This window comes from Streptomyces kaniharaensis (assembly GCF_009569385.1).
GTDB lineage: Bacteria > Actinomycetota > Actinomycetes > Streptomycetales > Streptomycetaceae > Kitasatospora > Kitasatospora kaniharaensis.
The window spans coordinates 5,641,064-5,697,084 of the sequence record NZ_WBOF01000001.1 but is presented as its reverse complement, the minus strand read 5'-3'; the positions used below and the strand labels follow the sequence as shown (position 1 = coordinate 5,697,084).

Annotated in this window: 51 protein-coding genes and 1 pseudogene (2 of these 52 running past the window's edge); 31 read left to right on the top strand and 21 right to left on the bottom strand. The window is 72.3% G+C overall.

Annotated elements, in window-relative coordinates:
- Positions 1-1,362, top strand: partial view of a transglycosylase domain-containing protein gene (locus tag F7Q99_RS25455; RefSeq protein ID WP_153465091.1) — the 3' portion only. 690 nt of this gene lie to the left of the window's left edge; 1,362 of the gene's 2,052 nt are visible here — the last part of the coding sequence; the start codon falls outside the window, past its left edge; the stop codon is at positions 1,360-1,362.
- 136 nt (positions 1,363-1,498) lie between these two features.
- Here the strand turns inward: F7Q99_RS25455 and F7Q99_RS25450 are convergent, their stop codons facing one another.
- Together F7Q99_RS25450 and F7Q99_RS25445 are read right to left on the bottom strand one after the other, a co-directional pair.
- The gene (locus tag F7Q99_RS25450; protein ID WP_153465089.1) at positions 1,499-1,957 is read right to left on the bottom strand and encodes a DUF5709 domain-containing protein; all 459 of its coding nucleotides are present in this window, start codon (positions 1,955-1,957) and stop codon (positions 1,499-1,501) included.
- Positions 1,958-2,141: 184 nt separating this feature from the next.
- Positions 2,142-2,474, bottom strand: coding sequence for a putative quinol monooxygenase (locus F7Q99_RS25445; RefSeq protein WP_153465087.1), 333 nt, complete (start codon positions 2,472-2,474; stop codon positions 2,142-2,144).
- A 266-nt stretch (positions 2,475-2,740) separates the two neighbouring features.
- Here F7Q99_RS25445 and F7Q99_RS25440 point away from each other — a divergent pair, with 266 nt between their 5' ends.
- Both F7Q99_RS25440 and F7Q99_RS25435 read left to right on the top strand, forming a co-directional pair.
- Positions 2,741-4,846: a SpoIIE family protein phosphatase gene (locus F7Q99_RS25440; protein WP_153465085.1), complete on the top strand. Its 2,106-nt coding sequence runs from the start codon at positions 2,741-2,743 to the stop codon at positions 4,844-4,846.
- Between the two features lie 48 nt (positions 4,847-4,894).
- A complete protein-coding gene (locus F7Q99_RS25435; RefSeq protein WP_153465083.1) occupies positions 4,895-5,194 on the top strand; it encodes a DUF427 domain-containing protein in 300 nt (99 codons plus the stop codon).
- 18 nt (positions 5,195-5,212) lie between these two features.
- Here F7Q99_RS25435 and F7Q99_RS25430 read toward each other — a convergent pair whose 3' ends face one another.
- Complete coding sequence (locus F7Q99_RS25430; RefSeq protein ID WP_153465081.1) at positions 5,213-6,571, bottom strand: dihydrolipoyl dehydrogenase family protein; 1,359 nt, start codon at positions 6,569-6,571, stop codon at positions 5,213-5,215.
- A 258-nt stretch (positions 6,572-6,829) separates the two neighbouring features.
- Here F7Q99_RS25430 and F7Q99_RS25425 point away from each other — a divergent pair, with 258 nt between their 5' ends.
- Positions 6,830-8,431 carry a radical SAM protein gene (locus F7Q99_RS25425; RefSeq protein WP_153465079.1) on the top strand — a complete coding sequence of 534 codons (1,602 nt, stop codon included), beginning with the start codon at positions 6,830-6,832 and terminating at the stop codon, positions 8,429-8,431.
- Positions 8,428-9,222, top strand: a complete 795-nt coding sequence (locus tag F7Q99_RS25420; RefSeq protein ID WP_326847107.1) for a class I SAM-dependent methyltransferase — start codon at positions 8,428-8,430, stop codon at positions 9,220-9,222. The genes F7Q99_RS25425 and F7Q99_RS25420 overlap by 4 nt, the downstream gene beginning before the upstream one ends.
- Before the next feature lie 283 nt (positions 9,223-9,505).
- Here F7Q99_RS25420 and F7Q99_RS25415 read toward each other — a convergent pair whose 3' ends face one another.
- Both F7Q99_RS25415 and F7Q99_RS25410 read right to left on the bottom strand, forming a co-directional pair.
- A complete protein-coding gene (locus F7Q99_RS25415; RefSeq protein ID WP_153465077.1) occupies positions 9,506-10,462 on the bottom strand; it encodes a hypothetical protein in 957 nt (318 codons plus the stop codon).
- A 97-nt stretch (positions 10,463-10,559) separates the two neighbouring features.
- Positions 10,560-11,003, bottom strand: a complete 444-nt coding sequence (locus F7Q99_RS25410) for a DUF6153 family protein (protein WP_153465075.1) — start codon at positions 11,001-11,003, stop codon at positions 10,560-10,562.
- Between the two features lie 270 nt (positions 11,004-11,273).
- Here F7Q99_RS25410 and F7Q99_RS25405 point away from each other — a divergent pair, with 270 nt between their 5' ends.
- Both F7Q99_RS25405 and F7Q99_RS25400 read left to right on the top strand, forming a co-directional pair.
- Positions 11,274-12,104: a ZIP family metal transporter gene (locus F7Q99_RS25405; RefSeq protein ID WP_153465073.1), complete on the top strand. Its 831-nt coding sequence runs from the start codon at positions 11,274-11,276 to the stop codon at positions 12,102-12,104.
- 205 nt (positions 12,105-12,309) lie between these two features.
- Positions 12,310-12,891: an SRPBCC family protein gene (locus tag F7Q99_RS25400; RefSeq protein WP_153465071.1), complete on the top strand. Its 582-nt coding sequence runs from the start codon at positions 12,310-12,312 to the stop codon at positions 12,889-12,891.
- Between the two features lie 175 nt (positions 12,892-13,066).
- Here F7Q99_RS25400 and F7Q99_RS25395 read toward each other — a convergent pair whose 3' ends face one another.
- On the bottom strand, positions 13,067-14,254 hold the full coding sequence (locus tag F7Q99_RS25395) for a TIGR03364 family FAD-dependent oxidoreductase (protein ID WP_153465069.1): 1,188 nt from the start codon (positions 14,252-14,254) through the stop codon (positions 13,067-13,069).
- 184 nt (positions 14,255-14,438) lie between these two features.
- Here F7Q99_RS25395 and F7Q99_RS25390 point away from each other — a divergent pair, with 184 nt between their 5' ends.
- Complete coding sequence (locus F7Q99_RS25390; RefSeq protein WP_326847106.1) at positions 14,439-15,200, top strand: GntR family transcriptional regulator; 762 nt, start codon at positions 14,439-14,441, stop codon at positions 15,198-15,200.
- Between the two features lie 4 nt (positions 15,201-15,204).
- On the top strand, positions 15,205-15,894 hold the full coding sequence (locus F7Q99_RS25385) for a phosphonatase-like hydrolase (RefSeq protein ID WP_326847105.1): 690 nt from the start codon (positions 15,205-15,207) through the stop codon (positions 15,892-15,894).
- A gap of 34 nt (positions 15,895-15,928) precedes the next feature.
- Here F7Q99_RS25385 and F7Q99_RS25380 read toward each other — a convergent pair whose 3' ends face one another.
- Together F7Q99_RS25380 and F7Q99_RS25375 are read right to left on the bottom strand one after the other, a co-directional pair.
- Positions 15,929-16,882: a M48 family metalloprotease gene (locus F7Q99_RS25380; RefSeq protein WP_153465067.1), complete on the bottom strand. Its 954-nt coding sequence runs from the start codon at positions 16,880-16,882 to the stop codon at positions 15,929-15,931.
- 11 nt (positions 16,883-16,893) lie between these two features.
- Positions 16,894-17,298 carry a BlaI/MecI/CopY family transcriptional regulator gene (locus tag F7Q99_RS25375; RefSeq protein WP_153465065.1) on the bottom strand — a complete coding sequence of 135 codons (405 nt, stop codon included), beginning with the start codon at positions 17,296-17,298 and terminating at the stop codon, positions 16,894-16,896.
- 108 nt (positions 17,299-17,406) lie between these two features.
- Here F7Q99_RS25375 and F7Q99_RS25370 point away from each other — a divergent pair, with 108 nt between their 5' ends.
- Both F7Q99_RS25370 and F7Q99_RS25365 read left to right on the top strand, forming a co-directional pair.
- Entirely contained in the window at positions 17,407-18,180 is a 774-nt protein-coding gene (locus tag F7Q99_RS25370) for an ABC transporter ATP-binding protein (RefSeq protein ID WP_326847104.1), read from the top strand.
- Between the two features lie 2 nt (positions 18,181-18,182).
- Complete coding sequence (locus tag F7Q99_RS25365) at positions 18,183-20,735, top strand: ABC transporter permease (RefSeq protein WP_326847103.1); 2,553 nt, start codon at positions 18,183-18,185, stop codon at positions 20,733-20,735.
- Between the two features lie 170 nt (positions 20,736-20,905).
- Here the strand turns inward: F7Q99_RS25365 and F7Q99_RS25360 are convergent, their stop codons facing one another.
- From F7Q99_RS25360 to F7Q99_RS25350, 3 genes are all read right to left on the bottom strand, one after another.
- Positions 20,906-21,682, bottom strand: coding sequence for a GNAT family N-acetyltransferase (locus tag F7Q99_RS25360; protein WP_153465063.1), 777 nt, complete (start codon positions 21,680-21,682; stop codon positions 20,906-20,908).
- Positions 21,683-22,163: 481 nt separating this feature from the next.
- A complete protein-coding gene (locus F7Q99_RS25355) occupies positions 22,164-23,069 on the bottom strand; it encodes an NADP-dependent oxidoreductase (protein WP_153465061.1) in 906 nt (301 codons plus the stop codon).
- Between the two features lie 84 nt (positions 23,070-23,153).
- Positions 23,154-24,224 (bottom strand): alkene reductase, encoded by a 1,071-nt coding sequence (locus tag F7Q99_RS25350; RefSeq protein WP_153465059.1) that lies wholly within the window; start codon positions 24,222-24,224, stop codon positions 23,154-23,156.
- Between the two features lie 217 nt (positions 24,225-24,441).
- Between F7Q99_RS25350 and F7Q99_RS25345 the strand changes: the two genes are divergently transcribed.
- From F7Q99_RS25345 to F7Q99_RS25335, 3 genes and pseudogenes are all read left to right on the top strand, one after another.
- Complete coding sequence (locus F7Q99_RS25345) at positions 24,442-24,975, top strand: MarR family winged helix-turn-helix transcriptional regulator (RefSeq protein ID WP_153465057.1); 534 nt, start codon at positions 24,442-24,444, stop codon at positions 24,973-24,975.
- Positions 24,954-25,808 (top strand): annotated as a pseudogene (locus tag F7Q99_RS43260) (MmyB family transcriptional regulator). The gene F7Q99_RS25345 and the pseudogene F7Q99_RS43260 overlap by 22 nt, the downstream one beginning before the upstream one ends.
- A gap of 257 nt (positions 25,809-26,065) precedes the next feature.
- Complete coding sequence (locus F7Q99_RS25335) at positions 26,066-26,602, top strand: RICIN domain-containing protein (RefSeq protein ID WP_153465055.1); 537 nt, start codon at positions 26,066-26,068, stop codon at positions 26,600-26,602.
- Positions 26,603-26,688: 86 nt separating this feature from the next.
- Here the strand turns inward: F7Q99_RS25335 and F7Q99_RS25330 are convergent, their stop codons facing one another.
- The 4 genes from F7Q99_RS25330 to F7Q99_RS40485 are packed head-to-tail and all read right to left on the bottom strand — an operon-like array spanning position 26,689 to position 30,013.
- Positions 26,689-27,357, bottom strand: coding sequence for a family 16 glycoside hydrolase (locus tag F7Q99_RS25330; protein ID WP_153465053.1), 669 nt, complete (start codon positions 27,355-27,357; stop codon positions 26,689-26,691).
- On the bottom strand, positions 27,354-28,547 hold the full coding sequence (wecB, locus tag F7Q99_RS25325; protein WP_230210311.1) for a non-hydrolyzing UDP-N-acetylglucosamine 2-epimerase: 1,194 nt from the start codon (positions 28,545-28,547) through the stop codon (positions 27,354-27,356). The genes F7Q99_RS25330 and wecB overlap by 4 nt, the downstream gene beginning before the upstream one ends.
- A 51-nt stretch (positions 28,548-28,598) precedes the next feature.
- The gene (locus F7Q99_RS25320; RefSeq protein WP_153465051.1) at positions 28,599-29,852 is read right to left on the bottom strand and encodes a glycosyltransferase; all 1,254 of its coding nucleotides are present in this window, start codon (positions 29,850-29,852) and stop codon (positions 28,599-28,601) included.
- Positions 29,849-30,013 carry a hypothetical protein gene (locus F7Q99_RS40485; RefSeq protein ID WP_195911164.1) on the bottom strand — a complete coding sequence of 55 codons (165 nt, stop codon included), beginning with the start codon at positions 30,011-30,013 and terminating at the stop codon, positions 29,849-29,851. The genes F7Q99_RS25320 and F7Q99_RS40485 overlap by 4 nt, the downstream gene beginning before the upstream one ends.
- Before the next feature lie 703 nt (positions 30,014-30,716).
- Here F7Q99_RS40485 and F7Q99_RS25315 point away from each other — a divergent pair.
- The 3 genes from F7Q99_RS25315 (at position 30,717) to F7Q99_RS25305 (ending at position 35,056) form a co-directional block, all read left to right on the top strand.
- Positions 30,717-32,537 (top strand): polysaccharide deacetylase family protein, encoded by a 1,821-nt coding sequence (locus F7Q99_RS25315; protein WP_326847102.1) that lies wholly within the window; start codon positions 30,717-30,719, stop codon positions 32,535-32,537.
- Between the two features lie 39 nt (positions 32,538-32,576).
- Positions 32,577-33,659, top strand: coding sequence for a glycoside hydrolase family 113 (locus F7Q99_RS25310; RefSeq protein WP_153466612.1), 1,083 nt, complete (start codon positions 32,577-32,579; stop codon positions 33,657-33,659).
- A 344-nt stretch (positions 33,660-34,003) separates the two neighbouring features.
- The gene (locus F7Q99_RS25305; RefSeq protein ID WP_153465048.1) at positions 34,004-35,056 is read left to right on the top strand and encodes a zinc-binding alcohol dehydrogenase family protein; all 1,053 of its coding nucleotides are present in this window, start codon (positions 34,004-34,006) and stop codon (positions 35,054-35,056) included.
- Positions 35,057-35,179: 123 nt separating this feature from the next.
- On the opposite strand, the gene glmS is transcribed toward F7Q99_RS25305, so the two are convergent.
- Together glmS and F7Q99_RS25295 are read right to left on the bottom strand one after the other, a co-directional pair.
- Positions 35,180-37,006, bottom strand: coding sequence for a glutamine--fructose-6-phosphate transaminase (isomerizing) (gene glmS / locus F7Q99_RS25300; RefSeq protein ID WP_153465046.1), 1,827 nt, complete (start codon positions 37,004-37,006; stop codon positions 35,180-35,182).
- A 29-nt stretch (positions 37,007-37,035) separates the two neighbouring features.
- Complete coding sequence (locus F7Q99_RS25295) at positions 37,036-37,311, bottom strand: hypothetical protein (protein WP_326847101.1); 276 nt, start codon at positions 37,309-37,311, stop codon at positions 37,036-37,038.
- 193 nt (positions 37,312-37,504) lie between these two features.
- Between F7Q99_RS25295 and asnB the strand changes: the two genes are divergently transcribed.
- From asnB to F7Q99_RS25250, 9 genes are all read left to right on the top strand, one after another.
- Positions 37,505-39,364, top strand: a complete 1,860-nt coding sequence (gene asnB / locus F7Q99_RS25290) for an asparagine synthase (glutamine-hydrolyzing) (protein WP_153465044.1) — start codon at positions 37,505-37,507, stop codon at positions 39,362-39,364.
- A 213-nt stretch (positions 39,365-39,577) separates the two neighbouring features.
- Positions 39,578-40,699, top strand: coding sequence for a hypothetical protein (locus F7Q99_RS25285; RefSeq protein ID WP_153465043.1), 1,122 nt, complete (start codon positions 39,578-39,580; stop codon positions 40,697-40,699).
- Between the two features lie 117 nt (positions 40,700-40,816).
- Positions 40,817-42,271 carry a pyridoxal phosphate-dependent decarboxylase family protein gene (locus F7Q99_RS25280; protein ID WP_153465041.1) on the top strand — a complete coding sequence of 485 codons (1,455 nt, stop codon included), beginning with the start codon at positions 40,817-40,819 and terminating at the stop codon, positions 42,269-42,271.
- A gap of 76 nt (positions 42,272-42,347) precedes the next feature.
- Complete coding sequence (locus F7Q99_RS25275) at positions 42,348-42,902, top strand: ACT domain-containing protein (protein ID WP_153465039.1); 555 nt, start codon at positions 42,348-42,350, stop codon at positions 42,900-42,902.
- Positions 42,903-43,068: 166 nt separating this feature from the next.
- Complete coding sequence (locus tag F7Q99_RS25270; protein ID WP_153465037.1) at positions 43,069-43,779, top strand: GNAT family N-acetyltransferase; 711 nt, start codon at positions 43,069-43,071, stop codon at positions 43,777-43,779.
- Between the two features lie 261 nt (positions 43,780-44,040).
- On the top strand, positions 44,041-45,303 hold the full coding sequence (locus F7Q99_RS25265) for a MurT ligase domain-containing protein (protein ID WP_153465035.1): 1,263 nt from the start codon (positions 44,041-44,043) through the stop codon (positions 45,301-45,303).
- A gap of 46 nt (positions 45,304-45,349) precedes the next feature.
- Positions 45,350-46,078, top strand: coding sequence for a type 1 glutamine amidotransferase (locus tag F7Q99_RS25260; protein WP_153465034.1), 729 nt, complete (start codon positions 45,350-45,352; stop codon positions 46,076-46,078).
- 360 nt (positions 46,079-46,438) lie between these two features.
- Entirely contained in the window at positions 46,439-47,464 is a 1,026-nt protein-coding gene (locus F7Q99_RS25255) for a 6-phosphofructokinase (RefSeq protein WP_153465032.1), read from the top strand.
- A gap of 144 nt (positions 47,465-47,608) precedes the next feature.
- Positions 47,609-48,637, top strand: a complete 1,029-nt coding sequence (locus tag F7Q99_RS25250; protein WP_153465030.1) for a 2-hydroxyacid dehydrogenase — start codon at positions 47,609-47,611, stop codon at positions 48,635-48,637.
- 94 nt (positions 48,638-48,731) lie between these two features.
- On the opposite strand, the gene F7Q99_RS25245 is transcribed toward F7Q99_RS25250, so the two are convergent.
- Positions 48,732-49,637 (bottom strand): endonuclease/exonuclease/phosphatase family protein, encoded by a 906-nt coding sequence (locus tag F7Q99_RS25245; RefSeq protein ID WP_326847100.1) that lies wholly within the window; start codon positions 49,635-49,637, stop codon positions 48,732-48,734.
- A gap of 208 nt (positions 49,638-49,845) precedes the next feature.
- Here F7Q99_RS25245 and F7Q99_RS25240 point away from each other — a divergent pair, with 208 nt between their 5' ends.
- Both F7Q99_RS25240 and F7Q99_RS25235 read left to right on the top strand, forming a co-directional pair.
- Positions 49,846-50,814 carry a cytochrome c oxidase assembly protein gene (locus F7Q99_RS25240; RefSeq protein WP_153466610.1) on the top strand — a complete coding sequence of 323 codons (969 nt, stop codon included), beginning with the start codon at positions 49,846-49,848 and terminating at the stop codon, positions 50,812-50,814.
- A 92-nt stretch (positions 50,815-50,906) separates the two neighbouring features.
- A complete protein-coding gene (locus F7Q99_RS25235; RefSeq protein ID WP_153465029.1) occupies positions 50,907-51,548 on the top strand; it encodes a YdcF family protein in 642 nt (213 codons plus the stop codon).
- 145 nt (positions 51,549-51,693) lie between these two features.
- Here the strand turns inward: F7Q99_RS25235 and F7Q99_RS25230 are convergent, their stop codons facing one another.
- From F7Q99_RS25230 to F7Q99_RS25220, 3 genes are all read right to left on the bottom strand, one after another.
- Positions 51,694-53,916: an NADP-dependent isocitrate dehydrogenase gene (locus F7Q99_RS25230; RefSeq protein WP_153465027.1), complete on the bottom strand. Its 2,223-nt coding sequence runs from the start codon at positions 53,914-53,916 to the stop codon at positions 51,694-51,696.
- 176 nt (positions 53,917-54,092) lie between these two features.
- Entirely contained in the window at positions 54,093-54,443 is a 351-nt protein-coding gene (locus F7Q99_RS25225; RefSeq protein WP_153465026.1) for a DUF4180 domain-containing protein, read from the bottom strand.
- Between the two features lies 1 nt (position 54,444).
- Positions 54,445-54,864: a helix-turn-helix domain-containing protein gene (locus F7Q99_RS25220; RefSeq protein WP_326847099.1), complete on the bottom strand. Its 420-nt coding sequence runs from the start codon at positions 54,862-54,864 to the stop codon at positions 54,445-54,447.
- A 236-nt stretch (positions 54,865-55,100) separates the two neighbouring features.
- On the opposite strand from F7Q99_RS25220, the gene F7Q99_RS25215 reads away from it, so the two are divergent.
- From F7Q99_RS25215 to F7Q99_RS25205, 3 genes are all read left to right on the top strand, one after another.
- Entirely contained in the window at positions 55,101-55,412 is a 312-nt protein-coding gene (locus F7Q99_RS25215; protein WP_153465022.1) for an SAV_915 family protein, read from the top strand.
- Positions 55,409-55,735 carry a hypothetical protein gene (locus F7Q99_RS25210; protein WP_153465021.1) on the top strand — a complete coding sequence of 109 codons (327 nt, stop codon included), beginning with the start codon at positions 55,409-55,411 and terminating at the stop codon, positions 55,733-55,735. The genes F7Q99_RS25215 and F7Q99_RS25210 overlap by 4 nt, the downstream gene beginning before the upstream one ends.
- A 203-nt stretch (positions 55,736-55,938) precedes the next feature.
- On the top strand, positions 55,939-56,021 hold the 5' end (the start) of the coding sequence (locus F7Q99_RS25205) for a hypothetical protein (protein WP_153465019.1). The gene runs 640 nt beyond the window's last position; only the first 83 of its 723 coding nucleotides appear in the window; its start codon is at positions 55,939-55,941; its stop codon lies off the right edge, out of view.

Here is a 56,021-nt window from a genome sequence, read left to right as displayed (position 1 = left end):
GGCCTGGAGCAGTCGCCCAGCGGCTACGACCCGGTGGCCAAGCCGGCCGCGGCGAAGGAGCGGCGCGACACGGTGCTGCACAAGATGGCCGAGTACGGGCACATCACCAAGGAGCAGGCGCAGCAGGCCATCGCCACCCCGCTGGGGCTGAACGTCCAGGCGCCGCAGCAGGGTTGCATCACCGCCAAGCAGGGTGAGGGCTTCTTCTGCGACTACGTGCGCCAGGCGGTGCTCACGGACCTGGCGTTCGGGAAGACGGCGGCCGAGCGGAAGGCGGTGTGGAAGCGCGGCGGCCTACGGATCCACACCACGCTCGACCCCAAGGCCCAGGCGGCCCTCAACGCCTCGGTCACCAGCCACGTGGACGCGGGCGACAAGGCGGCCACCGCGATGAGCATCGTCCAGCCGGGCACCGGCAAGATCCTCGCCATGGGGCAGAGCCGCCCGTACGGCGTCGACGACAACCAGCACGAGACCCAGATCAACTACAACGTCGGCAAGGCCATGGGCGGCGGGCTCGGCTTCCCGACCGGGTCGACCTTCAAGCCGATCGTCGCCGCGGCGGCCCTGGAGAACGGCACCTCGGCGAGCCAGAGTTACACCACGGACTACAGCATCCCGTGGCCCGCGATGAAGGACTGCAACGGCAAGAAGGTCCCCTCCTCCGGGCAGGTGCACAACGACAGCACGAAGCTCACCGGCGCGTTCGACATGAAGAAGGCCATGGCGCAGTCGGTCAACACCTACTTCGCGAAGCTGGAGGCCGACACCGGGCTGTGCAACGTCGCCCAGATGGCCAACAAGCTCGGCATCACCGAGCAGGCGGGCGGCGACAAGCTCCAGGTGGTGCCGTCGATGACGCTCGGCAGCAACTCCCTGACCCCGCTGGGAATGGCGAGCGTCTACGCGGCCTTCGCCGCGCACGGCACCTACTGCGCGCCGACCGCCATCACCTCGGTGATCGGCCCCGACGGCAAGCAGCTGGCGGTGTCGCAGGCGAACTGCTCCGAGGCGATGTCCGCCACCACCGCCGACACCGTCACCGGGCTGCTCAAGTCCGTCATGGAGGACGGCACCGGGAAGCCGGCCGCTCTCACCGGCGGCCGGGAGAGCGCGGGGAAGACCGGCACCACCAACGACAGCCTCCAGGTCTGGTTCGCCGGCTACACCCCCGAGCTGGCGGGCGCGACCGTCGTCAGCGACACGGACAACCCGAAGCCCCTGGACGGCCAGAAGATCGGTGGCGAGGTGGTGGACCAGGCCTTCGGCGGCACGCTCGCCGGCCCGGTCTGGCGCGACGCGATCGCCGGGGCGCTCGCCGGCGTCCCGGCCGGCACCTTCACGCAGGTGCCGCAGCCGTAACGGCTCCGGCCGACGGCTCCGCTGCCACCGCCTCCACCGGGAGCAGCGGGGCCGTTGACGACGTCGGTGGTGACGGACCGTCCGCGGCGCAGCTGCCCTGCACCGCACGGCGGCCGAAGCAATCAGCCGGGCGCGATCACTCGATGATGGCTTCGGGGTCGTCGGTGGTGTGCATGGCCGCCTCCTCCGCCGTCGCGGCACCACCGCAGATCCCGACGTCCTCGGCGATCAGATCGCTGCGCGAGCCGAAGGACGCGATCAGCCGGCCCGTCCGGATCTCGCCCGCCTCGGTGTCGATCGGCTCTCCGTCGGTGCCGGAGGTGTCACCGATCCCGTCTCCCTCGGGTGAGACGACCTCCGGGAGTTCCGCCGACAGCCGCCGTTCCAGGCTCTCGCGCACACGCTGTTCCGCCGCGGTGACGCCGTGGCGTTCCACCGCGAGCGGGCGCTCCGGCGGAGCGTAGCCTTCGTCGAGCGCCGATTCGAGACCGCGGTCGTCCAGGGTGTCCTGCGCCTCCAGGGGCCCGACGTCGTCCTGAACCTCCGAGCCGTCCGGCTGGTACACCTGGTCGCCCATCAACGCTTCGTCCGACATCAGGTCCTCCTTCACGGACCACGGCGCCACCGCGCCGAGCCGCTGCCGGTGGGCCCACCCACCGGCAACGTGGGCAACCGCCCGTCCGAGGTCACGCTTCCAGGGTCCCATGCAGCGGCTCGACCCGCAGGAGGCGGTTTCCGGCTCGTCCCTCGACGGGGCCTCCAGCGGCTAGATGCCGTCGTCAGTTGGCCCACCCGCGCGATCCTCGCGCGGTGTTGGTGGCGATCAGGCGATAGTCGGTGAAGACGACCGGGCCCTCGGAGAGTTCGGGCGAGTAGACGGCCTCGAAGCGGCGCACCGCCTCGGAGCTGCCGTGAGTCCGGTGGGCGTCCTCGTCGGCGAACGTGAAGAGGTGGACGAAGCGGGTCGGGTCGTCCTTCTGCTGCCAGGCGGTGTACATCCACGTGTCGGGCTCGTGCTCGGCGACGTAGCGGACGAACTCCTCGATCGCCGCCTCGACCCGTTCCACGGCATCGGCGTTCACCCGGTAGTGGGCGGTCTGGTAGATCGGCATGGCAGTCCGCCTACCGACGCTCGGACAGGCTCTTCATGTTCCCACCATGCGCGGCCGCACCGGAGCGGACAAAGCCGTGACCGGCCGAACGTGCGATCACCGAGCGTGATCCCGCCGCCGTGCCGTGCGCGCCCCGCTCGCGTCGCCGAGGCCGCCGGGCCGTCGCGGCCGCCCGGCTGGCGGCTGCGAGCCGAGGCGGGACGATGGAGTGGACACGCCGCGCCGCCGTGCGGGCGGGTGCGCGTCCGGCGGGAGGAGGTGGCCGGATGGACGCCGGGCACGCGGGACCACCGGGTGCCGCTTCGCTGGGCGGGGATCCGTCGATGGCGCCGGGCGGGCTGCTGGACGTCCTGGGCGTCGCCGCGGTGGTGCTGGACGCGGAGGGGCGGATCGTGCTGTGGAGCCCGCAGGCCGAGGACCTGTTCGGCTACCGGGCGAGCGAGGCCCTCGGCCGGGACGCCGCCCAGGTGCTGGTCGACGAGCAGAACATGGAGCTGGTGCTGTCGCTGTTCGCGAAGGTGATGTCCGGCGGCGGGTCGTGGGCCGGGGTCTTCCCGGTCCGGCACAAGGACGGGTCCACGGTGCTGGCCGAGTTCCGCAACATGCGCCTGGAGGACGAGGACGGCCGCCACTACGCGCTCGGCCTGGCCTCGGACCGTGCGACGCTGAGCCGCCTCGAACGGGACCTCGCCCTGTCGCTGCGTCTGGTGGAACAGACCCCGGTCGGCGTCGCCGTGCTGGACACCGACCTGCGCTACGTCCTGGTCAACCCGGCGCTGGAGCGCATCAACGGCCTGCCCGCCGACCGGCACCTGGGCGGGACGGTCCGGGACGTACTGCCGTTCCTGGACGTGGACGCGATCGAAGCCGCCATGCGGGAGGTGCTGGCCACCGGCACCCCGTTGCTGAACCAGTTCACCACCGGCCGCACCGCGGCCGACCCCGGGACGGAGCACGCCTGGCGGGTGTCCTACTACCGCCTGGAGGACTCCGCCCACCACGTGATCGGCATCGCCACCTCGGTCGTCGACATCACCGAGCAGCACCGCGCCGCGACCGCCGCCGCAGCGGCGCGGCGCCGCCTCACCGTGATCGCCGACGCCTCCGAACGGATCGGCACCAGCCTCGACCTCGGCACCACCGCGCGAGAGCTCGCCGACGTCCTGGTCCCCGAGTTCGCCGACATCGCCGCCGTCGACGTCCTCGAAGCCGTCCTCACCAACAGCCAGCCCGCACCGGACCCGGGCAGCCCGGTCCTGTTCCGGGCCCTCGCCGTCAAGGCCGCCTACCCCTCGCCCGCCGTCGAGGCCGCCGACCCCGTCGGCGAGATCGCCCGCTACGACGCCACGCGTCTCGTCACCCGCTGCGCCCGCACGGGCCGCCCCGTCCTCCTGGCCCACGTCACCGACCGCGACCTGCCGCGCATCGCGCGCGACGAGGAGGCCGTCGAACTGCTCGGACAGGCCGGGATCCACTCCTACCTGGCCGTGCCGCTGCGCGCCCGCGGTCAGGTCCTGGGCGCGCTGGACCTCAAACGCGCCCGTAACGAGCAGCCGTTCGACCACGACGACCTGGTGCTGGCCGGCGAACTCGCCGCCCGCGCAGCCGTCGCCATCGACAACGCCCGCTGGTACCAGCGCCAGCGCCACGCCGCCCTCGCCCTCCAGCGCCACCTGCTGCCCGACCGCCCCGCCCAGCCGCCCGGCCTGGAGGTGGCCTACCGCTACCAGCCGGCCGCCACCGTCGGCGAGGTCGGCGGCGACTGGTTCGACGTCATCCCGTTGGACGCCGACATGACCGCCCTGGTCGTCGGCGACGTGATGGGCAGTGGCATCACCGCCGCCGCCACGATGGGCCAACTGCGCACCGCGGCACGGACCCTGGCCGGTCTCAACCTGGAGCCCGCCGCCGTGCTCACCCACCTCGACCGGATCGCCGCCGGCCTCGGCGAGTCCATCGCCACCTGCGTCTACGCCGTCCTCGACCCCCGCCGCCTCCGCTGCCGCATCGCCACCGCGGGCCACCTACCGCCCGTCCACACCCGCCCGGGCCATCCGCCGACCCTGCTCGACCTGCCCACCGGCGCGCCCCTGGGCGTCGGCGGAGTCACCTTCCATGACACCCCCCTCGACCTCGGGATCGGCGACGAACTCGTGCTCTACACCGACGGGCTCGTGGAGACCCGTGACCACGACATCGACAACCGGCTGGCGGCCCTCACCGACCTCCTCGGCCGGCCCCGCCGCTCCCCGGAGGAGACCTGCGACCTGCTCCTCGGCGCCCTGTACCACCGGGGCGGGGACGACGACGTCGCCCTCCTCGTCGCCCGTGTCCGGCCCCTGCCGCAGGCCGCGACACCCGCCCGTCCGTGAGCCCGCCCGCCGGGACCGCGAAGGGACCGCGAAGGGAGGCGGAACGTCATGATGCGAGCGATCTGGAACGGCGTCGTGATCGCCGAGACGCCCCGCACCCGGGTGGTCGAGGGCAACCACTACTTCCCACCCGAGTCCCTCCGGCGCGAGCACTTCACCGAGAGCCGCACGCGGTCGCTGTGCCCGTGGAAGGGCGTGGCCCGGTACTACGACGTCACCGCCGACGGCCTGACCAACCCCGACGCCGCCTGGTACTACCCGCACCCGGTCTTCCTCGCCCGCCGGATCGGGAACCACGTCGCCTTCTGGCACGGGGTCGCGATCGAGGGCACCCAGGAGCAGGCATAGGCGTCGGTGCGACCGCCGTCAGTGCCACCGTCGCAGTGCCTCCTCCACCGCGCGGTGGAACGTCGGGTAGGCGTAGATCATGTGCCGCAGCCGCTCGACCGGCACCTCGGCCTGGACGGCCACCGCGAGCCCGTACATCACCTCGCCGCCCACCGGGCCGACGGACGTGGCGCCGACCAGGACGCCCCGGTCGGCGTCCTCGACCAGCTTGACCAGGCCCTCGTTGCCGGCCTTGTGGATCCAGCCCCGGGTGGCGGAGGGGATCTCGGCCGTGCCGGTCCGTACGTGCAGGCCCTGCTCGCGGGCGGCCCGCTCGGACAGGCCCACCGAGCCGACCTCGGGGTCGGTGAAGGTGACCCGGGGCAGCGCCCGGTAGTCCGCGTCCGGGCCCGGTGTGCCGAGGATGTCCCGGACGGCGATCTCGGCCTGGTACATCGCGACGTGGGTGAACAGGCCCCGGCCGGTCAGGTCGCCGACGGCCCAGAGCCGGTCGCCGGCCCTCAGCTGTCCGTCGACGGCCACCGCACGGGCGCCGGGGTCGAGGCCGACGGTCTCCAGGCCCAGATCGGCCAGGACGGGACGACGGCCGGTGGCGACGAGGAGCCGATCCGCCGTCAACTCGTCACCGGCATCGACGGAGAGCCGGAACACGTCCCCGTCGTGGCGCACACCGTCGGCCTTCGCGCCGGTGCGGACGGTGATCCCGTCGGCGCCGAGGACCTCGGCGAGCAGGGCCCCGGTCTCGGGTTCCTCGGCGGGCAGCAGGCGGTCCAGTGCCTCCACGACCGTCACCCAGCTGCCGAAGCGGGCGAAGGCCTGCGCGAGTTCGAGCCCGATGGCCCCGCCGCCGAGCACCAGCAGCGAGGCGGGCGGCTCCTTCGCGGAGACGGCGTCCCGGTTGGTCCAGTACGGCACCCGGTCCAGGCCCGGCACCGGCGGGATCGACGGGCGGCTGCCGGTGGCCAGCACCACGCCGCGGCGCGCGGTGAACTCCTCCCCGTCCACCTCGACCCGCCCGGGGCCGGCCAGCCGGGCGCGTCCGCGCAGGAACGTGCCGCCCTTGCCGGTGAAGCGGTCGACGGCGACCTGGTCGTTCCAGTCGTCGGTGGCCTCGTCCCGGATACGGTCCGCGACCGGCCGCCAGTCCGGTTCGACCTCCGAACGGCCCGCCATGCCGGGGATGCGGCGCGCCTCGGCGAGGAGGTTCCCGGCGCGGATCATCATCTTGCTCGGGATGCAGGCCCAGTACGGGCACTCCCCGCCGACCAGCTCGGCCTCCACCCCGACCACGCCCACCCCCTCCGCGGCCAGCCGCTCGGCGACGTGCTCGCCGCCCACGCCCATGCCGATCACCACGACGTCGGTGTCCCGTGTCATCGCTCGGCCCTCCTTCGTCCGGTCGGTTCGTTCAGGACTCGTCCGTGCCGCCCACTCCGTCGGCTCGCGACCGCCGGCCCTGCTTCCAGGAAACCCCGTCCCGGCGCAGCCGTCCTGCCCTACCGCCTGCGCCGCGTCACCGCCGCACCAGCGGACGGAGGGAACCGGGCGGCCGACCGGGTTTCGTGAACCCCTCGCAGGGCCCAGGGTGGAGGTGTGAGGGTGACGCACCCGCGAACGAGCCCCGCTGGAGACGCGATGACCGAGGAGAACCGCACACCGCGCGTGAAGCAGGACCGGGACGAGGTGTTCGCGGAGTTCACCAAGTCGATCTGCCCGGTCTGCAAGAGGCCCGTCGACGCCCAGGTCAACCTCCGCGAAAACAAGGTCTACCTGCGCAAACGCTGCCCCGAGCACGGCGGGTTCGAGGCCCTGGTGTACGGGGACGCCGAGGAGTACCTGGCTTCCTCCCGCTTCAACAAGCCCGGTACCATCCCGCTCGCCTTCCAGACCGAGGTACGCGACGGCTGCCCGCTCGACTGCGGCCTCTGCCCGGAGCACAAGCAGCACGCCTGCCTCGGCATCGTCGAGGTCAACACCGGCTGCAACCTGGACTGCCCGATCTGCTTCGCCGACTCCGGCCATCAGACCTGGGGCTCCCCCGGGACGGGGCCCGGGGGAGGCTACGCCATCACCCACGAGCAGTGCGAGAGGATGCTGGACGCCTTCGTCGAGAGCGAGGGCGAGGCGGAGGTGGTGATGTTCTCCGGCGGTGAACCCACCATCCACAAGCACATCCTGGACTTCATCGACCTCGCCCTCGCCCGCCCGATCCGCAACATCGTCCTGAACACCAACGGCATCCGCCTCGCCACCGACCGGCGCTTCGTCGCCGAACTCGGCCGCCGAAACCGGGAGTCGGGCAGGACCCTCCCCGTCTACCTCCAGTTCGACGGCTTCGACTCGCGCACCCACCTGGAGATCCGCGGCCGAGACCTGCGGACGTTCAAGCAGCAGGCGCTGGACAACTGCGCGGCGGAGGGCCTGTACGTGAGCCTCGCGGCGGCAGTCGAGCGCGGGCTGAACGAGCACGAGGTCGGCCGGATCGTCGAGTTCGGCGTCGATCACCCGGCCGTCCGCGCCGTCGTCCTCCAGCCGGTCACCCACTCCGGCCGACACCTCCCTTTCGACCCGCTGAACCGGCTCACCAACCCGGACGTCATCAAGCTGATGGTCGATCAACTTCCGTACTGGCTACGGCGAGAGGACTTCTTTCCGGTCCCTTGCTGTTTCCCCAGCTGCCGCTCCATCACGTACCTGTTCACCGACGGCGAGCCCGGCAACCGCTCGGTCGTCCCGCTGCCGCGGCTGGTCGACATGGAGAACTACCTCGACTACGTCGCCAACCGGGCCCTGCCGGACACGTCGATCCGCGAGGCGCTGGAGCGGCTCTGGTCGGCCTCCGCGTTCATGGGCACGGCCACGACCGAGGCCAGGCTGCGGGCCGCCGCCGAGGCGTTCGACTGCGGCGGGGACACCTCCCGCACGGAGGTCGGTGGAGCCTGCGGCGTCGACCTGCCCGCCGTGCTGAAGAACCTCAAGGACAAGGCGTTCATGATCGTGGTCCAGGACTTCCAGGACCCGTACACCCTCAACGTCAAGCAGCTGATGAAGTGCTGCGTCGAGGAGATCACCCCCGACGGGCGCCTCATCCCGTTCTGCGCCTACAACTCCGTCGGCTACCGCGAGCAGGTCCGCGCACAGATGTCCGGCGTCCCGGTCGCCGACGTCGTTCCCAACGCGCTCCCCCTCCAGGACCAGCTCATCGACACCCCGTACGGCTCGCGGAGGCGGAAGTGAACTCCGATAACCTGAAGGCCTGTTGCGCCGGCTTCTACTCCTCCGACGCGGTCGCCCTGCTCCTCGGCGACTCCTACCACCCCGGCGGCACGGCACTCACCCGGCACCTCGCCGACGCCCTCGGGCTCACCCCCGGAACCCGCGTGCTGGACGTCGCCTCCGGCCGCGGCACCACCGCACTGCTGCTCGCCGACGCGTACGGCGCACGCGTGGACGGCCTCGACTACTCCCCCGCCAACACCGCCCATGCCAATACCGCGGCAGAGGCAGCCCAGTTGGCCGAGCGGGCCACCTTCACCACCGGCGACGCCGAGCAACTCCCCTACCCGGACGGGAGCTTCGACGCCGTCGTGTGCGAGTGCGCCCTGTGCACCTTCCCCGACAAGGCGGCAGCGGCCATGGAGTTCGCGCGCGTCCTGCACGCCGGCGGCCGGGTCGGCCTCACCGATGTCACCGCCGACCCCGACCGGCTCCCGCCCGAACTCACCACCCTCGCCGCCAGGTTCGCCTGCATCGCCGACGCACGGCCCCTCGACGAGTACGCCGCCACGCTGGCCGCCGCCGGCCTGCGCACCGTCCGCACCGAACGCCACGACGCCGCGCTGACCCGCATGGCCGACCAGGTCGAGGCCCGAATCACCGTCCTGCGCATGGCCCTTCCCGACTACGTCACCACGGCAGGCTTCACCCCGGATGCCACCCGTTCCACGCTGGCCACCGCCCGCGCCGCCATCGCCGACGGCACGCTCGGCTACGCCCTCCTCGTCGCCGAGAAGTCCCGCCCCGCCTGAACGGCCGGCGTCCTTCAGGGTGTTCAGCGGTCCGCGGACCGGCGGGCCTCGTCGTCGCCGTCACGTGGTGCCCCCGCGCCACGAGCTGCGCCACCAGCCGCCGCCCGAGCACCCCGCTCCCACCTGCCACGAACACCGCATGACCGTCACCTTTCCGCTTCCGGAGTCCCTCTCCGACACACGAGACGGAACAGCCCGGCCGTCTGTGACATGGGAAGGACACGGGAAGCGAGAACACGTGTGCCCGTGGGTGCCGCCGATCGGCGGCACCCACGGTGGCGTGTCAGTTCACGTGCAGGGTCAGGGCGGCGGTGTGGAGCTGCCCGGCGGTCTGGAACTGGAGGAAGACCCGCCAGTTGCCGGGCTTGGGGAGCTCGGCGTGGAAGGTCAGGTTCGGGCCGCCGTGGTCGCCGCCTGCGGTGGCCTGGGGGTGGAAGTGGGCGAAGGCCTGGTCGCCCTCGTGGAAGGCGCTGACGTGGGCGTAGGTGTCGAGGTAGGGCTGGAGGTCGGTGACGGGCTGCCCGTCCTTGGCGAAGGTCACGGTGAGCGGGTGGGCCATGCCCGCCATCGGTTCGCCCTGGACGGTGACGGTGTAGCCGTCGACGGTCGCCGTGGTCGAGGCGGGCGGCAGCGGGGTGGTGGTGGCGTCGCCGGGGACGGTGACGGTACGGCTGAGCACGAAGTCGGTGCCCTTGCCGCTTCCGGCGTTGGGGGTGAAGGAGGTGTACAGCCGCCAGGTGCCGGGGGTGAGGGCGGCCAGGTCGGCGGTCCAGGTGCCGTCGGCGGCCATGGCGGGGTGGAGGTGCTGGTAGCCGGTGAGGTCGGTACGGACGGCGTAGAAGTGGAGCTTCTTGGTCTGGTCGACGGCGAAGTCCGTGACCGGCTTGCCGTCGGGGCCGGTGATCACGAACGCGTAGCCGGCGGCCTGACCGGCGGTCGGGTTGTCGGTCTTCGGGTCGAGGCGGTAGCCGTCCTTCTCGGGCGCGAGGCCGTCGCCGGCCGCCGCCTTGTCCATGCCGGGCATACCGGGCATGCCGTCCATGCCGCTCGCGGACGCCGGACCGGAGGGGGTGGTGCCGGCGGTCGCGGCGGCGGACGTGGTCATGGCGCCGTGGTCCATGCCGGGCATGCCGGAGTGCCCGGACGAGCCGCAGGCGGCGAGGGACAGGGCGAGAGCGGCGGTCGCGGCCGCGGCCAGGACGGCACGGCGGCGAGAGGTCGAACGGGTGGTGGTGCGCATGATGGTGTGCTCTTCCGTGTGAGGACGCGCCTCGGCGGCGCGGGCGTGAAGGAGGGCGCGCGGCCGGGCCGTTTGGTCACGGCCTCGGCGGGCCCTGTCACGTCCGCGCGATGCACACCTGGTGGAGGAGCTCTCGGCCGCCGGTGGGCGGTCCGCGGCGGCGGCCGGTGAAGAGGGCGGTCACCCGGCGAGGCGGCAGCCACGCGCCGCCCCACACGGGGATCGAGGCGACGAGAGCCGCCGCCGGAAGAGTGATCCGGTCACGGCCCTGCGTCGACAGGCACAGCGCCCCGGCGGATCGGACATCGCCGCCGTGGTGGACGGCCGGCTGTGTGTCGGCCGGTGCAGTGGCCTGGTTGCCGCCGTCGGAGACGTCGGAGATCGCCGTGTCCGGCATCGCCGCGGCAACCGCCATGCCGCCCGAGTGGCAACCTTCGGCACCGGCCGACGGCAGGCCGTGCATGAGGAAAAGACCGAGCAGAACGACGCAGACCGCGAGCAGCCGGGCGACGCCCGGCCGGCGCTGGTGCCTGCGGCTCATCGGTGCTCCTCCTGCGGATGCCCTTTCGGATGACGAGGGCTCGTCGACACGATACCCCACAGGGGTGTGCGTTGGTCGCGTTCGGACGCCATTCTGCGGACGCCTCCCGCAGTCCGTCCCATCCGTGCCGAAGCCACCCACCACCGGCCGACGGCATGCAGGGAAAGCCTCGCCGGGTTTGCACGCGGGCGCGAATCGTCACAGGGTTGTTAGGTAAGGCTTACCAATTCAGGTTGCGCTGCGCCACCACCGTCTCCCCGGAGGCCGTCCATGTCCGGTCCGCAGATCGCCCTGCTCGGCGCCGTGGCGGGCTTCACGATCTTCCTGGGCCTGCCGATCGGCCGGCTGCGCCGCCCCGCGCCGCGGCTGCGGGCCGCGCTGAACGCGACCGCCATCGGCATCCTGCTGTTCCTGCTCTGGGACGTCCTCACCGCGGCGTGGGAACCCACCGACACCGCCCTGCACGACCACCACTGGGGCACCGCCGCGACCAACGGCGCGGTGCTCTCCGCGGGCCTCGCCCTCGGCCTGCTCGGGCTGGTCCGCTACGACCGGTGGATCGCCCGCCGAAGCGCTCCCGCCCCGCCGCTGTCCCACGGCCCTGGGGCCGCGGCCGCCACCGAGCTGACCTTCCGGACCCGCTCCCGGGCCGCGACCCTGGCCCTGATGATCGCCGTGGGCATCGGCCTGCACAACCTCGCCGAGGGCCTGGCCATCGGCAACTCCGCCGCCAAGGGCGACATCTCGCTCGCCGTCCTGCTGATCATCGGCTTCGGCCTGCACAACGCGACCGAGGGCTTCGGCATCGTGGCGCCGCTGGCCGCCGAGGGCGAACGCCCCTCCTGGGGCAGCCTCGCCGTGCTCGGCCTCATCGGCGGCGGCCCCACCTTCGTCGGCACGCTGATCGGGCAACAGGTGGTCGACGACGTGGTCAGCATCGCCTTCCTGGGGCTCGCGGCCGGCTCGATCCTGTACGTGGTCATCGAGTTGCTGGCCGTCGCACGGCGCGCGGCCATGAAGGAACTGACCACGGCGATGATCCTGGCCGGGCTGCTGCTCGGCTTCGCCACCGACGCCGTCATCACCGCCGCGGGGGTGTGACACGCATCCCCCCTCTGGATCGCAGCCACGACCCGGGCTCGCGGTTTGCGGCATCCGGCCGGCGAGCCGGACGCCGCAACCGCTCACGACCGAGACCGGACGGCCAGGTCGGCGCGCTCACCGGTCCCCCGGCGGCGTCCGCCGTAGCCTCTCGGTGAGACGTGACTGAGACGTGACGGGCAGGCTGAGCGGGAAGGGCGCGCGCATGGCACGGGTTGGCGCATTGACGGCCGTCGGGGCGGCGGGCGCCGCGGCGGCCGTGGGTCTGGGCGTGGTCACCGGCGCGCTGCCGCTGGACCTCGGAGTGGGCCGGCGGACACGTCCGCTCGGGCCGCAGACTGTCGACATCGCCGCACCCCGCGAGGTGGTCTTCGAGGTGATCGCCCAGCCCTATCTCGGGCGGGCCACGCGAGCGACGCGGGAGAAGGTGTCCGTGCTGGAGCGGGGCGGCGACATGGTGCTCGCCGCGCACCACACCCCTGTGGCGGGCGGGCGGCTGACGGCGACGACCGTGGAGACGGTGAGGTTCACCCGCCCCGAGCGGGTCGACTTCCGCCTGGTGCGAGGCCCCGTCCCCGCGGTCACCGAGTCCTTCGAGCTCACCGAGCACGGGCCCGGGCCAGGTACGCGGCTGGTGTACACCGGCGAACTCGGCACCGATCTGTGGGCGCTGGGCGATTGGTGGGGCAGCGTGGTGACCCCGCGCTGGGAGGCGACCGTCGCCGCGTCGCTGGCAGCGGTCAGGCACGAGGCGGAGCGGCGCGCGGCGGCTGGGCCGGGCCGGTAGGCGGGTTGAGGGGTGCATCGCGGTGGCCCTGCGCAGCACGCGGGCGTCCGCGTACCCCGCGCGGGCGGCGATCGTCGATGCCGAGGCCACCGGCGCCGGGTGCGGGCCGGTGGCGTCGGTCGAAGCCGATCGCCATCGGGCCGCCCCAGCAAGGGAGTTGGTAGCGGATAGAGGTTCAGCCGGTGGCGGCGAGGGTCCCGTCGAAGGTGGCCGCGGCGAGACCGAAGGAGAGCGTCATGCCGATGCCCGAGGTGACCGAGATGGCCCGGACCCCCGGCGCCAGGTCGCGGACCAGCAGCGGACCCCGGCTGCTGCTGGCGTAGACCCCCTGCCAGCGTTCGAGCACCTGAAGTTGCCGGACCCCGAGCACGTCGGCGACGGCGGCGGTCAGCAGCTCGAACGTGCGCTCGTCGATGAACGGCGGCGTGGTGGCGTCGTAGTGGTGCGAGTCGCCGACGAGCACCGTGCCGTCCGGCAGCCGGGTGAACATCACGTTGGCGCCGATCTCCAGCAGCTCCGGGCTGTGCCCGATGACCTCCTCCCGCAGCCGGGCGGCCGACGGGCGGGCGGTGAAGGCGTCGTAGCGCAGCATCGAAGTGGCCGTCAGCACTGCGGAGTCCGTGTGGAACGCGGCGGGCGCAGCGGCCCGCGCCATGGTGAGCCGGCAGCGCTGGATCTCGTGGTCCTCGGCGATGTCGGGGAACAGGTAGTCCACGTCGTGGCCGACACAGACCAGGATCCGCTCACCGTGGACGGGGCCGCGGGTGGTGTGCACGGTACCGGGCTCGATGCCGGTGACGGCGGTGCCCCACAGGATGCGCCCGTTCGACTGCTCGGCCACCCAGCGGGCCAGGGCGGGCGCCGCCTCGCGCGGGTTCACCCGCAGGTCGGCGGGCAGGAACGCGCCGCCCACCAGGTCGCGGTCGTCGCCGTCCGCCCGGCCGAGCGCCGTCGCCATCTGCGCGGCGGTGCGCAGCTCGACCGCGTCGCCGCCGCGCTCGGCGCGCAGTTCCTCCAAGACGGCGGCCTCGGTCGCCGACCGGGCCACCACCAGCGTGCCGGCTTCCCGGGCCCACAGCCCGGCCGCCTCGGCGGCCCGCAGCCAGCCGCCCCGGGAGCGCTGGGCGAGGGCGAGCAGTTCGCCCTCCTGGGCGCTGATGCAGCAGTGACCGAAGTTGCGGACCGAGGCGCCGACCGGCTGCCGGTCGCGCTCGACGACGGTGACGGACAGCCCGTCGGCGAGCGCCTCGAAGGCGTGGGCCAGGCCGATGATGCCGGCGCCGACGATCACCACGTCGCTACGACCGGGCGTGAGCGGACGGGAGACGGCGGGGGCGGTTGAAGGTGTGGTGCTGCTGCTCATGGCTCCAGATTCCGGGCTCTGCGACGCCGACGTCAAGACCTGTATGTACAAGTCGCCGGGTGTTCATCTATGCGACGGCCACCGGGAGCAGCGGGTTCTCCCGGCCGACACCCCGCCTGTCCAGGGGCTTTGCCCGGCGACCCCGGCTTTGAGAACCGGCACCCCGGAGTGCCATAGTCATCTTGTGAAGACAAGTGAGGACGCTCCGCTCCACCAACGGCTCGGCGCCGAGTTCCTGCGCCGGATCGAGTCCGGCGAGTGGCCCGAGGGGCGGCCGGTACCCAGCGAGTCGCAGCTGTGCGCCGAGTTCGGCATCTCGCGCGGCCCGGTCCGCCAGGCCCTGGCCATGCTGCGCCGCGAGGGCAGCCTCGTCGGCGGGCGCGGCAAGCCGCCGGTGGCCCACCGTGCGACTCCCTCGCAGCCGTTCGCCACGTTCCTGTCCTTCACCCAGTGGGCCCGCACCATCGGCCGCGAGCCCGGGCAGACGACCATCGAGGTGGCCCGCCGTCGGGCCTCCCCGGAGGCCGCCGCCCGGCTCGGCCTCGCCGAGGGGGCACCGGTCGTCGAACTCGTCCGGCTGCGACTGCTGGACGGCGTCCCGGCCATGCTGGAGCGCTCCACCTTCGTCCACGAGGTCGGCCGCTACCTGTTCGACTTCGACCCGGACACCGGCTCCGTCTACGAGGAGCTGCTGCGCCGCGACGTCGACCTGCACCACGCCAGGCACACCATCGACGCCGTCGCCGCCCAGCCGTACGACGCCGAGCTCCTGCGGGTCGCCGTCGGTGGCCCGCTGCTGCGCGTACGACGGCTGACCACGTCGAGCCGCGGCGAGCCGCTGGAGGACGCGGACGACCGCTACCTGCCCGCCATGGCCACGTTCACCATCGAGAACACCATCGAAGGCCGTACCGTCATCGGCCGCTACCGCACCGAAGAGGACTGACACCGTGATCGAGCTCGCCGCACTGGACATGGCCGGCACCACCATCAACGAGAGCGGCGCCGTCTACCGGGCGCTGCGCACCGCCGTCGAACGGACCGGGGTGCCGGTGGCCGAGGCCGACCTCCAGACCTGGATGGGCACCGACAAGCGCGAGGCCATCACCGCCCTGGTCCGCCTGGGCGGCGGCACTCCGACGCCGGAGCTGGTCGAGGAGAGCTACGAGGCCTTCGCCGTGTTCCTGCGCGAGGCCTACCGGGCCACGCCGCCGCAGGCCATAGCCGGCGTGGAGGCCGCCCTCGCCGAGCTGCGCGGGCGCGGCATCAAGGTCGCGCTCACCACCGGCTTCAGCGCCGACGTCGCGTACCCGCTGCTGGACTCGCTCGGCTGGTCGGCCGGCGAGGGCGGCAACCTGGACGCGGTCGTCACCTCGGACGAGGTCCCGCGCGGGCGCCCCGCCCCGCACATGATCCACCGGGCGATGGAGAAGACCGGCGTCATCGACACCCGCCGCGTCCTGACCGCCGGCGACACCGTCGTCGACGTGGAGGCCGGCAGCAACGCCGGAGCCGGCGTGGTCGTCGGCGTCCTGACCGGCGAGCTCACCCGCGCCGCCTTCGAGGCCCACCCCCACACCTACGTACTGGACAGCGTCGCCGACCTCCCCGCTCTCCCGGAGACCCGACCCGCCGCCTGACGGCCGTCCCGCCCGACGACCCCGGCCGGACGCGTCAGCTGTGGGAGGCGTGCTTGGCCAGCTCCAGGAACTCCTCCAGGTCGTGCGCGGCCTCCGTCACGCACAGCGCGGTCGCGACGGCGAGGCCCGCGAGGGCGGCGATCGACCAGGCGTGACGGCTCGGGGCGGGGGCGAGCAGGGCGGTGACCCGGCGCGGGACGGGACCGAGCCCGCGCGGCCGCAGCCGGCCGAGGATGCCGAGGGCGGCGGAGGGGATCCAGCTCCGCGCGCGGGTGCGGCGGGCGGCGATGGCCGCCTTGCCGATGGTGCGGGCGACCCGCTCGCGGTCGCCCACGGCGGTGGCGGCGCTCTCATCGGCCCAGCGTTCGACGGTGAACGTGACCGTGGCGGCCAGCGGCCGCAGGAGCGGGTTCGCCGCGGCGGCGAGCTGGGCGAGGGCGACGAAGAGGTAGTGGTGGTGCGCCAGATGGGCTCGCTCGTGGGCGAGCAGGATCTGGTGCTCGGCCGGTTCGAGGGACCTCAGCATGCCGGTGGAGACCACGATGCGGCCCGGCCGTCCGGGGATGGCGTAGGCCTCGGCGGCCGGGTCGTCGATGACGACCAGCTGGTCGCGGCCGGGCAGGCAGGCCGCCTCGGTCGCGGCCCGGGCCAGGGCGCGGGCCCGTCGCCACAGCATGCGGACCGCCATCGCCGCGACGGCGGCCAGCAGCACACCGGCGAGGACGGCCACCGAGAACGAGGCGGGGTCGTGGCGCTGGGCCGCGTGCGCCGACCAGTGGTCGTGGGCCAGGCGGGCGAGCAGGGGGATACGGATCAGGCCGGTGACCGCGAGCATGCCGAGGACCGCGGTGCTGGCGGACGCGAGCACCAGCGAGCCGACGGTCAGCAGCCAGGTCGCCAGGCGGGGCGGCAGCCGCTCGCCGACCGACCGGGCGACGAGCGCGGCCAGCAGCGGAAAGAGCAGCGGCAGGTAGACGGCGATGTGCATCCGGTGGATCCCTACCTGCCGGTGTCCAGCAGCCGGCGCAGGAACTCCTCGTCGGCGTCGGACAGCTCGTCGACGAAGTGGGTCAGCACAGCCGCGCGGTCGGTGCCGCCGTCCAGGACCCGGCGCATCGTGCGGGCGGCGAGCTCGGATTCGTCGGAGACGGCGGTGTAGGCGAAGGCCCGGCCGCGCTTCTCGCGCGCCAGGAGCCCCTTGGCGTGCATGCGGCTCAGGGCGGTGACGACGGTGGTGTACGCGAGCCGGCCGTCGACCCGTTCGAGCACCTCCCCCGGAGTCAAGGCCTCGGGAGCCGCCTGCTGGAGGGCCGACAGGACCTCGGCCTCCAGTTCGCCCCTGCCCCGCCCCGCGGCCGCGGTGGGTTCGTGCACGCCCACGAACTTGGTCTCCTCCCACTCCATCTTCTACATTCCACGTAGAAGTTCTACGTTTCCAGTAGAAGCTCCTGCCCATCCAGAGTCTGCCATGCCCTCACGCCTTCCCGTGAGGGAGAGCCCAGGAGGACGTGCGTGAGCACAGCAACGGCGGCCGGCGCCCCGCCCCGGACCATCGCCGCCCGCGCCGAGGGCCTGACCAAGGCGTACGGCTCCGGCGAGACCCGGGTGGTCGCGCTGGACGCGGTCAGCGTGTCCGTGCCGCACGGCGAGTTCGTCGCGATCATGGGCCCGTCCGGCTCCGGCAAGTCCACGCTCATGCACTGCCTGGCCGGTCTCGACACCGCCACCGGCGGGCAGATCTGGATCGGTGACAACGAAATCACCCGGCTCAAGGACAAGAAGCTCACCCAGCTGCGCCGGGACAGGATCGGCTTCATCTTCCAGGCCTTCAACCTGCTGCCCACCTTGACCGCGCTGGAGAACATCACCCTGCCCATGGACATCGCCGGCCGCAAGGCCGACCAGGCGTGGGTGGACAAGGTCATCGACACCGTCGGCCTGGCCGGGCGCCTGAAGCACCGCCCGACCGAGCTGTCCGGCGGCCAGCAGCAGCGCGTCGCGTGCGCCCGCGCGCTGGCGAGCCGACCGGACATCATCTTCGCGGACGAGCCCACCGGCAACCTCGACTCCCGGGCCGGCGCCGAGATCCTCGCGTTCCTGCGCTCCTCCGTGGACGACCTCGGTCAGACCATCGTCATGGTCACCCACGACCCGGTCGCCGCCTCGTACGCCGACCGCGTGCTCTTCCTCGCGGACGGGCGGATCGTGGACGAGCTGCTGGAGCCGTCCGCGGACTCGGTGCTGGACCGGATGCGGAAGTTCGACGGCGCCGGACGCAGGAGCTGACCGTGGTCAAGGCAAGCATCCGCAACTTCCTGGCCCACAAGGGCCGGATGGCGCTGTCCACCCTCGCCGTCCTGCTGGGCGTGGCGTTCGTCTCCGGCACCCTGGTGTTCTCCGACACCATCAACGTGGCCTTCACCAACATCGCCGGCTCCACCGCGGCGGACGTCACGGTCAAGCCGAAGCAGGCGTTCACGCCCGAGGTGGAGGACCGCGGCCTGTCCGGCGAGGTCCCCACCATGCCGGCCGCCGTCGTGGCGAAGGTCGCGGCCGTCCCGGGCGTCCAGGCCGCGCACGGGCAGATCAGCCTGCAGAACCTCACCGTCGTCGACCGGAACGACAAGCCCGTCGGCGCTACCACGGGTGCCCCGACGCTCGGCCAGAACTGGTACGACGACCCGCAGGTCCACCTCGCCGAGGGCCACGCCCCCACCAAGGCCGGCGAGATCGTCATCGACCAGGCCAGCGCCCGGCACAAGAACCTCCACCTGGGCGACCCGCTGCACATCCTCACCCCCACCGGCTCCATGCCCGGCACGGTGGTCGGCATCGTCACCTTCACGACCGGCAACCCCGGCGTGACCATGGTGTACACCGACACCGCGACCGCGCAGACGCAACTGCTCGGCAAGCCCGACCAGTTCACCGGCGTCACCGTCGACACCGCCCCCGGCACCGGCCACGCCACCGCCCAGCAGCGGATCAAGGCCGCGCTCGGCGACGGCTACTCGGTGGCCACCAAGGAGCAGCAGGCCGAGACCGCCGCCCAGCAGATCAGCTCCTTCCTCAGCGTCGTCACCCTCGCCCTGCTCGGCTTCGCCGGACTGGCCGTGCTGGTCGGGATCTTCCTGATCCTCAACACCTTCTCCATGCTCGTCGCCCAGCGCACCCGTGAACTCGGCCTCCTGCGCGCGCTCGGCGCCGGACGCGGCCAGGTGCTGCGCGCGGTGCTGACCGAGGCCCTGCTGCTCGGCGTCATCGGCTCAACTCTCGGCCTCGGCGCGGGCATCGGCCTCGCCGCCGGACTGAAGTCGCTGATCTCCGGCTTCGGCGTCGACCTGTCCGGCACCGCGCTGGTCATCAACCCGCTCACGCCGGTGGCGGCTTACGCGGTCGGCGTCGTCGTCACCCTGGTCGCCGCGTACCTGCCGGCCCGCCGCGCCGCGCGGATCTCCCCCATGGCCGCCCTGCGCGAGGCCACCACCCCGCCCGCCCCCAAGCTCGGCCGCCGTACCGCGCTCGGCAGCGTCCTGCTCGCGGCCGGCAGCGGCCTGCTGTACGGCGCCGCGACGCACCACGCCACGATCGTCATGGCGGGCGGACTGCTCGGTGGCGGCATCCTCCTTTCGCTGGTCGCCCTGGCCGTGCTCGGCCCGGCACTGTCGCGGGTGGTCGTGTACGGTCTCGGGGCGCCGTACCCGGCCGTGTTCGGCGCGGTCGGCCGGATGAGCCGCCTCAACGCCGTCCGCAACCCCCGGCGCACCGGCGCCACCGCGGGCGCACTGATGATCAGCCTCTCCCTGGTCGGCGCCGTCGCCGTCCTCGCCGCCTCGCTGACCACCTCCGTCGACCGCGACGTGGACAACACCTTCGGCGCCGACTACGTCCTGTCCGGCAACGGCGCCACCCCGATCGGCCACGAGGTGACCGACAAGCTCAGGGCCGTCCCCGGCATCCAGGCCGTCACGCGCCAGCGCTACGCGGTGGCCCACCTCAACGGGTTCCAGCTGGTGATGTCGGGCGTGGACACCGCCACCGTGGACCAGGCCGTCAAGCCGCAGTACGTCGCCGGCTCCACCGCAGACGTCGCGGCCGGCAAGGTGATGGTCGACGAGACCACCGCCAACGCCGACCGCCTCACCATCGGCTCCCCCGTCGAACTCCACTTCCTCAACGGGAACGTGGGCACCCTCACCGTCGGCGCGATCTCCAAGCCCCCGGCGGGCGCGGGCAAGGACGGCGGCAGCTGGGAGATCTCCCTCGACACCCTCAACAAGTACGCCCCCGAGGCCCAGGACTTCACCCTCTACCTCGACACCGCAGCCGGTGCCGACAAGCAGAGGGTCCAGACGGCCCTGGATTCGGCGCTCGCGCCCTACCCGCAGGTGACGGTGCAGAGCCAGGCCGACTACAAGAAGCAGATCACCGGCCAGGTCGGCACCGTCCTCCACCTGGTCTACGCCCTCCTCGCCCTCGCGATCGTCATCGCCGTCCTCGGCGTCGTCAACACCCTCGCCCTGTCGGTGATCGAGCGCACCCGCGAGATCGGGCTGCTGCGCGCGATCGGCACCTCGCGCGGACAGGTCGGCCGCCTGATCCGGCTGGAGTCCGTGCTGATCGCCGTCCACGGCGCCCTGCTCGGCCTCGGCCTGGGCCTGGCCTGGGGCGTCGCCGGGCAGAGGGTCCTCGTGCTGTACGGGATCACCGCGCTCAGCATCCCGTGGACCACGATCCTCGCGGTGCTCGCCGGATCGGCCGTGGCCGGCCTGGCCGCGGCGGTCCTGCCCGCCGTGAAGGCCGCCCGGATGCGGGTGCTCGGAGCCATCGCCGCCTCCTGAAACCGCCGGCCACCACCCAACCGGCCGGCCCCACCATCGGCCCGCTGGGCCGGACGCGCCCCCGAGCGTCCGGCCCGGCGGGCACCCGCCCTCGCACCGACCGCTGCCTGCGGGCGCGTCCGCGTCAGGCCGGGACGGCTCCGGTCGCCTCGACGATGACGGTCGTTGGGTCAGGGCTGGTAGACGTAGGGGGTCGTGGTGCTCAGAACCGTGAACCCGAGTCGTTGCAGGATGGGGCGGCTCTGGTCGCTTGCGTCGACCTGGAGGTAGCGGTAGCCGAGGTCAGCGGCGATTCGGGCACGATGCGCGACCAGAGCCCGGTAGACACCCCGGCCTCGCCAGGCGGCCACAGTGCCGCCGCCCCAGAGGCCCGCGAACTCCGTGCCCGGGTTCAGTTCCATCCGCGCCGCGCACACGGGCAGGTCGCCGGCCATCGCGACGACCATGCTGACCGTCTCCGAGTTCTGGGCCAGTTGGTCGAGCAGCCGCTGCCGCAGGCGGGCGCTGCTGGTGCCGAAGGCCTGCTCGTGGACGTCCGCCACGAGATCCACCCCGGCGGAGTCGGTGACCGGACGCAGCTGGATGCCCTCGGGCAGTGCGACGACGGTGGGCAGATCCTGGATCCGGGCGACCATCACCGCCTCCTCGGGCCCGGCCGTGAACCCGGCCGACTGCAACCGCATCCCAAGGTCACCGGGCCTGTCGTGAGCGTATGCCTTCCATTCGAACTCGCGCCCCAGCGCGGCGAAGTACCGCACCTGCGCCGTGATCGCCGCATCCGCGGTGGCACCGTCGAGGTCCGACCAGAGGACGCCGTTCCAGTCGTGATGCGCGCCGACCTGCCGCACGACGTCGCCGTCACGCTCGACACGAACCCCGGGGCCGTCGGCCTTCGCGTCGCGTCTCAGCCGGCGGTCGAACAGGGCGAGCACTTCTTCATGATCCATCCGCCCACTCCAGCATGGGGCGGTCAGCTGCGCCACTGAGATTCTCGCGCCCCCGCCGACATGACTGATCACGCGGCGTGCTTCGGCGGACGACCGCCCCGGCGAAGACCCTTCTCGCCGCGAACGCGCACGCGTTCGCGGCACTGGGGCGCGGGGGCATCGGGGTGGCGGATGTTGGACGACGGGCGACGCCGGCTCACGGGCGGGTGACGGCCTGCTCCAGCAGGGACCGCCATACGCACCGAGCCGTGCTGGGGTCGACTCCGGTTCCCCCGGCCTGGTGGCGGGCCGGGGGAACCGCTGGGAGTGGGTGACGAGCCCGGCGTCGAGGAGTGCGCGCAGCCGGTCGGCGAGCATCGTGGTGCTGATCGGCCGGATGGCGGCCCGCAGAGGTGGGCCGCAGCCGGCTGAGGTGCGGGTGCCGGCTGCGGCCCCGAGCCGCCTCGTCCGCTCCCGCGACGCGAGGCGGTGGCACAGAGGGTCAGGGCAGCAGGACGGCCTTGCCCTGGTTGCGGTGGGCTTCCAGGTCGGCGTGGGCCTTCGCTGCCTCGGCCAGCGGGTAGGTGCGCCAGATCGGCACGGTGAGCTTGCCGGCGGCAGCCAGCTGCACCAGCTCCGGCAGGGACTCTCCGCCCTGGTCGTCGGTACCGGCGCTGAAGCGGACGCCGTGCTGCTTGGCGGACATGTCGGCGATGGTGATGACCTTGCCGGCATCGCCGGTCAGGGCGACGGAGTCGGCGAGGACGCCGGCGCCGGAGGCGTCGAAGACGAAGTCGACTCCCTGGGGAGCCGCTGCCGTCACGCGCTCCACCCAGCCGTCGCCGTAGCGGACGGCGGTGGCTCCGAGCGCGGTGACGCGCTCGATGTCGTGCTCGCCGACCGTTCCGATGACGGTGATGCCGCGGGCGACGGCCAGCTGCACGGCGATGACGCCCACGCTGCCGGCGGCGCCGTGGATGAGCAGGGTCTGACCCGCTTGCACACCCAACTGCCCCAGCACGCGGAACGCGGTCCGGCCGACCGTGACCAGCGAGGCGGCGACCTCCCACGACAGGGACTCGGGCTTGGCCACCGGCCGGGCGAGCAGGGCGTACTCGCCGTAGCTGCCGCCGACGGTGGCGCCGAGGACCTCGTCCCCCACGGCCGCGTCCGCTCCCTCGCCGACGGCATCGACGACACCGGCCGCATCCAGACCCGGGGTCACGGGAAAGCGCGCGGGGGCGACGCCGGCCATCAGACCGGATCGGATCTTCATGTCGAGCGGGTTCACGGAGGCGGCCCGCACCCGGATCCGGACCTGGCCCGGGCCCGGCTCCGGCGTGGCGACCTCCGACAGCCGCAGCACCTCGGGCGTGCCGTACTCGGAGAAAGTGATCGCTCTGGACATCAGGTACTCCCAGGTGAAAGCAGACGGGGAAGGGAACCGCACGCGCTCTGAATCACTGTGCGGGCACGAGGGCGGGCTCGCCGCTCAGGAGGTGAGGGTGGGGTAGTCGGTGTAGCCGCGGTGGTCGCCGCCGTAGAAGGTGGACGGGTCCGGGGTGTTGAACGGGCCGCCGGCGGCGAGGCGGGCCGGCAGGTCGGGGTTGGCCAGGAAGAGCGCCCCGTAGGCGATCATGTCCGCGCTGCCGTCCTCGATCAGGGCCAGCGCGTCGGGGCCGGTGACGTCCGGGTGGGTGAACGGGTTGAGGACGAACGTGCCGTGCCAGGCCTTGCGCAGCCGGGCGGTCAGGTCGCCGTCCGGGCCCTCCATGAGGTGCAGGTAGGCGAGGTCCAGGCCGGCGAGCCGCTCCAGCAGCGCCCCGTAGACCTCGCCCGGGCTGTCCTCGGCGATGTCGTTGAACGGGTTCCCGGGCGAGATCCGCAGGCCGACCCGGTCGCTGCCGATCGCCTCGGCCACGGCCGTGACGACCTCGACGGCGAAGCGGATCCGGCCCTCGGTGTCGCCGCCCCAGGCGTCGGTACGCAGGTTGGAGTTGGGGGCCAGGAACTGGTGGATCAGGTAGCCGTTGGCTCCGTGGATCTCCACGCCGTCGAACCCGGCCTCGATGGCCCTCCGGGCCGCGGCGGCGAAGTCGGCGATCGTCTGCCGGATCTCCGCCTCGCCCAGCTCCTTCGGCGTCACGAACTCCTTCGGCCCTTCGTGGGTGTAGACCTGGCCCTTGGCGGCCACCGCCGACGGCCCCACCGGCACCAGGCCGTCGGGCAGCAGGCTGGGGTGGCCGATCCGGCCGGTGTGCATCAGCTGCGCGAAGATCACCCCGCCCTCGCGGTGCACGGCGTCGGTCACCGTCCGCCACGCCTCCACCTGCCCGGTCGTGTGCAGGCCCGGGGTGTCGGGGTAGCCCTGGCCGACCGGCGAGGGCTGGATGCCCTCGGTGACGATCAGGCCGGCGCCGGCACGCTGGGCGTAGTACTCCGCCATCAGCTCCGTCGGCTCCGCGCCCGGCCCGTAGGCGCGGCTGCGGGTCATCGGCGCCATCGCGATACGGCTGGCCAGGCGCTTGCCGCCCAGAACGATCGGCTCGAAAGCAGTGGTCATGATCTCTCCTCGGTGCGTGAGGCGCGGCGGCCCGGACAGGACCACTGCAGCCATTGACTGTTCGAACAAGTAAACCTCGCGAGAGCATTCCCCGGCCATGATGTGATGCCCGTCACATACGTTTACCTGCCTGTATGTGCATGGCACCTAAGAAACTCGGCGAGCCGCAGGCTCGGACGGTAAGGTGATATTGACCAAGCAGGAAAGTGAGGAAGAGATGACGCAGTCCACCCCGGAGGCCGGGAAGAGTCCCGCGAGGACGGGGCAGGAGGCCACCGTCCCGATGCCGGCCGCGGCCAGCGGCGGGCCCGTCAGTCACGCGATCTTCCGCCTCGCCCGCCTGCACCGCATGTTCGCCGGACAGCTGCTGCGCCGCATCGGCCTCCACCCGGGCCAGGAACTGGTCATGATGCACCTCTGGGAACTCGGCCCCCAGCGCCAGACCGACCTGGTGCGGCTCATGGACTCCGACGCCGCCACCATGACCCGCACCGTCCAGCGCCTGGAGCAGGCCGGCTTCGTCCGCCGCCGCCCCTCACCCACCGACAGGCGCGCATCCCTCATCGAACCCACCGCCGCCAGCCACGCCCTACGGCGCGAGGTCGAGCAGAGCTGGAGCCAGCTGGAGGGCCTCGTGACGGCGGGCCTCTCCCCCGACGAGTGCACCGCGGCCCTGCACACTCTGGAGCGCCTGGAGCAGAACCTCGTCCAGGCCGCCGCCGACCCCGCATGTGCCGACGCGGAGCGATAGCGGCGCCGGCGACGCGAGGACCAGGGCGGCCCGTCGACGGGCACATGCCCAGATGCGCCGGCTCGCCGGCCGATCCGCCGGGAGCCCCACGACGGCCTCCGCATCAAGCAACACCCCACCGCCACCTGGCAATTGCGCCACGGCCCCAGCCCCTGGTCACCCCCACTCGCCGGCACCCCTGCGAACCCGCGGCTGGCGATGCCCTGCTGACGACGTCCCGCCGGGGTCTCGACATCCACGACAGGGGAACCGGCGCCGACCCCACACCAGAGAAGTGGGTCTGTCGTTCCCAGGGAACGGCAGTCTCTTCATCCGCCCACGGCGCTCGCGAACGATCGAGGCATGCCCACGCGCCAGCCGTGATCATGAACGACCGCAACGACGTCCTCGCCTGGAACCGTCTCGCGGCCGTCCTGATCGCCGACTTCCCCAAACTCGCGCCCCGCGAGCGGAACATGGCCCGCCGGATCTTCCTGGACCCGGACGCACGCGAGGTCCACCTCGACTGAGACGAGGCCGCGCGCACCACCGTCGGCATCCTGCGCATGGCGGCCGGCCGCCGGCCGCACGACCCGCAACTCCTCCGCCTGATCGGCGAACTCTCCCTGGGAAGCGGCGAGTTCCGCACTCTGTGGGCCAGTCAGCACGTGCACGAGAAGACCTTCGGGCCCAAGCGCTTCCGGCATCCCGCCGTCGGCGACCTGACGCTCAACTACGAGACCTTCCAAGCCCCCGGCGCCGCGCACCACCTCCTCGTAATCTACACGGCCCCACCCGGAAGCCCCGCCGAGGAGGCGCTGAACTTCCTCGGTAGCTTTACCGCTCCCGGATAACGAGGGCCATGGCGACAAACGGGCGCCAGCAACTGCGCATGGAACCCCTGAGCAAAGCGAAAGGCAGTGATCGGACATCAGGCGGCCGCTGCAACACGGATCGGCACGACGGCGGCTTCTCACAGGAATTTTCCGACGGACCTGCAACCTCCACGGAGGCCACACGTCTACGGAAGTGAGACGGCCGGGAGGCCCGGGTGTCTCACTTCGGACCACATCCGTATGGGATCCACAGGATCCACAGGGGGGAAACAACAATGACCATCCACTCCACCGTCAAGCGCCGCCTCGGCTCGTCCGCCGCCGTGCTCGCCCTCGGCCTGGGTGCCGGGCTGCTGGCCGCCGTGCCGGCCTCGGCCTCGGGTTTCGTCCCGCTCTCGGCCGACTCCGCCGTGGAGATCCGGGCCGCCTTCAGCGGCAAGTGCCTCGAGGTCGCGGACTCGCGCACGGACGACGGCGCGCCCGTGCGCCAGGCGGCCTGCACGGGCGACGACAACCAGCAGTGGCAGGTCCGCAACGGCTACGTCGTCAACGTCAACAGCGGCAAGTGCATGGAGGTGCCGGGCTGGAGCACCGCCGCGGGGACGGCGATCGGCCAGTGGACCTGCAACGGCGGCGACAACCAGCGCTGGGGGCGGGTCAACGTCAACGGCGACACCCTGGCCGTCGTCAACTTCCGCAGCGGCCTCCTCCTCGACGTGGCCGGCGCGAACGCGAACGACGGCACCCCGGTGATCCAGTGGTACGCGGACAACCACACCAACCAGCGCTGGAGCCTCAACCCCACCGACTGACGCTCCATCAGGCCCCGGTCCGACCGCCGTCGGACCGGGGCCGGTGTCGCAGGCGGTGTCCGGCCCAACTGGGCGGGACACGGGGCCTATTCCGCCGGTTCGGCCGCGATGTCGCTGAACACCACCCGGGCGTCCTCCGTGTACGCCCCGATACTGCCGCGCAGGTACGGATGTTCCCGGTCCTCGTAGGCCACCAGGTCCTTGCCGTCGACGCTCACTTCCATGTGCGCGCCGCGCTGGGCCACCTTCACCTCGGACCACCTGCCGATGGGGAAGTGCTCGGAATCGGTCGCCAGGAAGCGCTGGCCGCCGGGGTAGGCGGGATCGCGCTTGCCCAGCTCCCAGCCGTTGGGCTTGAGGATGAGGTAGTAGAAGTGCTCCGGGTCGGAGTACGCCCACACCAGCCACGGCACCTCCCAGGGATTGGGATTGGGCGTGCGCAGCTGGGCGACCGTACGCATGCGGGCCTGGAGGTCCATGTCCTGGTACTGCTGGGTGGAGACGATCAGTCCGGCGTGGGTCTCCTCCGCCTTCTGCGCGGCCTTGGGCGAGAGGGCCAGGCCGTTGTGGAGGCCGGTGTTCTCGCCGTGGCCGTCGAAGACCGACCGCCACGGGCCGTGGACCGAACCGTCGGTCCACGGCCGCGCCGGCTCTTCGTCCCCGCCTCCCCCGATGTCGCTCACCGTGAAGGCGAGCCCCGCCATCGCGGCGGCGGCGAGCAGTGCGAGGGCGAGGAGCCGGTGAACTCTCGTCATGCCGTCGAGTATGACCCCGGACCGTCGGGCTGGGGGACGACCAGCGGGTTCAGCGCGGGCGCCGCGGCGGTGTCCACCCCGAAGTCCTCGGCCAGCTGCGCCAGGATCCGTTCCGTCGCGTGCCCGTCACCGAAGGGGTTGCCGGCCTTCGCCATCGTCCGGTACGCCTCCTCGTCGTCCAGCAGCCGCACGGCGGCGTCCAGGATGACCTGCGGATCCGTGCCCACCAGTTGGGCCGCGCCGGCTTCCACGGCCTCGGGCCGCTCGGTGGTGGTGCGCAGCACCAGGGCCGGCTTGCCGAGGGTGGGGGCCTCCTCCTGGATGCCGCCGGAGTCGGTCAGGACGAGGTCGCAGCCGGCCAGGGTGGCGGAGAAGTCCACGTAGTCCAGCGGCTCGACGATCCGGATGTCCGGGTGGTCGGACAGCTCGGGCAGCAGGGCCTCGCGGACGGCGGGGCTCTTGTGGAGCGGCAGCACGATCTCCACGTCGCCGCGGTCGGCCAGCCGGCGCAGGGTCTTGCCCATGGCGCGCATCTTGTCGCCCTGGTTCTCGCGGCGGTGCAGGGTGACCAGGACGCGCCGCAGGTCGCTGCGGAAGTGGTCGCGGCCGGCGCCCTGTTCGAGCACCCACAGCAGGTTGTCGATGACGGTGTTGCCGGTGACGAACACCTCGGCCGCCGGTACGCCTTCGGCGGTGAGGTGCCCGGCGGCGCGGGGTGTGGGCGCGAAGTGCCAGCGCGCGATGCGGCCTATGAGACGGCGGTTGAGCTCCTCGGGGAAGGGGTTGTCGAGAACTCCGGTACGCAGCCCGGCCTCCACGTGCGCCACGGGGATGTGCTCGTAGAACGCGGCGAGGGCACCGGTTAACGCGGAGGTGGTGTCGCCCTGGACGACGACGAGGTCGGGGCGCTCGGCGTGGACGACCTCGCCCAGCCCGTCCACCAGCCGGGCGGTCAGCTTGGACAGTTCCTGCCGCTCTCTCATCACGTCGAGCTCGACCTTGGCCTCGACCTGCAGGAGTTCGAGCATCTGCTGCAGCATCTCGCGGTGTTGGCCGGTGCTGACGACGAGGGGCTCGAAGTGCGGGGAGGCGGCCATCGCGCGGACCACGGGCGCGAGCTTGATCGCTTCCGGACGGGTGCCCAGGACGAGCATGGCGCGGACGGGCGTGGTGATGACGTTCGGGGACATGGGTCTCCCTAGAGGGTGCTTGCTTGAGGTACGGGAAGGGATGGGCGCGCGTCAGGTGCGCGCGGTCTTGAGCCAGGTCTGCTTGCCGGTGAGCATGCGCCACAGGCCCCACCATCCGGCGGCGAACCAGATGTAGCCGTAGATGACGAAGACGTGGGAGAGCAGGACCGCGCGGACGAGACCGAGTCCGCGCTCGCGCCGGGAGTAGACCCAGCCGTACGCGTACGCCGCGGTGAAGGACAGGACGTACGGGCCGATGATCCACATGGGCGACATCAGCGGGTGGCCGGCCTCGATGGAGCCGATCACGACGCCGCCCGTGGCGACGACGAAGGAGAGCGGCAGCAGCGAGGTGAGCAGGATCAGCACGGGGCTGGAGAGGTGGTACAGCAGGTCGATCGCGGCCTTCGTGGGCACTTCACGCAGGATCAGCGGGACCAGCCCGGCCGACTGCAGGTGGCCCTGGAACCAGCGGGACCGCTGGCGCACCAGCCGGCGCACGTCGAGCACGGCCTGCTGGGAGACGGCGGCGGTGGTGCAGTGGTGGTTGGTCCAGCCGCCGGCGATGAGGCGCACCCCGAGGTCGAGGTCCTCGGTCAGGGAGTCGCTCCACGGCCCGTTCCCGTTCTCGTCGCTGAGGGTGTCCAGCGCGGAGAGCCGCATGAACTGGCCGTTGCCGCCCATGCCGACGCTGCCGAAGAACCGGCGGGCGGACTGGAAGATGTCGCCGTAGATGACGAATTCCATGTCCTGGAGCCGGGCGAGCAGGCCCTGTTGGCGGTTGTACATGCGCACGCCGACCTGGGTGGCGCCGGTGCGCGGGTCGTCGAAGTAGGGGTCGACGGCCTGGACGACGTGTGGGTCGAGGCGGCCGTCGGCGTCCACCACGCAGACGATGACGTCGCTCGGGTCGTGGCCGTCGAGGATGCCGGATTCCCGCAGGTGGCGGATGCCGGCGTTGAGGGCGGCGCCCTTGCCCTTGCGGGCGTTGGGCAGCTGCCGCTGGAGGAGCTTGACCCGGTCGGGGTCGGCGGCGCGGGCGATGTCGGCGGTGCGGTCCTCGGACGCGTCGTCGATGACCAGGGCCATGAAGTTGCCGGCCGGCAGTGAGGTGATCCGGGCCAGGCTCTCGGAGAGGACCTTCTCCTCGTTCAGACAGGCGAGGAGGAAGACGTAGAGACGCTCGGCGCGCGGGCCCTGGTCGCGGCGGACCCGGCGTCGGGAGAGGACGAAGAGAGTGGAGTTGTAGCAGCCCGCCATCACGATGATGGCGATGCTCGACCAGAGAAGAACCTCCGTGATCATCGACGTTCACCAGAGTTCCGGAGAACGAACCAGAATTTGGCCAGAAGAAGAGCGGCGGCCGTCGCGCAGTAGAGCAGGAATCCGGCACCGGCCACTTCCTGCAGTCCCCTGGCAAAGGGTATGCCCGGCAGAACTTCTGGGGCCGCCGTCAGTCCGGCCAAGGGCAGGACTATACCCAAAGCGGGTTTACCGTACATGAAATCCCCCCGGATTTCGCCTCGCCCGTCGTCCCGAGGCGTGTGCACGGAGGCTATCAGACGACAAGCACGGGTCAGGCGCTTAATCGTGAGGCATGTGGAATCGGAACATTTAATTCCGCGGGCCGGCGCGCCGGTCCTGCCCGGTACCGAGGCCAGTGTGACGCATGGGATTAATGGTCTGTACCATTCGTCGCGCCGTCGTCTCGCCGCACTCCCACGGCGAGCGGGTCCACCAACACCCCTTGCCCCACATGTCCCGCCGCTCATACTCGGCGATGATCTTCGGCTTTACGCCGCCGAGAACCAGAGGCTGCTCGAAACGCGATTCCACCTGCGGATTCGGGATCGCCTGCATCGGCGACCCGGGCATTCCCCGTCTCCGCCCTCGACTCATCGAACCATCCAGCATGCCTGACTTGTCTCGCTTTGCCGGAGAGCAAGTCGGGCTGTCATTAAATGCCTGGTCTGGACCGCGGCGTCCTATTGACACTCCCCCGGCCTGGCGTAAGAATCAGAAAACTGTCGGGGCTTCATCGATGCGCCTCCACCAGTTTTACCGGGGCACCTCGGGTGAACAACCGGCAAAAAACTTAAATCAGGGGGGACAGCAATGAAGAATGTGAGAGGGAGAACTCCGGTTTCCCGGGTCTCGCTCGTCCTTGCCGTGACCACCGCCCTACTGGGTGGCGTCGCGCTTTCCACGGGCGCCGAGGCGGTGACAAAGGGCGGGAAGCCGCCGCGTCCGTCCCACGGGCTCAAGGGCATCGGCCCCGCCTCGACCTCCACGACCGGCACCGAGGACCTGATGGCCTGGGGCGCCGCGCGGCTGGAGAACGACCGCGAGCGCCACGCGCACCAGCTCACCATCACCCCGGCCACGGCCGCGGCCCCCAAGGCCACCGTCGAGGGCCCGTCCGCCCGGCCCCTGGACGCCGCGGCAGACACGTCGGCCTCCAGCACCTCCGCCGGCACCTCGACCCTCGTCCTCTACGACACGACCGGCCCCTACGGCTACCTCGGCGAGCTCTACGCGATGGCGATCGCCAACCTCGCCGGCCACTTCGGCACCGTCACCTCCAAGCCGGTCTCCGCGTACACCGCGGGCATGGTGGAGCAGTACTCCGCCACCATCTACATCGGCTCGACCTACTACGGCGGTTCCATCCCCGACGCCGTGCCGGCGGCCTTCTACCAGGACGCGATGACCACCGGCAAGCCGATCAACTGGATCGGCGACAACGTCTGGAACATGGCCAACGCCGTCGGCATCGAGAACTTCAAGAAGAAGTACGGCTGGGACCCCACCAACTCCTACTTCGAGACCAACGGCAGCGTGGGCCGCATCAACCAGGTCACGTACAAGAACCAGTCGCTGACCCGGAAGATCCCCACGGGCTATGACGGCGGAGTGCTGCACCCCGCCCTCTCCGGCGGCGGCTACCCGCAGGTCACCCAGCTCGCGCAGGCCACGGACGCCATCACCGGGAACACCAGCCCGTGGGCGATCCGCTCGGCCAACCTCACCTACGTGGGGGAGATCCCCTTCTCCTACGTCTCCGAGTCGGACCGCGTGATCGCCTTCGAGGACCTCCTCTTCGACGCCCTCGCCCCGGCGACCACCGAGCGCCACCGGGCGTTCGTGCGGCTGGAGGACATCAGCCCCAAGTCGGACCCGACGGAGCTGCGGACCATGGCCGACTACCTGGCCTCGCAGAACATCCCGTACGGAATCAACGTCATCCCCGTCTACGCCGATCCCAAGGGGGTCTACAACAACGGGAAGCCCGAGACCGTCACCCTGGCCCAGGCCCCGCAGGTCGTCGCCGTGCTCCAGTACATGCTCCAGCACGGCGCCGTCCTCATGAACCACGGCTACACGCACCAGTACAACAACGTCAACAACCCCTACACCGCCGTCACGGGCGACGACTTCGAGTTCTTCCGCGCCCACATCGACGCCGCCAACAACGTCATCTACGACGGGCCGCACGCCGAGGACTCCCCGGCCTGGGCCCAGAACCGGGTGACCTCGGCCTTCGCCGCCTTCGCCGCGGCCGGCCTGCCCAAGCCCGCGCTCTGGACGACCCCGCACTACGCCGCCTCGGCCGCCGACTACCAGGTCTTCGGTCAGAACTACACGGCGCGGCTGGAGCGCCCGCTGTACTTCGCCGGAACGCTGAGCGGCGGAACCGTGAATCCCGGCCGCTACATCGGCCAGTTCTTCCCGTACGCGGTCAAGGACGTCTACGGGACGACCGTGCTTCCCGAGAACATCGGCAACTACGAGCCGTTGCCCTTCAACAACCACCCGGCGAGGCTTCCGGCCGATCTGATCGCCTCGGCCAAGGCCAACCTGGCGGTCCGGGACGGTGTGGCGAGCTTCTTCTACCACCCGTACTACGACGTGACCCCGCTCCAACAGACGATCGACGGCATCAAGGCCCTCGGCTACACCTTCGTCGGCCCGACGGACCTCGCCAAGTGAACGTCCTGACCAGGTGAGGAATTCTCAGCAGTGAACCCGATGAAGAGGATGGCCGCGGCCTGGTCGGCGCTGGTCGTCCTCTTCGTCGGCGCCGGATGCTCCTCGTCCGGCGGCGACGAAGAGGACACGCCGCAGCCCAGTCCCTCGGCCAGCGGTCCGAGCACCCGACCCGACGACGGGAACGCGGGCGAGTTCCGGGGCATGACGCTCCCCTCGTGGAACACCCACGACTACGACAGCCCGCAGGCCGGAACGTACCTGCGGCAGATCGCCGCCACCGGCGCCCGGTGGGTGACCTTCACCCCCACGTGGTACCAGGACCGCGTCACCGACTCGGACATGCGCACCACCAAGGAGACCGCCTCCGACGACAGCCTGCGCAGCATCATCCGCCTCGCCCACGACGCGGGGCTCAAGACCATGATCAAGCCCCACGTCGACCTGGTGAAGGGCGGCGACCGGGCCGAGATCAAGCCCAAGGACCGGGACGCCTGGTTCGCGGCCTACGAACGCTTCATCACCCACTACGCCCAACTCGCCGCCGACAACGGCGTCGAGCAGCTCTCGGTCGGCACCGAACTCGCGGGCACCTCGCAGGACGGCGAGCACTGGAGCAAGGTCATCGCCGCGATCCGGGACCGGTACAAGGGGAAGCTGACGTACGCCGCCAACTACGACGAGTACCAGAAGATCCCCTTCTGGCAGGACCTCGACGTCATCGGCATCGACGCGTACTGGCCGCTGGCCGACCAGGCGACGACCGACCCGGCACGGCTGCGCCAGGCGTGGCAGCCCATCGCCGCCGAGCTCGCCGCCTTCTCCGAGCGCCAGCACCGGAAGATCCTCTTCACCGAGGCCGGCTACGTCAGCCAGCGCGGCACGACCACCGCCCCGTACTCCTGGAGCATCAGCAAGAGCGACGGCGACGGCAAGACCGAACAGGCCGCCGCCTACGAGGCGTTGCTCGCCTCCTTCGACGGCAAGCCCTGGTGGGCCGGCGTCTGCTGGTGGATGTGGGACGACTGGCCCGACAGCGGCGAGACGGCGAAGAACCTCGCGTACACACCCCACGGGAAGCCGGCGGAGGACGTGCTGCGGAAGTGGTGGGCGCGCGACTCGTAAGGGTGTCCCGCGTCAGCCGGCCCGGAAGCCGGGACCATGCCGGATCCGGCCCGGGACGGCGGTCGGCCCAGGGCCCGGTCATGCCTGGGAGTCGATGAAGCCGGTCAGGTTGAAATGGCCCGGGCGCCGCACGGGCAGCGCGGCGGCCCCACCTACCCACAGGAAGTGCGGAGCCGCCGGTCGGCCGCCCGAGGGGCGGGAGGCGTCAGCCCACGGTCAGCGAGAACGGCCCCGCGAGCACCGTGTAGTTGATGAACGGCGCACTTCGGGGGTGTGTGGGCGGCGGAGCCACCTCGGGCGCAGGCTGAAGGAGCGACTTTGCGTCCTGCGGACAGGAGGCGGCGATGACCACGACGCGGCGGGTACCAGGGGAGACCGAGGGGTGGGTGGTGGCGCATCCGGGTCCGGTCGGCACGGCGGGCTCGGGGCCGTTGGTATGGGAACGGCGGTCGCTGTCCGAGCCGGGGCCGCAGGAGATCCTGGTGGAGGTGGAGGCGTGTGGGGTGTGCCGAACGGACCTGCACCTGGCGGAGGGGGACCTCGTCCCCAGGGTGCCGAGGTGCACGCCGGGGCACGAGGTGGTCGGGCGCGTGCGCGCGGTCGGTGCGGCTGTCGGCTCGGCCGCCGGGAACTTCGCCGTCGGGGACCGGGCCGGGGTGGCCTGGCTGGCGCAGACCTGCGGCAGTTGCAGCTACTGCCGGAGCGGGCGGGAGAACCTCTGCCCGGATTCGCGCTACACAGGCTGGGACCGGCACGGCGGCTACGCCGGCCACGTGGTCGCGGACGCCCGTTTCGCCTACCGGCTGCCCGAGGGCCCACCCGCCGAGGAACTCGCCCCGCTGCTGTGCGCCGGGATCATCGGCTACCGGGCCCTGGAGCGAGCCGACCTGCCCGCGGGCGGGCTCCTGGGCATCTACGGCTTCGGCGCGTCCGCGCACCTGACCGCCCAGGCCGCCCTCGCCCGGGGCGCGCGCGTGGCCGTGTTCACCCGTGGTGCGTCGGCCCGGCGGCTGGCGCTGGAGCTGGGCGCCGGCTTCGCCGGGGATTCGTACGACCCGCCCCCGGAACCGCTGGACGCCGCCATCCTTTTCGCCCCCGTCGGTGAACTGGTGCCGGTCGCCCTGGCGGCCCTGGACCGCGGCGGCACGCTCGCGGTGGCCGGCATCCACCTCAGCGACGTCCCGGCGCTCGACTACCAGCGGCACCTCTTCCAGGAACGCACGCTGCGCAGCGTCACGGCCAACACGCGGGCCGACGGACGGGCGTATCTGGCGGAGGCGGCCCGGACCCGCCCGGCGGTGCATGTGCGCCGCTACCCCCTGCGGCAGGCGGACGTGGCACTCGCGGATCTCGCCGCGGACCGGGTGACGGGCGTCGCGGTGCTGGTCGCGGAGTAGGAGCAGCCGAGAGCAGGCCCATGAGTGGCGTGCCCGTCCAGGCCCCCGCCGCCTGGGTAGCGCAACGCGAGGCGGGGCCCGGCTGGCCGCACGGCAGCCGGGCCCCCGCTGGCGCAGAGCGGGTTATTCCACCGTCACGCTCTTCGCCAGGTTGCGGGGCTTGTCGACGTCGCGGCCGAGGGCGACGGCGGCGTGGTAGGCGAGGAGCTGGAGCGGGATGTTGAGGAGGAGCGGGTCGAGCTCGGGCTCGCTCTTGGGGACGAGGATGCAGTGGTCGGCGAGCTTGTCCTCGGGGCGGCGGTGGCCGACGGCGATGACGCGGCCGGAGCGGGCCTTGATCTCCCCGAGCGTGGTGAGGTTCTTGTCGAGCAGTTCGTCGTCCGGCACCAGCGCCACCGTCGGCAGCTCGGGGCTGATCAGCGCCAGCGGACCGTGCTTCAACTCGCTCGCGGGGTAGGCCTCGGCGTGGACGTAGGAGATCTCCTTGAGCTTCTGCGCGCCTTCCCGGGCGGCGGGGTAGCCGCGGACCCGGCCGATGAACATCATGCCGGCCGACTTGGCGTACTCGGCGGCGAGTTCGGCGATCGCGTCGCTCTGGTCCAGCACCTCGCGGATCTGGCCGGGCAAGGCCTGGAGGGCGTTGACGATCCGGCGGCCGTCGGCGGGCGACAGGTCGTGGATGCGGCCGAAGTGCAGGGCGAGCAGCGCGAAGGCGACGACGGTCGAGGTGAACGCCTTCGTCGAGGCGACCGAGATCTCCGGACCGGCGTGCAGGTAGATCCCGCCGTCGCACTCGCGGGCGATGGCGCTGCCCACGGTGTTGACGACGCCCAGCACCCGGCCGCCCTTGCGCTTGATCTCCTGGACGGCGGCGAGCGTGTCGTAGGTCTCGCCGGACTGGCTGACCGCGACGTACAGGGTGTCGGCCTCGATGACCGGGTTGCGGTAGCGGAACTCCGAGGCGGGCTCGCTGTGTGCGGGGATGCGGGAGAGCTCCTCGATCAGCTGGGCGCCCATCTCGCCGGCGTAGTAGGCCGAGCCGCAGCCGAGGATCTTGACCCGGCGGATCTCGCGCAGTTCGCGGGCGTCGAGGTTGAGGCCGCCGAGGTGGGCGGTGGCGAAGCGCTCGTCGAGGCGGCCGCTGAGGGTGCGCTCGACCGAGCCGGGCTGCTCGTGGATCTCCTTGAGCAGGAAGTGCTCGTAGCCGCCGGTGTCGTAGGAGTCGATCTCCCAGTCGACGGTGGACGGCTGGCGGTGGGTGGTGCGGGCGTCCGAGGTGAAGGTGCGGAAGCCGTCGGCGCTGACGGTCGCGAGCTCGCCGTCCTCCAGGTGGACGACCTGGCGGGTGTAGCGGACGAGGGCGGAGACGTCGGAGGCGGCGAACATCTCCTTCTCGCCGATCCCGAGCACGATCGGGCTGCCGTTGCGGGCGACGACGATGCGGTCGGGCTGCTCGGCGTCGAGGACGGCGATGCCGTAGGTGCCGACGACCTTGCCGAGGGCGGCGCGGACGGCCTCCTCCAGCTCGACGCCCTCCGTGGCGTGCGCGGCGATGAGGTGGGACAGCACCTCGGTGTCGGTCTCGGAGCGGAAGACCGCGCCGTCGGCGGTGAGCCTGGCGCGCAGCTCGTCGGCGTTCTCGATGATGCCGTTGTGGACGACGGCGATCCGCTCGGCGTTGTCGAGGTGCGGGTGGGCGTTGGCGTCGCTGGGCACGCCGTGGGTGGCCCAGCGGGTGTGGCCGATGCCGGTGGTGCCCTTGAAGCGGGCCGGCACGGCGTCGGCGAGGTCGGCGACCCGGCCCTTGACCTTGCGCAGCTTGATGCCGCCGGTGCGCCCGGCGACGGCGACGCCGGCCGAGTCGTATCCGCGGTACTCCAGCCGGGCGAGACCCTCCAGCAGGAAGGGGGTCGCGTCCTTGGGGCCGATGTAGGCCACGATTCCGCACATGGTGGGCTCCTCTGAGAGATGGGAACGGCTCAGCCGTAGACGATCCGGCGCAGCTGTCGGGCCGAGAGCTCCGGCGCCGCGACGCGGCGGGCGGGCAGTTCCTCGGCGAGCCGGGCGAAGATCCGCTCGTTGGTCAGACCGCGTGCCTGGAGCTCACCGTGGCGGCGGCGGACGTACTCCTCGGTGCTCTCCGAGAAGTACGCGAGGACCTCCGCCACGACTCGCGCCGCCTCCCGGGGCCCGAGCGGGCTGGTCCGGGTGAGGTGGGCGAGGAGGTCTTCGTGAGGGTGGGGTGAACTCGGCACGGCTGAAGAGCCTAGGCCGCAGTCGACGGAGAAGCCAAAGATCTTGCCCGAAATCGGGCAGACTTCAAGGCTTTCGGCGGAAGCAACCAGGCGGAACACTGCCCGTCACCTTTCCGACACACCCTTGTAGCCGCACCCGTTCGACACGTAGCGTGACTCTCTCCATACGTAGCGGAAGACCGGAGGCTTGCAGATGTGCGGGATCACCGGATGGGTCGCCTTCGAACGCGACCTCACCGCCGACCGGATCGCCCGGGACGTCCTCGACGCCATGACGGCCACCCATGTGTGCCGCGGCCCCGACGCCGGTGGGATTCACCTGGAGCGGCACGCCGCCATCGGCCACCGCCGCCTCGCCGTGATCGACATCGAGGGCGGCGTCCAGCCGATGACGGCCGAGCACGACGGCCGGCTGCTGGCCGCCCTCACCTACAGCGGCGAGGTCTACAACCACCGCGAGCTGCGCGCGGAGCTGGAGGCGGCCGGCCACCGCTTCCGTACCCGCAGCGACACCGAGGTCGTGCTGCGCGGCTACCTGGAGTGGGGCGAGGGCCTGGCCGAACGGCTGAACGGCATGTTCGCCTTCGCCGTCTGGGACGCCCGGCGAGAGGAGCTGCTGCTGGTCCGCGACCGGATGGGCGTCAAGCCCCTGCACTACCACCCCACCGCCGACGGCGTGATCTTCGGCTCCGAGCCGAAGGCCGTTCTCGCCCACCCCTCCGTCCGGCCCGTGGTGAACCTGGACGGGCTGCGCGAACTGCTCGCCTTCACCCGCACCCCGGGGCTGACCCCCTACCAGGGCATCTCCGAGGTGCGTCCCGGCCACGTCGTGCGCGTCCGCCGCGAGGGCATCTCGGTCCGCCGCTACTGGTCGCTGGAGGCGCGCGAGCACACCCACAACCTGGAGACCACGGTCGCCACCGTCCGGGCGCTGCTGGACGACATCGTGCACCGCCAGCTCGAGGCCGACGTGCCGCTGTGCACCCTGCTCTCCGGCGGCCTGGACTCCAGCGCCGTCACCGCCCTCGCCGCCCGGTCGCTGGGCCAGGCCGGCGCCGGCCCGGTGCGCTCCTTCGCCGTCGACTTCACCGGCCAGGGCGAGAACTTCCACGCCGACGAGACCCGGTCGACGCCCGACGGCCCGTACGCACGCCTGCTCGCGCAGCACGTCGGGGCCGACCACGACGTCATCGAACTGGACGCCGCCGATCTCACCGACCTCGCCCATCGTTCCGCCGTCCTGCGCGCCCGGGACCTGCCCGGCGGCTTCGGCGACATGGACGTCTCGCTGCTGCTGCTCTTCCGCGGCGTGCGCCGCACGTCCACCGTCGCACTGTCCGGCGAGTCCGCGGACGAGCTGTTCGGCGGCTACCGCTGGTTCCACGACCCCGCGGCGATCGCCGCCGACGACTTCCCCTGGGCGGTCGCACTGAGCGGCCTCGGCGGCCAGGGCACCGGCCCGCGCGAGCAGCTGCTCGACGCCGACCTGCTCCGCAAGCTCGACCTCGGCGGCTACCGCCGGGCCCGCTACCGCGAGGCGCTCGCCGAGGTCCCGCACCTGCCGGACGCCGACCCGGTCGAGCGGCGGATGCGCGAGATCTCGTACCTCAACCTGACCCGCTTCGTCTGCCTCCTCCTGGACCGCAAGGACCGGATGAGCATGGCGAACGGGCTGGAGGTGCGGGTGCCGTTCTGCGACCACCGGCTGGTCCAGTACGTCTTCAACACGCCGTGGTCGATGAAGAGCTTCGACGGCCGGGAGAAGAGCCTGCTGCGCGCCGCCGTCCGGGACGTGCTGCCCGCCGAGATCGCCGACCGGGTGAAGAGCCCGTACCCCACCACCGCCGACCCGCACTACCCGGTGCTGCTGCGCGCCGAGCTGGCCGAGCTCGCCGCCGAGGGCAAGTCCCCGGTGCTCGGCCTGCTCGACCGGCGGCGCCTGGCCGACGCGCTCGCCCCGGACACCGACCCGCAGTCCGTCCGGCTCGGCGTCGACCTCGCGCTGGACCTGAACGCCTGGCTGACGGACTACCAGGTGACCCTGGAGCTCTGACCGTTGCCACCCCTGACGGCGCAGCGGCAGCGGCGACGACCCGCTGCGCCGTGCGGGTGATCATCGGGAACCAACCCGCCGCGCCCGGGCGTCGAACCGTGCGGTAGCGTCGCCGACACCTCCCGAACGGCGGGCCAAAACGCGGACTTCCGCGACCGCCCCCGCCAGGATGGGAGCGAACCGTCCGCACTCGATCCGCCGGGGGATCCTGTCATGCAACCGCGAGTATTCGCGATTCTCACCGCCCTGCTGCTGGGCGTCCTGGGCCTCGGGTCGGTGGCCGTCACCGACTGGTCGCCCGCGGCCACCGCGGCGACGGCCCCGGCCGCCGTCAGCAGTGCCGACCCCGGCGGCGCCTCGCCGAGCGGGACGCCGGCCGGTGCGAGCGCCACCGCGACCGGCGACCCGGCGGTGTGGACGCGCTCGACGCTGCGCAACAAGCTGATGGCCGAGATGGACGCCACCGACCCCGGCGTCGCCCTGGCGGACCTGGACAAGATCACCAAGGAGAAGCCGTACACCGTGCGCTTCTGCCACCCGATCGCGCACGAGCTCGGCCACGCCGCCGTCAAGCGGTTCAACGCGGACTTCCAGAAGGTCATCTCCTTCCCGCACGAGACCTGCGCGGCCGGCTACCTTCACGGCGCCGTCGAGGAGATGCTGAACGCCTCCACCCAGCCCGAGGTGGACCTGCTCAAGCTCTGCGCGCCCAAGAACACCGGCCCGTGCATCCACGGCGTCGGCCACGGCACCATGTTCGTCGCCAAGCAGGACGTGGCCAAGGCGCGCGACCTGTGCAACAAGTTCACCACCGACCAGAACCGGATCCGCTGCTCCGAGGGCCTGTTCATGCAGCTCTTCGGGCCGGACGAGGAGGACGAGCAGGCGAAGGCGAACCTGCCCGCCGACAAGCTCGCCCAGGACCCGCTCTACCCGTGCAAGGACCAGCCGGCCCTGTTCCAGTCCGCGTGCTTCTTCTACGCGCCGACGTTCTACCTCTCCTCGCACGACTACGCGAACCACCCCGAGGTGTACGCCGACGCACTCAAGTGGTGCCTCAACGGCAAGGCCAGCGGCGGGGCCGTGGACTGCAGCCGGGGCGTCGGCTCGCGGACGATGAAGTACAACCTGGACCGCGAGGACTGGGCCGCCCAGCAGTGCGCCACCGCCGCCGACGGCTGGCAGCGCAAGGCCTGCACGGAGGGCCTGGTCAGCTACTACACGGTCAACTACACGGACGGCGGCGCGGCCGGGCGGCTCTGCGCCAAGATCACCAACAAGGAGATGCAGGGCTACTGCCGGTCCTCGGCCGGGCTCTCCGGCTCGCTCGACTGACCCCCTCGTCCCGTCCTGCAGGGCCCGCGCCGCACGGTGCGGGCCCTTTCCGTAGGATCGCCCGATCAGGGTGCGCCGAGGACGCCGCGCCTCCCCCGCGACTCCGGAGCACGCCTGATGAGCACCGAGGACTTCCCCGCCGAGGACCTCCGCACGGAGGACTTCCGCGCCGCGGCCCACGCCACCGCCGACCTCGTCTCCGACTACCTCGCCGAGCTGCCCGCCCGGCCCGTCTGGCAGCCGATGGACGACACCGCCCGCAGGGCCCTCCTCGACGCCCCGCTGCCCGCCGACGGCCGCCCGCTCGCCGAACTCGTCGACACCATCGGCCGGGACGTCCTGCCCCACCCGATGGGCAACGGCAACCCGCGCTTCTTCGGCTGGGTCAACTCCGCCCCCGCCCCGGCCGGTGTGCTCGCCACCCTCGCCGCCTCCGCGATGAACCCCAGCTCCGCCGGCGGCGACCACGCCGACGTCCACCTGGAGCGCGCCGTCGTCCGCTGGATCGCCGAGCTCGTCGGCTTCCCGCACCCGGCCGGCGGCGGGCTGCTCACCTCCGGCACCTCCATGGCCACCATCGTCTGCCTGGCCGCCGCCCGGAACCGCGCCGCCCGCCGTGCCGGGTGGGACGTCCGCGAGGACGGCCTGGCGGGCCTGCCGCCGCTGGTCGGCTACGTCACCGGCGAGACCCACTCCTGCGTCCGCAAGGCCGCCGAACTGCTCGGCCTCGGCAGCAGACACCTGCGCACCGTCGCCACCGGCCCGGACGGCCGCCTCGACACCGCCGACCTGCGCGCCGCCGTCGAACGGGACCGGGCCGCCGGGCTGCTGCCGTTCCTCGTCGTCGCCTCGGCCGGCACCGTCGGCACCGGCGCCGTCGACGCCTTCGGCCCGATCGCCGACCTGTGCGCCGAACAGCGCCTGTGGCTGCACGTCGACGGCGCGTACGGCGCCTTCGGCGTCCTCGACCCCGCCATCGCCCACCGCTACGCCGGCCTGGAGCGCGCCGACTCGCTCGCCCTCGACCCGCACAAGTGGCTCGGCGTGCCGGTCGACTGCGGCTGCGCACTGGTCCGCGACACCGAGGAGCTGCGCGGCACCTTCAGCCTCGTCCCGTCCTACCTGCGCGACGAGGCGGCGGGCGCGCTCGGCTGGTTCTCCGAGTACGGCACCGAGCAGACCCGCCCGTTCCGCGCCCTCAAGGTGTGGGCCACCATCGCCCACAGGGGCCGCGCCGGCATCGCCCGCGACATCGCCCGCTGCACGGCCCTGGCCCGCCGACTCGGCGAACTGGTCGAGGCCGACCCGGAGCTGGAGCTGCTGGCCGAGGTGCAGACCTCGATCGTCGCCTTCCGGTTCCGGCCTGCCGGGCTGGACGAGACCGCCCTCGACGCGCTCAACCGGGAGCTTCCCGTCGCGGTGCAGCGGCGCGGCAGGGTCTTCGTCACCGGCGCCCGGCTGGACGGCACGGAGATGCTGCGCGCCTGCCTCCTGAACGCCGCCACCACCGAGGCCGACCTGGAACTCCTGCTCACCGAAGTCGGGGCGGCCGCTCACGCCTTGCGACCGTAACGCGGCCCCCAAGACATTAACCGGCAGGTCACGGGAGGTTCGTGGTCGGGAAACACCTGCTGGGGACAGTGGTGGCATGGAGCACACGGAGCACCAGACGACCGCCGTAAGCACCTCCGGAACGCCCGCCCCCTCCCGTGCCCAGCGGCGCGGCGCCAGGACCCATCGCTGGCGCCGCGACACCGTCGAACTCGCCGCCGTCTTCCTCTCGGTCACCGCGGCCGACCTGGTCGCCAAGATCGTCCTGCACGGCCCGGACGGGCCGGTGGTCCTCGCCGCGTCCGCCGTCGCGCTGCTGGCCACCGCCCTGTTCCACACCTGGTGGTCGCACCGCCACCACCTGCACGGCCCGCCTGCCCCGGCGCCCGTCCCGAATGTCGGCGCCGGCCCGACCGCGCTGTGGCGCGTGCGCGCCACCGTCCAGGACTCCCCCGCCGGGCTGGCCCGCGTGTGCGCCGCCTTCGCCGAGCAGCGCGTCGCCATCGTCTCCATGCAGTCCCACCCCCTCCCGGACGGCTCCGTCGACGAGTTCTTCCTCCGTGCCCCGCACTCGCTCACCCCCACCGACCTCGCCACCCTCGTCACCACCGGCGGACACGACCTCCTCGACACCCCGGTCCGCGTCGCCTGAACCTTCGCGAGGCGCGGTGTCGGGCAGACGCTGGGAGGAGGGGACCGTCCGACAAGGAGGGCGTCGTGTACAGCAAGATCACCGTTGCGGGCCACCCGGTCCAGGGCATTCGTGCGTTCACGATCGCGTAACCGCGCCGAAGCGCGGTGTCGGTAGCGTCGCCTCCATGACGGCATCCCACACGCACCCGCGGCGGCTCTGGAACCCCTCCTTCCGCAGGTCGGACCGCAGGTGCGCGGTGCCCGACGGGCAGGCCGCACGGCAGCCGGCGCTCACTGGCGGCCCGTTCCGGGTCGGCCGGGCGCACCCGGCGCCGCTCCGCCCGCAGGCGCCGCCGGAGCCGAGGGAGCCGCTCCCGGACGTCGCGGTCCGGATGTCCCTGCCGGACGGGACGGCGCTGACCGTGCGCCCCACGGGGCCGGGCGACAAGGCCGAGGCGCGGGCCATGCACCAGCGCTGCTCCCCCGCCTCGCTGCGGTCGCGCTACCACGGGCCGGTCCGCGACGCCGACCGCTACCTGGACCACCTGCTGAACGGCCGGCACGGCCGCAGCCTCGCCGTGACGGCCGCCGACGGACGGATCGTCGCCCTGGGGCACCTGATGTGGGACGACGGGAAGGCCGAGCTGGCGGTCCTGGTCGAGGACGCCTGGCAGCGGCGCGGGCTCGGGCTGATGCTGTTGCGGCGGCTGTCGGCGATGGCCCGGGAGGCCGGGATCGGGACGGTCTACGCGGTGACGCACGCCTCCAACACGGGCCTGATCACCACCATGCGCCGGCTGTCGGCACCGCTGGAGTTCCACGCCGAGGACGGCACGCTGGTGATCACCGCCGTCCTGGCGACCGCGGTTCCCGCCGCGCCCCAACCGGGCCGCTGATCATTTCTTCACGACATTCTCACCGGGAACCCTCCGGCCCCCGGACGGCGTCCCCGGCGACGCATGGCCCGTCCGTACACCGCCTTCCATGACGAGTCGTCAGGGTGCCCGCGGCAGGCTCTCCGGGCGCGTCGCAGCAGGCGGTGCGGGGTCCGGATCGTGGAGCCGGCCGGCGGAGTCGGTAGGCTGGCCCCGTCCCCGCCGCCCGACGGCCCGTTATCCGGCCCCGGGCGGTGCCGCAGCAAGGAGGAACCACTGAGCATGGCAGGCACCGAATCGGAGCCCACAGGCGCACGCGACGCCTCGCTGCCGGCCCGCGCCAAGATCGCGGTCACGGCCGGCAAGGTCGCCGCCGCCGTGTCGCGCAAGGCCGGACGCGGAAGCGGCTCGGTGATCGGCGGCAAGGTCGCCCTCAGGCTCGACCCCGATCTGCTCGCCACCCTCGCCGACCACCTCGACGTGGTGCTGGTCAGCGCCACCAACGGCAAGACCACCACCACCCGCCTGATCGCCGAGGCGCTGCGCGCCGCCGGCCCGGTGGTCTCCAACGCCCTGGGCGCCAACATGCCGGCCGGCATCACCTCCGCCCTCGCCGGCGGCTCGGAGGCCCGCTTCGGCGTGATCGAGGTCGACGAGAAGTACCTGGCGGGCGTCGCGCGCGACACCCGTCCCAAGGCGATCGCCCTGCTCAACCTCTCCCGCGACCAGCTCGACCGCGCCGCCGAGACCCGCATGATGGCCGAGAAGTGGCGCGAGGGCCTGCAGGACACCGAGGCCGTCGTCATCGCCAACGCCGACGACCCGCTCGTGACCTGGGCCGCCTCGTCCTGCAAGAAGGTGGTCTGGGTGGCCGCCGGGCAGGCCTGGAAGGAGGACGCCTGGTCCTGCCCCGCCTGCGGCGGCGTGATGCAGCGCCCCGGCGACGACTGGTTCTGCCAGGAGTGCGGCTTCCGGCGCCCCAACCCGCACTGGGCGCTCCAGGGCACCCACGTCATCGACCCGCAGCGCGGCGCCTGGCCGATCCAGCTCCAGCTGCCCGGCCGCGCCAACCTGGCCAACGCCACCAGCTCGGCCGCCGTCGCCGCCGTGTTCGGCGTCTCCCCGCAGGTCGCGCTGGAGCGGATGCAGTCGGTCACCGCGGTGGCCGGCCGCTACGACGTCGTCCAGTACCAGGGCCGCGACATAAGGCTGCTGCTGGCGAAGAACCCGGCCGGCTGGCTGGAGACCTTCTCGCTGATCGACGGCCCGCCGGCCCCGGTCATCCTCTCCGTCAACGCCCTCGACGCCGACGGCACCGACACCTCCTGGCTGTGGGACGTCGACTACGAGCGGCTCGCCGGGCACCCGGTGTTCGTGATGGGCCAGCGCAAGCTGGACCTGGCCGTCCGCCTGGAGGTCGCCGGGCTGCAGTTCCACGTGGTGGACACGCTGGAGCAGGCCGTCCGGATGGCCCCGCCCGGCCGGATCGAGGCCATCGCCAACTACACCGCCTTCCAGCAGCTGCGGAAGGTCGTGGCCGGCTGATGCCGTGCCTGCAGCCCCATCTGAACGTGACGGAAGGCCTTCGAGGATGAGTGAGAGCAGCCTGCGTGTGGTCTGGGTCTACCCGGACCTGCTCAGCACCTACGGCGACCGCGGCAACGCCCTGGTCGTGGAGCGCCGGGCCCGCCAGCGCCATCTCAACGTGACCCGGATCGACGTCCGCTCCGACCAGGCGGTCCCCACCAGCGGGGACATCTACCTGATCGGCGGCGGCGAGGACCGGCCGCAGCGGCTGGCCGCGGAGCGGCTGCGGGCCGACAGCGGCCTGATCCGGGCCGCGGAGAACGGCGCGATCATCTTCGGCGTCTGCGCGGGCTTCCAGATCATGGGCCACGAGTTCGTCAATGACCTCGGCGAGCGCGAGCCGGGCCTCGGCCTGCTCGACGTCTGGACCACCCGCGGCGAGGGCGCCCGCTGCGTCGGCGACGTGCTGGCGGACGTCGACCCCCGGCTCGGCCTGCCGCAGCTGACCGGCTTCGAGAACCACCAGGGCGTCACCCACCTCGGCCAGGGCGTCCAGCCGTTCGCCACCGTCACCGTCGGCCGGGGCAACGGCACCGGTGACGGCACCGAGGGCGCCTGGCGGGACACCGTCTTCGGCACCTACCTGCACGGCCCGGTGCTGGCGCGCAACCCCGCCGTCGCCGACATGCTGATCAAGCTGGCGCTGGACGTCAACGCCCTGCCGCCGGCCGACACCACCTGGTACGACGCGCTGCGCGCCGAGCGCATCGCCGCGACCACGCGCCCCGCGTAGTACGCCCCTTCCGCCTTCTGCTCCCGGCCGGGTGCCCGCGATGCGGTCACCCGGTCCGCGGGCGGCCCGGGACGTACGACAATGGGGGCTGCCGGCTGCACACCCTCCTCGGGCAGCAGGCTGCACTTCCGCGCGGGGGCGCCGACGGCGCCGCTCCCGCGTCGGCTCCTGCCCGGCCGGACCAGGGGCCGTATGCTCGACTTCACGGCCGTTTCGGGCGTTCCGTCCGATTCGGCCGGTCCTTCACCCCACGGTCGGTTCCGCGCCATCCCGGCTCGGAAGCACACCGCCACGGTGACGGCTCGTCGTCCCAGCCTGTAGTCCGGCCGTTCCTCGGTTCTGCTCGGGAGTTGCAAAGCAATGCGTATTGGAGTCCTGACCAGCGGCGGTGACTGCCCCGGCCTGAACGCGGTGATCCGCTCCGTGGTCCACCGCGGGGTGGTCGACCACGGCGACGAGATCATCGGGTTCGAGGACGGGTGGCGCGGCTTCCTGGAGGGCCACCACCGCCCCCTGACCCTGGACTCGGTGAGCGGCATCCTCGCCCAGGGCGGCACGATCCTCGGCTCGTCCCGGGTGCAGCCGAGCCACCTGCGCGACGGCGTCGAGCGCGCCAGGAAGTACTGCTCGGACCTCGGCCTCGACGCGGTGATCCCGATCGGCGGCGAGGGCACCCTGAAGGCCGCCAAGCTGATGAGCGACGCGGGCCTGCCGATCGTCGGCGTGCCGAAGACCATCGACAACGACATCGCCGCCACCGACGTGACCTTCGGCTTCGACACCGCCGTCTCGGTCGCCACCGAGGCGCTGGACCGGCTGAAGACCACCGCCGAGTCCCACCAGCGCGTCATGGTCGTCGAGGTCATGGGCCGGCACACCGGCTGGATCGCGCTCAACGCGGGCATGGCGGCCGGCGCGCACGCCATCGTCGTCCCCGAGCGGCCGTTCCACATCGAGAAGCTGACCGCCGTCGTCCGCGAGCGCTTCGACCGGCAGAAGAAGTTCGCCATCGTGGTCTGCGCCGAGGGTGCCAAGCCCGAGCCCGGCACCATGCACTGGGAGGAGGGCACCAAGGACATCTACGGCCACGAGCGGTTCACCGGCATCGCCACCCAGCTCTCCCGCGAGCTGGAGCACCGGCTCGGCAAGGAGGCCCGCCCGGTGATCCTCGGCCACACCCAGCGCGGCGGCACCCCGACCGCGTACGACCGCGTGCTCGCCACCCGCTTCGGCTGGCACGCCGTCGAGGCCGTCCACAAGGGCGCCTTCGGGCACATCACCGCGCTGCAGGGCACCAACATCAACCTGGTGCCGCTGGCCGAGGCGGTCGCCGAGCTGAAGACCGTCCCGCAGGAGCGCTACCTGGAGGCGGAGACGGTCATCTGACCTCCCGTCGGGCTCTCACGCTCCGCCGCAAGGCCCCCGGACCCACCACGGTCCGGGGGTCTTCGTGCGTCTGCCGGGCGTTGCGACGGCCGCCCGGCTAGCGTGGCCGAGGGAGCCGGCCGGCCACTGGAGGAAGGACAGCCGATGGAGATCCTCGCGTACGGGGTGCAGACAGACGAGCGGCCGCTGCTGGAACGGGCCTTCGCCGGCCGGCACGGACTGCGCTGCCTGGCCGTCGACCTCACCCACGACACGGCCCCGCTCGCCGCCGGCCACCCGGCCGTCAGCAGCAGCGTCAACGCCGTCCTGGACGCCGAGACGCTCGCCGTCCTGGCGGCCGGCGGCACCAAGCTGATCGCCCAGCGCTCCACCGGCTTCAACAACATCGACCTCGACTCCGCCGCCGACCTCGGCCTGACCGTCGCCCGGGTCTCCCACTACAGCCCCCACGCCGTCGCCGAGCACGCGTGGGCGCTGGCACTCGCGGTCAACCGCCGGCTCACCCGCGCGGCGAACCGCTCCCGCGAGTTCGACTTCCGCCTCGACGGGCTGCTCGGCCGGGACGTCCACGGGATGACCGTCGGCGTGATCGGCACCGGCAAGATCGGCGCGTGCTTCGCCCGGATCGCCTCCGGGTTCGGCACCGAGCTGCTCGGCTGGGACATCGCCCCGAACCCGGACTGCCTGGAACTCGGGATGGCCTACACCGAACTGCCCGAACTCCTCTCCCGCGCCGACCTGGTGAGCCTGCACGTACCCCTGGTGCCGGCCACCCACCACCTGATCGACGCGGCTGCGCTGGCCCGCATGAAGGACGACGCGATCCTGGTGAACTCCAGCCGCGGCGGCCTGGTGGACAGCGCGGCCCTGGTCGAGACCCTGCGCGCGGGGCGGCTGTCCGGCGTCGGCCTGGACGTGTACGAGGAGGAGACCGGCGTCTTCTTCACCGACCGGTCCATCCAGGGCATCACCGACGACGTCCTGGCCCGCCTGGTGACGTTCCCGCAGGTCCTGGTCACCTCGCACCAGGCGTACTTCACCCGCACCGCCGTCGGCCAGATCATCGACGCCACGGCGCGGAACGTCGACGACTTCGCGGCCGGCCGCACCAACGAGAACACCCTCGTCCCGGCCACCGACACCGGGGCCGCGGACCGGCGGCCCGCCGGGTAGCGGTTCGCGCACGCCGGCGAGAAGCGGCGGCTCCGACGACGGTGGCCGGGTCGCGCGGTGGCGGTGGAAGCCCGCTCGGAGTCGGGGCGCACCGTCACAGCGGCAGGTCGACCACCAGCGGCCGGTGGTCCGATATCGGGCTCCTGGGGGCACGCGCGGCGCCGGTCCCGTCCGGTGTGACGCCGATCGCCAGGACATGGTCGAACTGCACCGCCGGACGGTGCGAGGGATAGGTCCGGAGCCGGGCCGTATCGCGCCAACTCCCCTGCCGGGCACCGGAGTCGGACAGGGGGGTGAGCAGCTCCGCCGCGCTCAGGGCCACCCGGGGGATCGCGCCGATCAGGTTGAGGTCGCCCAGCAGGACGTGCGGCCGGGGCAGGTCGGCGATCCAGCGGCGCAGGAGGAGCAGCTGCCGGACGTTCCACCCCGGCACGGTCGACAGGTGCGCCGCCACCGCCGTGAACGGCCCCCGCCGCCCCTCCAGGACGGCCGCCAGCGCCGCGCGCGGCCGGTCGCGGGTCACGACGAGGCCGCGCTTGCCGGGTATCCGCAGCGGCACCGCGAACGGGCCCGGGCCGAGCCGGACGGCTCGCCAGCCGCGCACCGGCAGCCGCGACAGCAACGCGACGCCGTGCGAGGGGCTGCCGCCGTCCGGCCGTGCGTCGTCGGGGCCGTACACCCGTAGCCCGGGCTCGGACGGGTCGAGGATCCAGCCCCGGCCGAGGATCGCGTGGCCGTGCAGCGCCGAGGCATAGCGCCAGTCGGCGGCGGCCACCGCCCGGGCGGCCGCCCGCGCCTGGTCGACCCGACCCGACCGCTCCTGGAGCCGGTCGACCTCCTGCAACGCCACCACGTCGGCGTCCAGCGCGGCGACGGCGTCGCAGAGCGGCAGCTCCGGGGCGGGCAGATCGGTCATGCGCGACGGCCGGCCATCGGCCCGGACCGGCCTGCCGTGCAGCACGTTGAAGGTCGCGAGTCGCACCCGCGGGGTCGTGGTCACCCGCGCACGCTACCGCCCGGCCCGCCGGGCAACCGGCGAACGCGGGAAGTCGCGAGGGGACGGGGCACGCCCGTACGGAGGGGGCGGGGCGGGGCCCGAGGTAAGGCCCACCTAGGCTGTATGCCAAGCAAAACGGGCGAACCGGACCCCATCCAGGGGCCGCGAGGACGGAAAGCAGGACCCGCCGATGGGCGACGGAATGTCAGGCATGCACCACCACGGCGGGATGACCCGGCTAGGCCCGTTCAGCTTCTCCAGCGTCTGGGCCTGGTCTCCCGACTGGGTGTTCCTGATCGGCTGCCTGGTCGCCCTGGCGCTGTACGCGGCGGGCGTGGTCAGGCTGTACCGGCGCGGCGACCGCTGGCCTATCGGCCGGACGGTCGGCTGGGCGACCGGCATCGGTTCGGTGGCCTTCGTCACCTGCAGCGGGCTCAACGACTACGGCATGGTGCTGTTCAGCGCGCACATGATCCAGCACATGGTGCTCTCCATGCTGTCCCCGATCCTGCTGCTGCTCGGCGCCCCGATCACGCTGGCCCTGCGCGCGCTCCGCCCGGCCGGCAAGGGACGCCCGCGCGGGCCGCGCGAGCTGCTGGTGGCGCTGCTGCACAGCCGCTACGTCAAGGTGATCTCGCACCCGGCGTTCACCATCCCGCTGTTCATCGCGAGCCTGTACGGGGTCTACTTCACCCCGCTGTTCGACTTCCTCATGGAGTACCGCGCCGGGCACATCTTCATGATGGTGCACTTCCTGGCCACCGGCCTGGCGTTCTTCTGGCCGATCATGGGCGTGGACCCGGGCCCGAACCGCCCCGGCCACGTGATGCGGATCATCGAGCTGTTCATGGGCATGCCGTTCCACGCCTTCTTCGGCGTGGCCGTGATGATGGCCAACCACCAGCTCGTCACCACCTTCACCAGGGACGGCGCTCCGCCCGGCACCGACCTGCTCGCGGACCAGAAGCTGGCCGGCGGCATCACCTGGGCGTTCGGCGAGATCCCGACCGCGATCGTGCTGATCGCGCTGGTCTACCAGTGGATGGGCTCCGAGCAGCGCAAGGCCCGCCGCGCCGACCGCGCCGAGGAGCGCAACGGCGACGCCGAGCTGGAGGCGTACAACGCCTACCTGGCGTCGCTCGACAAGCGCGGCCGGCGCCCGGCGGCCGACGCGAGCTGACCCCGGCGCCGTTCCCCGCCACCGAACCCCCGAGGAACCCCCGTCCCTGACCGTCCCGGAACGGGGGTTCCGCCGTATGCGTTCGGAGAAGTATGCGCGTCCTCCTGATCGTCGCGGTCCTGCTCGGCGGGTACGCCCTGCTGTGGCTGCTCGGCTTCCTCGGCCGGGCGCTGCACCACCGCGGGCGGCCCGTCCCGGCCGGCGCCGACTACCTGGTCGTGCTGGGCGGCGGGCTGGACGGCTGCGAGCCCGCGCCGCCGCTGGCGGCCCGCCTGGACGCGGCGCTGGAACGTCTCGCCGCCGAGGAGGCCGCCGGGCATGGGCCGCTGCTGCTCGTCACCGGCGGCAAGGGCTCGCACGAGGACTGCACGGAGGCCTCCGCGATGGCGCGTTACCTGACCGCCCGGGGCGTCCCGGCGGAGCGGATCCGGTGCGAGGAGCGGGCCGGGAACACGGCCGAGAACCTGCGGTTCAGCGCGGCGCTGATGGCCGCCGAGCGGCCCGGCTACCGGTGCACCGTGGTCACCAACGGCTTCCACGTCGTCCGCTCCGCGCTCGCCGCGCGCCGGGCGGGCGTCCCCGGCCGGGTGCTCGGCGCGGACGGGCTGCTCGCGCACGGGCCGTACGCGCTGCTGCGGGAGGCGGTCGGGACGGCGCTGGCGTACCCGGCGGCGAACGCCGCCGCCGTGCTGCTGCTGACCGGCGCCGGGGTGCTCCTCGGCCTGTCCCGGTGACATCTGGATCACCCGGCTGCGGACCGTCGGGATCGGACGGAAGCGAGCCGGGGTGGCGCCGTGGCCCCGGCTGCTGAACGACGCGGGGCGGCCCCCGGGTCCAGGTGGGACCCGGGGGCCGCCCGGTGCGTCAACTCCGCTGTGGTCAGCCGAGGTTGGCGAGCGCCTCGTTGAAGGTCTTGGACGGACGCATCACGGCCGCGGCCTTGGCCGGGTCGGGCTGGTAGTAGCCACCGAGGTCAACCGGCGCGCCCTGCACGGCGATCAGCTCCTCGACGATGGTCTGCTCCTGCTCGGTCAGCGCCTTGGCGAGACCCTCGAAGGCCTGGGCCAGCTCGGCGTCGGCGGTCTGCTTGGCCAGCTCCTGGGCCCAGTACATGGCCAGGTAGAAGTGGCTGCCGCGGTTGTCGATGCCACCGAGGCGGCGGCTCGGCGACTTGTCCTCGTTGAGGAAGGTGCCGGTGGCGCGGTCCAGGGTGTCGGCCAGCACCTGGGCGCGGGCGTTGCCGGTGCTGGTGGCCAGGTGCTCGAAGCTCGCGGCCAGGGCGAAGAACTCGCCCAGGCTGTCCCAGCGCAGGTAGTTCTCCTTGACCAGCTGCTGGACGTGCTTCGGGGCGGAGCCGCCGGCGCCGGTCTCGAACAGGCCGCCGCCCGCCATCAGCGGGACGACCGACAGCATCTTGGCGCTGGTGCCCAGCTCCAGGATCGGGAACAGGTCGGTCAGGTAGTCGCGCAGCACGTTGCCGGTCACCGAGATGGTGTTCTCGCCGCGGCGGATGCGCTCCAGGGAGAACTTGGTGGCCTCGACCGGGGACATGATCTCGATCTGCAGGCCGGTGGTGTCGTGCTCCGGCAGGTACTCGTTGATCTTCTCGATCAGCACGGCGTCGTGGGCGCGGTCGGCGTCCAGCCAGAAGACGGCCGGGTCGCCGGTGGCGCGGGCGCGGGTGACGGCCAGCTTGACCCAGTCCTGGATCGGCGCGTCCTTGGTCTGGCAGGAGCGGAAGATGTCGCCCGGCTGGACGGCCTGCTCCAGCACGACGTTGCCCTCGGCGTCGACCAGGCGGACGGTGCCGGCCGCGGCGATCTCGAAGGTCTTGTCGTGGCTGCCGTACTCCTCGGCCGCCTGGGCCATCAGGCCGACGTTCGGCACCGAGCCGATGGTGGCCGGGTCGAGGGCGCCGTTGGCGCGGCAGTCGTCGATGACGGCCTGGTACACGCCGGCGTAGCTGTGGTCCGGCAGCACGGCGAGGGTGTCGGCCTCCTGGCCGTCCGGGCCCCACATGTGGCCGGAGGTGCGGATCATGGCCGGCATCGAGGCGTCGACGATGACGTCGCTCGGCACGTGCAGGTTGGTGATGCCCTTGTCCGAGTCGACCATGGCGAGGGCCGGGCCCTCGGCCAGCTCGGCCTCGAAGGAGGCCTTGATCTCGGCGCCCAGGTTCGGCACGTTGTCGAGGCCGGCCAGGATGCCGCCGAGGCCGTTGTTCGGGTTCAGACCGGCGGCGACCAGCACCTCGCCGTACTTGGCGAAGGTGTTCGGGAAGAAGGCGCGCACGACGTGGCCGAAGATGATCGGGTCGGAGACCTTCATCATGGTGGCCTTGAGGTGCACCGAGAACAGCACGCCCTCGGCCTTGGCGCGGGCCACCTGGGCGGCCAGGAACTCGTTGAGGGCGGCGGCGCGCATCACCGAGGCGTCGACGACCTCGCCGGCCAGCACCGGCACCTTCTCGCGCAGCACGGTGGTGGTGCCGTCCTCGGCGACCAGCTCGATGCGCAGGGCGCCGTCGGCGGCGATCACGGCGGACTTCTCGGTGCTCGCGAAGTCGTCCGCGCTCATGGTGGCGACGTTGGTCTTGGAGTCGGCCGTCCAGGCGCCCATCCGGTGCGGGTGGGTCTTGGCGTAGTTCTTGACCGACAGCGGGGCACGGCGGTCCGAGTTGCCCTCGCGCAGGACCGGGTTGACGGCGCTGCCCTTGACCTTGTCGTAGCGGGCGCGGACGTCCTTGTCCTCGTCGGTCTGCGGGTCGTCCGGGTAGTCCGGCAGGGCGTAGCCCTGGGCCTGCAGCTCGGCGATGGCGGCCTTCAGCTGCGGGATGGAGGCCGAGATGTTCGGCAGCTTGATGATGTTGGCGGCCGGGGTCTTGGCCAGCTCGCCCAGCTCGGCGAGGGCGTCCTCGATCCGCTGGCCCTCGGCGAGACGCTCCGGGAAGCTCGCGATGATCCGCCCGGCCAGGGAGATGTCGCGGGTCTCCACCCGCACACCCGCCGTCGAGGCGTAGGCCTGGACCACCGGCAGGAACGAGTAGGTCGCCAGGGCCGGAGCCTCGTCGGTGTGCGTATAGATGATGGTCGAGTCAGTCATCGGTACTCCGCTTCACGTCTCCAACGTCTTGACGTCAAGATATCTCGTCACGGGCCCCTCGCTCCACCTCCCCCCGCCCCGGAGCGCACGCCAGTGCGCCCGGGGGCGCAGCGGCGGTCGGTTCCACCGTGGTCCCCGGGCGGCCGGGAGGCAAGCGGAGGAGCCGCGGGCGCCGGTCAGGCCGTGGCGAACCGGGCGTCCAGCTCGGCCTCGTCGGCCAGGAACCAGAGCTGGTTGCCGCGGTTGCTCTCCCGGACGAAGTCACGCAGGGCGTTGCTCGCGGCCACGTGATCGGCGATGTCCCCGAGGACGACGAGGCCAACCCGGTAGTTGACGAACTTCTGGACGATGCCACCGGCGACGCGGGTGCTCAGGACGAAGAAGTCCGGGTGCAGCCGGGCTGCGGGGACGACCACCCAGGGCGCGCCATGGCCGAAGGCGTCGCCGATCACGTCCGTCGCGTCCCGCTCCGTGCGGATCGGGGCGCCCTCGGCGGGCAGCCGGAGGATCATCGAGCGGTCGAGCATGTCAGTTCTCCCTGGTCAGCGTGTGGACGATGGTGAGCAGCGCGGCGGTGTCGGCCGGATCGCCGAGGACGATCAGCCGCAGGGTCCGGTGCTCCTCGTCGTGGACCGCCTCGACGTGCAGCGGCCGCCCGCCGTCGCGCGGGCCGGCGATCGCCGCCATGACGGTGGTGGTCAACCGGTCCACCGCCGCCCGGTCGATCTCCTCGATCCGCACGACGGACGACACCTCGGCGCGCCGGCGCGCGGCGGCCGGTGCCGCGACCGGGGCGCCGGTGAGGGCCTCCAGGTCCGCGCGGGCGATCCGGTACTGCTTGCCGATCCTGGTCGCGGCGAGGCGCCCGTCGCGGATGTAGCCGCGGACGGTGCGCACGTGCAGGCCGAGCAGTTCGGCCACCTGTTCCACCGAGTAGTACTGAGGCACCTGCAACCTTCCCCCACGACTTCCCTATCATCACGCAAACTATCATTCGAAAGCGGTGTTTAGGGAGTGATGGGGAGTGGCGTAGTCCGATCGGGTGAGTCGCCCGTCAGGAGTGCGTCAAGGCACCACCTCATTCGGTCAACGCTGCGTCAGGACCGGCGACGGCGGGCCCGACCCGGCCTAGCTTCGAGGAAGCAGTTTCCGGCAGGCACCACCACCCATTGGGGAGCACCCGCATGGCCCGCTTCGTCTGGCACGTTCCGGTCACCGTCAACCGGTCCGTCCGCGGTTCCGGAAGCACCGACGCCCTCCGCCTCTTCCGCCTGCGCGACGGCCGCCGCTGCGCCGTCGGATTCACCACCCCCGAGGCACTCACCGCCCTGCTCGGGCCCGACCAGGCCTACGTCGAACTCGGCGAGCCCGCCCTGCGCGAGCTGACCGCGCCGCTCGGCGTCGACGCCCTCGTCCTGGACCCGCGCCTGGTGGCCCCGCCCGTCGCCGCCACCCCGCTGGCCCCGACCCCGACCGCACAACTCCAGCACCGGTGACCGCCCTCCACCTGGTCCCCGGCGGCGAGGAGCCCGAGGCAGGACGGCCCGAGCCGACCCGGGCGCTGCACGCGCTCGCCCGGGTGAGCTTCGGGCCCGCCCCCCTCGACTTCGACCGCCTCGCGGCCGAGCACCCGGCCATCCGCAGCGGTCTCGCCCTGGCCGGCGACGCCGACCTGGAACTCCGCCTCGCCTGCACCGGCCCCGAGGAGTTACGCGCCATCGCCGCCGCGCTCCAGCGCGCGGGCGCCGCCCGCGTCCGGATCGACCTCGTGCTGCGTGCGCTCACCCCGGGCCCGCCGACGCTACGGCCGGTGCCGTGAGCGGTTGGAGTCTCCAATTCCCCTTTTCCCGTTGAGAGTTGGGCGAAAATCCAGTAGCGGGTACGGCCGGGCGGCGCGTAGCGTGCGCGTGGGTCCGGCCGGCCGGTCCCGGTCCGCGGCACGCTCCGGCGCCCGCCGGCCGTACAGAGGACCGGCCGCACGGGATCCTCGTCCAACCTCGTCCAAGGAACAGGTGATCGGACTTGTCTCGCTCCGCGCTGCGCCCGGCCCTGGGCACGGCGGCCGCCCTGGCCGCCCTCATCCTGGCGGCGCCCTCGGCGCTCGC

Bases quoted from the DNA above. Each gene is read 5' to 3' on its own strand.
- F7Q99_RS25450 (WP_153465089.1), bottom strand. From the start codon at position 1,957: ATGTCGGACGAAGCGTTGATGGGCGACCAGGTGTACCAGCCGGACGGC.
- F7Q99_RS25445 (WP_153465087.1), bottom strand. From the start codon at position 2,474: ATGCCGATCTACCAGACCGCCCACTACCGGGTGAACGCCGATGCCGTG.
- F7Q99_RS25440 (WP_153465085.1), top strand. From the start codon at position 2,741: ATGGACGCCGGGCACGCGGGACCACCGGGTGCCGCTTCGCTGGGCGGG.
- F7Q99_RS25435 (WP_153465083.1), top strand. From the start codon at position 4,895: ATGATGCGAGCGATCTGGAACGGCGTCGTGATCGCCGAGACGCCCCGC.
- F7Q99_RS25430 (WP_153465081.1), bottom strand. From the start codon at position 6,571: ATGACACGGGACACCGACGTCGTGGTGATCGGCATGGGCGTGGGCGGC.
- F7Q99_RS25425 (WP_153465079.1), top strand. From the start codon at position 6,830: ATGACCGAGGAGAACCGCACACCGCGCGTGAAGCAGGACCGGGACGAG.
- F7Q99_RS25415 (WP_153465077.1), bottom strand. From the start codon at position 10,462: ATGCGCACCACCACCCGTTCGACCTCTCGCCGCCGTGCCGTCCTGGCC.
- F7Q99_RS25410 (WP_153465075.1), bottom strand. From the start codon at position 11,003: ATGAGCCGCAGGCACCAGCGCCGGCCGGGCGTCGCCCGGCTGCTCGCG.
- F7Q99_RS25405 (WP_153465073.1), top strand. From the start codon at position 11,274: ATGTCCGGTCCGCAGATCGCCCTGCTCGGCGCCGTGGCGGGCTTCACG.
- F7Q99_RS25400 (WP_153465071.1), top strand. From the start codon at position 12,310: ATGGCACGGGTTGGCGCATTGACGGCCGTCGGGGCGGCGGGCGCCGCG.
- F7Q99_RS25395 (WP_153465069.1), bottom strand. From the start codon at position 14,254: ATGAGCAGCAGCACCACACCTTCAACCGCCCCCGCCGTCTCCCGTCCG.
- F7Q99_RS25380 (WP_153465067.1), bottom strand. From the start codon at position 16,882: ATGCACATCGCCGTCTACCTGCCGCTGCTCTTTCCGCTGCTGGCCGCG.
- F7Q99_RS25375 (WP_153465065.1), bottom strand. From the start codon at position 17,298: ATGGAGTGGGAGGAGACCAAGTTCGTGGGCGTGCACGAACCCACCGCG.
- F7Q99_RS25360 (WP_153465063.1), bottom strand. From the start codon at position 21,682: ATGGATCATGAAGAAGTGCTCGCCCTGTTCGACCGCCGGCTGAGACGC.
- F7Q99_RS25355 (WP_153465061.1), bottom strand. From the start codon at position 23,069: ATGTCCAGAGCGATCACTTTCTCCGAGTACGGCACGCCCGAGGTGCTG.
- F7Q99_RS25350 (WP_153465059.1), bottom strand. From the start codon at position 24,224: ATGACCACTGCTTTCGAGCCGATCGTTCTGGGCGGCAAGCGCCTGGCC.
- F7Q99_RS25345 (WP_153465057.1), top strand. From the start codon at position 24,442: ATGACGCAGTCCACCCCGGAGGCCGGGAAGAGTCCCGCGAGGACGGGG.
- F7Q99_RS25335 (WP_153465055.1), top strand. From the start codon at position 26,066: ATGACCATCCACTCCACCGTCAAGCGCCGCCTCGGCTCGTCCGCCGCC.
- F7Q99_RS25330 (WP_153465053.1), bottom strand. From the start codon at position 27,357: ATGACGAGAGTTCACCGGCTCCTCGCCCTCGCACTGCTCGCCGCCGCC.
- wecB (WP_230210311.1), bottom strand. From the start codon at position 28,547: ATGTCCCCGAACGTCATCACCACGCCCGTCCGCGCCATGCTCGTCCTG.
- F7Q99_RS25320 (WP_153465051.1), bottom strand. From the start codon at position 29,852: ATGATCACGGAGGTTCTTCTCTGGTCGAGCATCGCCATCATCGTGATG.
- F7Q99_RS25310 (WP_153466612.1), top strand. From the start codon at position 32,577: ATGAAGAGGATGGCCGCGGCCTGGTCGGCGCTGGTCGTCCTCTTCGTC.
- F7Q99_RS25305 (WP_153465048.1), top strand. From the start codon at position 34,004: ATGACCACGACGCGGCGGGTACCAGGGGAGACCGAGGGGTGGGTGGTG.
- glmS (WP_153465046.1), bottom strand. From the start codon at position 37,006: ATGTGCGGAATCGTGGCCTACATCGGCCCCAAGGACGCGACCCCCTTC.
- asnB (WP_153465044.1), top strand. From the start codon at position 37,505: ATGTGCGGGATCACCGGATGGGTCGCCTTCGAACGCGACCTCACCGCC.
- F7Q99_RS25285 (WP_153465043.1), top strand. From the start codon at position 39,578: ATGCAACCGCGAGTATTCGCGATTCTCACCGCCCTGCTGCTGGGCGTC.
- F7Q99_RS25280 (WP_153465041.1), top strand. From the start codon at position 40,817: ATGAGCACCGAGGACTTCCCCGCCGAGGACCTCCGCACGGAGGACTTC.
- F7Q99_RS25275 (WP_153465039.1), top strand. From the start codon at position 42,348: ATGGAGCACACGGAGCACCAGACGACCGCCGTAAGCACCTCCGGAACG.
- F7Q99_RS25270 (WP_153465037.1), top strand. From the start codon at position 43,069: ATGACGGCATCCCACACGCACCCGCGGCGGCTCTGGAACCCCTCCTTC.
- F7Q99_RS25265 (WP_153465035.1), top strand. From the start codon at position 44,041: ATGGCAGGCACCGAATCGGAGCCCACAGGCGCACGCGACGCCTCGCTG.
- F7Q99_RS25260 (WP_153465034.1), top strand. From the start codon at position 45,350: ATGAGTGAGAGCAGCCTGCGTGTGGTCTGGGTCTACCCGGACCTGCTC.
- F7Q99_RS25255 (WP_153465032.1), top strand. From the start codon at position 46,439: ATGCGTATTGGAGTCCTGACCAGCGGCGGTGACTGCCCCGGCCTGAAC.
- F7Q99_RS25250 (WP_153465030.1), top strand. From the start codon at position 47,609: ATGGAGATCCTCGCGTACGGGGTGCAGACAGACGAGCGGCCGCTGCTG.
- F7Q99_RS25240 (WP_153466610.1), top strand. From the start codon at position 49,846: ATGCACCACCACGGCGGGATGACCCGGCTAGGCCCGTTCAGCTTCTCC.
- F7Q99_RS25235 (WP_153465029.1), top strand. From the start codon at position 50,907: ATGCGCGTCCTCCTGATCGTCGCGGTCCTGCTCGGCGGGTACGCCCTG.
- F7Q99_RS25230 (WP_153465027.1), bottom strand. From the start codon at position 53,916: ATGACTGACTCGACCATCATCTATACGCACACCGACGAGGCTCCGGCC.
- F7Q99_RS25225 (WP_153465026.1), bottom strand. From the start codon at position 54,443: ATGCTCGACCGCTCGATGATCCTCCGGCTGCCCGCCGAGGGCGCCCCG.
- F7Q99_RS25215 (WP_153465022.1), top strand. From the start codon at position 55,101: ATGGCCCGCTTCGTCTGGCACGTTCCGGTCACCGTCAACCGGTCCGTC.